The 56,870-nt window shown below is 71.2% G+C and carries 52 protein-coding genes and 2 tRNA genes (1 of these 54 running past the window's edge); 37 read left to right on the top strand and 17 right to left on the bottom strand.

Annotated elements, in window-relative coordinates; all coding sequences use genetic code 11:
- The 19 genes from RIC31_RS00610 to RIC31_RS00520 all read left to right on the top strand — a co-directional run.
- A protein-coding gene (locus RIC31_RS00610) for an Lrp/AsnC family transcriptional regulator (RefSeq protein ID WP_350099980.1) crosses the window boundary here: on the top strand, nt 1–425 show its 3' portion. 7 nt of this gene lie to the left of the window's left edge; the window shows 425 of its 432 coding nt (coding positions 8–432); the start codon falls outside the window, past its left edge; its stop codon occupies nt 423–425.
- Between the two features lie 78 nt (nt 426–503).
- Complete coding sequence (locus tag RIC31_RS00605; protein WP_350099978.1) at nt 504–1,307, top strand: DUF2066 domain-containing protein; 804 nt, start codon at nt 504–506, stop codon at nt 1,305–1,307.
- Entirely contained in the window at nt 1,304–2,200 is an 897-nt protein-coding gene (locus tag RIC31_RS00600) for a phosphotransferase (RefSeq protein WP_350099976.1), read from the top strand. The genes RIC31_RS00605 and RIC31_RS00600 overlap by 4 nt, the downstream gene beginning before the upstream one ends.
- Nucleotides 2,197–4,638 carry a GcvT family protein gene (locus RIC31_RS00595; protein ID WP_350099974.1) on the top strand — a complete coding sequence of 814 codons (2,442 nt, stop codon included), beginning with the start codon at nt 2,197–2,199 and terminating at the stop codon, nt 4,636–4,638. Before RIC31_RS00600 ends, RIC31_RS00595 begins: the two co-directional genes overlap by 4 nt.
- Before the next feature lie 79 nt (nt 4,639–4,717).
- Nucleotides 4,718–5,512 carry a motility protein A gene (locus tag RIC31_RS00590; RefSeq protein WP_350099972.1) on the top strand — a complete coding sequence of 265 codons (795 nt, stop codon included), beginning with the start codon at nt 4,718–4,720 and terminating at the stop codon, nt 5,510–5,512.
- A 2-nt stretch (nt 5,513–5,514) separates the two neighbouring features.
- Entirely contained in the window at nt 5,515–6,402 is an 888-nt protein-coding gene (locus RIC31_RS00585) for an OmpA/MotB family protein (protein ID WP_350099970.1), read from the top strand.
- Nucleotides 6,403–6,414: 12 nt separating this feature from the next.
- Nucleotides 6,415–7,671, top strand: coding sequence for an EAL domain-containing protein (locus RIC31_RS00580; protein ID WP_350099968.1), 1,257 nt, complete (start codon nt 6,415–6,417; stop codon nt 7,669–7,671).
- A 2-nt stretch (nt 7,672–7,673) separates the two neighbouring features.
- A complete protein-coding gene (locus RIC31_RS00575; RefSeq protein WP_350099965.1) occupies nt 7,674–8,816 on the top strand; it encodes a calcium:cation antiporter in 1,143 nt (380 codons plus the stop codon).
- Between the two features lie 71 nt (nt 8,817–8,887).
- Nucleotides 8,888–10,030: an ABC transporter ATP-binding protein gene (locus RIC31_RS00570; protein WP_350099963.1), complete on the top strand. Its 1,143-nt coding sequence runs from the start codon at nt 8,888–8,890 to the stop codon at nt 10,028–10,030.
- Nucleotides 10,030–10,959: an ABC transporter permease gene (locus RIC31_RS00565; RefSeq protein WP_350099961.1), complete on the top strand. Its 930-nt coding sequence runs from the start codon at nt 10,030–10,032 to the stop codon at nt 10,957–10,959. Before RIC31_RS00570 ends, RIC31_RS00565 begins: the two co-directional genes overlap by 1 nt.
- Nucleotides 10,952–11,779, top strand: coding sequence for an ABC transporter permease (locus tag RIC31_RS00560; RefSeq protein WP_350099959.1), 828 nt, complete (start codon nt 10,952–10,954; stop codon nt 11,777–11,779). The genes RIC31_RS00565 and RIC31_RS00560 overlap by 8 nt, the downstream gene beginning before the upstream one ends.
- A gap of 32 nt (nt 11,780–11,811) precedes the next feature.
- Nucleotides 11,812–12,846: an extracellular solute-binding protein gene (locus tag RIC31_RS00555; RefSeq protein ID WP_350099957.1), complete on the top strand. Its 1,035-nt coding sequence runs from the start codon at nt 11,812–11,814 to the stop codon at nt 12,844–12,846.
- 231 nt (nt 12,847–13,077) lie between these two features.
- A complete protein-coding gene (locus RIC31_RS00550) occupies nt 13,078–15,120 on the top strand; it encodes a multiheme c-type cytochrome (protein WP_350099955.1) in 2,043 nt (680 codons plus the stop codon).
- Nucleotides 15,117–16,514: a hypothetical protein gene (locus RIC31_RS00545; RefSeq protein ID WP_350099952.1), complete on the top strand. Its 1,398-nt coding sequence runs from the start codon at nt 15,117–15,119 to the stop codon at nt 16,512–16,514. The genes RIC31_RS00550 and RIC31_RS00545 overlap by 4 nt, the downstream gene beginning before the upstream one ends.
- Nucleotides 16,515–16,547: 33 nt before the next feature.
- Nucleotides 16,548–17,804 (top strand): 2Fe-2S iron-sulfur cluster-binding protein, encoded by a 1,257-nt coding sequence (locus tag RIC31_RS00540; protein ID WP_350099950.1) that lies wholly within the window; start codon nt 16,548–16,550, stop codon nt 17,802–17,804.
- A 101-nt stretch (nt 17,805–17,905) separates the two neighbouring features.
- Nucleotides 17,906–18,931 carry a cytochrome c family protein gene (locus RIC31_RS00535; RefSeq protein WP_350099948.1) on the top strand — a complete coding sequence of 342 codons (1,026 nt, stop codon included), beginning with the start codon at nt 17,906–17,908 and terminating at the stop codon, nt 18,929–18,931.
- 56 nt (nt 18,932–18,987) lie between these two features.
- Nucleotides 18,988–20,685, top strand: a complete 1,698-nt coding sequence (locus tag RIC31_RS00530) for a cyclic nucleotide-binding domain-containing protein (protein ID WP_350099945.1) — start codon at nt 18,988–18,990, stop codon at nt 20,683–20,685.
- Nucleotides 20,670–21,506, top strand: coding sequence for a hypothetical protein (locus RIC31_RS00525; protein WP_350099942.1), 837 nt, complete (start codon nt 20,670–20,672; stop codon nt 21,504–21,506). The genes RIC31_RS00530 and RIC31_RS00525 overlap by 16 nt, the downstream gene beginning before the upstream one ends.
- A 149-nt stretch (nt 21,507–21,655) precedes the next feature.
- Nucleotides 21,656–23,848, top strand: coding sequence for a cytochrome c3 family protein (locus RIC31_RS00520; protein WP_350099940.1), 2,193 nt, complete (start codon nt 21,656–21,658; stop codon nt 23,846–23,848).
- A 41-nt stretch (nt 23,849–23,889) separates the two neighbouring features.
- Here the strand turns inward: RIC31_RS00520 and RIC31_RS00515 are convergent.
- Nucleotides 23,890–23,964 (bottom strand) — tRNA-Thr (locus RIC31_RS00515).
- A gap of 453 nt (nt 23,965–24,417) precedes the next feature.
- Here RIC31_RS00515 and murA point away from each other — a divergent pair.
- From murA to RIC31_RS00465, 10 genes are all read left to right on the top strand, one after another.
- Nucleotides 24,418–25,719, top strand: a complete 1,302-nt coding sequence (gene murA, locus RIC31_RS00510) for a UDP-N-acetylglucosamine 1-carboxyvinyltransferase (protein WP_350099938.1) — start codon at nt 24,418–24,420, stop codon at nt 25,717–25,719.
- Between the two features lie 2 nt (nt 25,720–25,721).
- Nucleotides 25,722–26,189, top strand: a complete 468-nt coding sequence (locus tag RIC31_RS00505; protein WP_350099936.1) for a DUF2948 family protein — start codon at nt 25,722–25,724, stop codon at nt 26,187–26,189.
- 79 nt (nt 26,190–26,268) lie between these two features.
- A complete protein-coding gene (gene hisG, locus RIC31_RS00500; RefSeq protein ID WP_350099934.1) occupies nt 26,269–26,931 on the top strand; it encodes an ATP phosphoribosyltransferase in 663 nt (220 codons plus the stop codon).
- The gene (gene hisD / locus RIC31_RS00495) at nt 26,921–28,216 is read left to right on the top strand and encodes a histidinol dehydrogenase (RefSeq protein WP_350099932.1); all 1,296 of its coding nucleotides are present in this window, start codon (nt 26,921–26,923) and stop codon (nt 28,214–28,216) included. The genes hisG and hisD overlap by 11 nt, the downstream gene beginning before the upstream one ends.
- Before the next feature lie 32 nt (nt 28,217–28,248).
- The gene (locus tag RIC31_RS00490) at nt 28,249–28,782 is read left to right on the top strand and encodes a UPF0262 family protein (RefSeq protein ID WP_350099930.1); all 534 of its coding nucleotides are present in this window, start codon (nt 28,249–28,251) and stop codon (nt 28,780–28,782) included.
- Nucleotides 28,783–28,787: 5 nt separating this feature from the next.
- On the top strand, nt 28,788–29,243 hold the full coding sequence (locus RIC31_RS00485; protein ID WP_350099928.1) for an arsenate-mycothiol transferase ArsC: 456 nt from the start codon (nt 28,788–28,790) through the stop codon (nt 29,241–29,243).
- A 96-nt stretch (nt 29,244–29,339) separates the two neighbouring features.
- Nucleotides 29,340–29,558 (top strand): translation initiation factor IF-1, encoded by a 219-nt coding sequence (infA, locus tag RIC31_RS00480; RefSeq protein ID WP_350099926.1) that lies wholly within the window; start codon nt 29,340–29,342, stop codon nt 29,556–29,558.
- Between the two features lie 35 nt (nt 29,559–29,593).
- Nucleotides 29,594–30,220, top strand: coding sequence for a Maf family protein (locus RIC31_RS00475; RefSeq protein ID WP_502989774.1), 627 nt, complete (start codon nt 29,594–29,596; stop codon nt 30,218–30,220).
- Nucleotides 30,207–31,484, top strand: coding sequence for a ribonuclease E/G (locus RIC31_RS00470; protein ID WP_350099924.1), 1,278 nt, complete (start codon nt 30,207–30,209; stop codon nt 31,482–31,484). Before RIC31_RS00475 ends, RIC31_RS00470 begins: the two co-directional genes overlap by 14 nt.
- On the top strand, nt 31,484–31,705 hold the full coding sequence (locus RIC31_RS00465) for a DNA gyrase inhibitor YacG (RefSeq protein WP_350099922.1): 222 nt from the start codon (nt 31,484–31,486) through the stop codon (nt 31,703–31,705). Before RIC31_RS00470 ends, RIC31_RS00465 begins: the two co-directional genes overlap by 1 nt.
- Before the next feature lie 16 nt (nt 31,706–31,721).
- Here RIC31_RS00465 and RIC31_RS00460 read toward each other — a convergent pair whose 3' ends face one another.
- Complete coding sequence (locus RIC31_RS00460) at nt 31,722–33,632, bottom strand: methyltransferase domain-containing protein (protein WP_350099920.1); 1,911 nt, start codon at nt 33,630–33,632, stop codon at nt 31,722–31,724.
- An 8-nt stretch (nt 33,633–33,640) separates the two neighbouring features.
- Nucleotides 33,641–34,855 (bottom strand): putative 2OG-Fe(II) oxygenase, encoded by a 1,215-nt coding sequence (locus tag RIC31_RS00455; protein ID WP_350099918.1) that lies wholly within the window; start codon nt 34,853–34,855, stop codon nt 33,641–33,643.
- A 152-nt stretch (nt 34,856–35,007) separates the two neighbouring features.
- Here RIC31_RS00455 and RIC31_RS00450 point away from each other — a divergent pair.
- From RIC31_RS00450 to RIC31_RS00440, 3 genes are all read left to right on the top strand, one after another.
- Nucleotides 35,008–35,083, top strand: a tRNA-Phe gene (locus tag RIC31_RS00450).
- A 128-nt stretch (nt 35,084–35,211) separates the two neighbouring features.
- Entirely contained in the window at nt 35,212–37,008 is a 1,797-nt protein-coding gene (locus RIC31_RS00445; RefSeq protein WP_350099916.1) for an ABC transporter ATP-binding protein/permease, read from the top strand.
- A gap of 91 nt (nt 37,009–37,099) precedes the next feature.
- The gene (locus RIC31_RS00440) at nt 37,100–39,190 is read left to right on the top strand and encodes an ATP-dependent helicase (RefSeq protein WP_350099914.1); all 2,091 of its coding nucleotides are present in this window, start codon (nt 37,100–37,102) and stop codon (nt 39,188–39,190) included.
- A 15-nt stretch (nt 39,191–39,205) separates the two neighbouring features.
- Here the strand turns inward: RIC31_RS00440 and ligD are convergent, their stop codons facing one another.
- The 11 genes from ligD to RIC31_RS00385 all read right to left on the bottom strand — a co-directional run bounded on the left by ligD (nt 39,206) and on the right by RIC31_RS00385 (nt 48,608).
- Complete coding sequence (gene ligD, locus RIC31_RS00435; protein WP_350099912.1) at nt 39,206–41,728, bottom strand: DNA ligase D; 2,523 nt, start codon at nt 41,726–41,728, stop codon at nt 39,206–39,208.
- Nucleotide 41,729: 1 nt separating this feature from the next.
- The gene (locus RIC31_RS00430; protein WP_350099909.1) at nt 41,730–41,888 is read right to left on the bottom strand and encodes a hypothetical protein; all 159 of its coding nucleotides are present in this window, start codon (nt 41,886–41,888) and stop codon (nt 41,730–41,732) included.
- Nucleotides 41,889–42,015: 127 nt separating this feature from the next.
- Nucleotides 42,016–43,020 (bottom strand): NAD(P)H-dependent flavin oxidoreductase, encoded by a 1,005-nt coding sequence (locus tag RIC31_RS00425; protein WP_350099907.1) that lies wholly within the window; start codon nt 43,018–43,020, stop codon nt 42,016–42,018.
- 120 nt (nt 43,021–43,140) lie between these two features.
- Nucleotides 43,141–43,695 (bottom strand): YHS domain-containing (seleno)protein, encoded by a 555-nt coding sequence (locus RIC31_RS00420; RefSeq protein WP_350099905.1) that lies wholly within the window; start codon nt 43,693–43,695, stop codon nt 43,141–43,143.
- Nucleotides 43,696–43,905: 210 nt separating this feature from the next.
- A complete protein-coding gene (locus RIC31_RS00415; protein WP_350099903.1) occupies nt 43,906–44,112 on the bottom strand; it encodes a cold-shock protein in 207 nt (68 codons plus the stop codon).
- Between the two features lie 266 nt (nt 44,113–44,378).
- Complete coding sequence (locus RIC31_RS00410; protein WP_350099901.1) at nt 44,379–44,861, bottom strand: YHS domain-containing (seleno)protein; 483 nt, start codon at nt 44,859–44,861, stop codon at nt 44,379–44,381.
- A gap of 35 nt (nt 44,862–44,896) precedes the next feature.
- Nucleotides 44,897–45,448: a carboxymuconolactone decarboxylase family protein gene (locus RIC31_RS00405; RefSeq protein ID WP_350099899.1), complete on the bottom strand. Its 552-nt coding sequence runs from the start codon at nt 45,446–45,448 to the stop codon at nt 44,897–44,899.
- Nucleotides 45,449–45,526: 78 nt separating this feature from the next.
- Nucleotides 45,527–46,492: an AraC family transcriptional regulator gene (locus tag RIC31_RS00400; RefSeq protein ID WP_350099897.1), complete on the bottom strand. Its 966-nt coding sequence runs from the start codon at nt 46,490–46,492 to the stop codon at nt 45,527–45,529.
- Between the two features lie 73 nt (nt 46,493–46,565).
- Nucleotides 46,566–47,522 (bottom strand): NAD(P)H-dependent flavin oxidoreductase, encoded by a 957-nt coding sequence (locus tag RIC31_RS00395; RefSeq protein ID WP_350099894.1) that lies wholly within the window; start codon nt 47,520–47,522, stop codon nt 46,566–46,568.
- Nucleotides 47,523–47,547: 25 nt separating this feature from the next.
- Nucleotides 47,548–47,934, bottom strand: coding sequence for a nuclear transport factor 2 family protein (locus RIC31_RS00390; protein WP_350099892.1), 387 nt, complete (start codon nt 47,932–47,934; stop codon nt 47,548–47,550).
- A gap of 59 nt (nt 47,935–47,993) precedes the next feature.
- On the bottom strand, nt 47,994–48,608 hold the full coding sequence (locus RIC31_RS00385) for a glutathione binding-like protein (RefSeq protein WP_350099890.1): 615 nt from the start codon (nt 48,606–48,608) through the stop codon (nt 47,994–47,996).
- 132 nt (nt 48,609–48,740) lie between these two features.
- Between RIC31_RS00385 and RIC31_RS00380 the strand changes: the two genes are divergently transcribed.
- Nucleotides 48,741–49,106, top strand: coding sequence for a winged helix-turn-helix transcriptional regulator (locus tag RIC31_RS00380; protein ID WP_350099888.1), 366 nt, complete (start codon nt 48,741–48,743; stop codon nt 49,104–49,106).
- 27 nt (nt 49,107–49,133) lie between these two features.
- On the opposite strand, the gene RIC31_RS00375 is transcribed toward RIC31_RS00380, so the two are convergent.
- Nucleotides 49,134–49,811, bottom strand: coding sequence for a cupin domain-containing protein (locus tag RIC31_RS00375; RefSeq protein WP_350099886.1), 678 nt, complete (start codon nt 49,809–49,811; stop codon nt 49,134–49,136).
- Between the two features lie 23 nt (nt 49,812–49,834).
- Nucleotides 49,835–50,461 carry a glutathione S-transferase family protein gene (locus tag RIC31_RS00370; protein ID WP_350099884.1) on the bottom strand — a complete coding sequence of 209 codons (627 nt, stop codon included), beginning with the start codon at nt 50,459–50,461 and terminating at the stop codon, nt 49,835–49,837.
- Nucleotides 50,462–50,569: 108 nt separating this feature from the next.
- Between RIC31_RS00370 and RIC31_RS00365 the strand changes: the two genes are divergently transcribed.
- Nucleotides 50,570–51,145 (top strand): TetR/AcrR family transcriptional regulator, encoded by a 576-nt coding sequence (locus RIC31_RS00365; protein ID WP_350099882.1) that lies wholly within the window; start codon nt 50,570–50,572, stop codon nt 51,143–51,145.
- Between the two features lie 5 nt (nt 51,146–51,150).
- Here the strand turns inward: RIC31_RS00365 and RIC31_RS00360 are convergent, their stop codons facing one another.
- Nucleotides 51,151–52,515: an MBL fold metallo-hydrolase RNA specificity domain-containing protein gene (locus tag RIC31_RS00360; RefSeq protein ID WP_350099880.1), complete on the bottom strand. Its 1,365-nt coding sequence runs from the start codon at nt 52,513–52,515 to the stop codon at nt 51,151–51,153.
- 110 nt (nt 52,516–52,625) lie between these two features.
- Here RIC31_RS00360 and RIC31_RS00355 point away from each other — a divergent pair, with 110 nt between their 5' ends.
- Genes RIC31_RS00355 through RIC31_RS00345 form a run of 3 tightly spaced genes read left to right on the top strand, consistent with a single transcriptional unit; the run spans nt 52,626 to nt 56,734 of the window.
- Entirely contained in the window at nt 52,626–53,069 is a 444-nt protein-coding gene (locus RIC31_RS00355) for a host attachment protein (RefSeq protein WP_350099878.1), read from the top strand.
- A gap of 42 nt (nt 53,070–53,111) precedes the next feature.
- Nucleotides 53,112–54,086, top strand: coding sequence for a zinc-dependent alcohol dehydrogenase family protein (locus RIC31_RS00350; RefSeq protein ID WP_350100007.1), 975 nt, complete (start codon nt 53,112–53,114; stop codon nt 54,084–54,086).
- Nucleotides 54,083–56,734, top strand: coding sequence for a cation-translocating P-type ATPase (locus tag RIC31_RS00345; RefSeq protein WP_350099876.1), 2,652 nt, complete (start codon nt 54,083–54,085; stop codon nt 56,732–56,734). The genes RIC31_RS00350 and RIC31_RS00345 overlap by 4 nt, the downstream gene beginning before the upstream one ends.
- Nucleotides 56,735–56,870: the final 136 nt, after the last annotated feature.

The raw sequence follows: 56,870 nt of genomic DNA, 5'->3' as shown, positions 1-56,870 counted from the left end.
ACACCGACCGACGGCTGATCGCCGAACTGCGGACCGACGCGCGCATGCCGGTGGCCAGCCTGGCCGGTCGCTTGGGGGTCAGCCGGGCGACCGTCCGCAATCGCATGGATCGTCTGGTGGCGGACGGGATCATCCAGGGCTTCACCCTGCGGCTCGGCGCCGAGGGCGATTTCGAGCAGGTCCGCGCGATCATGATGATCGAGGTCGAGGGCAAGGGAACCGATGCGGTGTTCCGCCGGTTGCATGGCTTTCCCGAGGTCCGGGCGCTGCACTCGACCAACGGCCGCTGGGACATCGTCGCCGAGTTGGCCACCGACACGCTGGAGGCCTTCGACCGCACGCTGGCGGCGGTCCGGTTGATCGACGGCATCGCTTCGACCGAGACGAGCATCCTGCTGTCCTCGCGCAAACGGGCCCTGGTTTGAGCCGGTCGCCGGTGGATGCTTGTTTCCGCCACCATAACACGGGCATCCTTGGGGTGTTCGATCGACGGGGGTGTACCCATGACTCGGTTGGCCTTGGCCTGGTTCCTGGCGCTGGCGGCCGTCGCGCCCGCCCGGGCGGAGATGGTCTCCGACCTCATGCGGGGCGAAGCCATCGTCACCGGCCGGGACAATCCGGAGGAACGGGCCCGCGGCATCCGGATCGCATTGACCCAGGTGCTGATCAAGACCTGCGGGGACGACCGGATCGCCGCGCATCCGCAACTGCCGAACCTGCTGGCCGAGGCCGAGGCGCATGTCGTCGGCCTCGAGTACGAGGATCGCAAGGCCGGCATCCCGATCGCCGACGAGCAGGGCACCCGCGACCGCAGCTTCCACCTCCGGGTCGAGTTCCGGCCGGAGGGCGTGCACGCCCTGCTCGACCGGCTCGGCCAGGCCCCCTGGGATGCCGACCGCCCCCGGCTGCTGGTGGTGCTGTCGGTGGTGGACGGGACCGGCCAGTATCTGCTGGGCAGCGAGTCGGCCCGCGGCGACGGCCAGCGCGAGACGCTCGAATACGATGCCTATCGCCGGGGCCTCGCCCTGGTCGTGCCGAAGATGGACAATGTCGAGGCGATGGCGCTCAGCCATGCCGAGGTCGCCGAGGCCCACGGCGGGGCGCTCGGCGCCCTCGCGTCGTCCTATGCGGCGGACGCCGTTCTGGCCGGAACCATGGCGATGACGGCGCAAGGCTACTGGAGCACCGACTGGACGCTGCTGGCCGACGGCATGCCCGAGCGCTGGCACGTGCCGGACACCACCTTCGACCGGGCGATCGCCCTCGGGCTCGGCGAGTCGGCCCGGGTGCTGGCGGGGGTTCAGTGAAGGCCGAAGGGGATTCGGGCGATCCGGCCGGCATCATCCAGGGGCTGCCGCTGTGGTCGGGCCCGGTCGCCGTCGAACCGCTCCCCGGCGGCCTGTCGAACGCCAACTTCAAGGTCGCCGACGGCGACCGCCGGTGCATGGTCCGGCTGGGCGACGACCTGCCGTTCCACCACGTGTTCCGCGATCAGGAGGCCAGGGTCAGCCGGGCCGCGCACGCGGCCGGGGTCTCGCCGGCGCTGATCCACGCCGACGACGGCGTCATGGTGTTCGAACTGCTGGAAGCCCGGACCTACGGCGAGGCCGACGTCCGCGCGCAGTGGCGGCGCATCCTGCCGCTGCTGCGCCGCTGCCACGACCAGGTCGGCCGGCATCTGGCCGGGCCGGCGCCGTTCTTCTGGGTGTTCCACGTGATCCGCGACTATGCCGCGACCCTGCGCGCCGGCGGCAGCCGGATGGCCGGCGACCTGCCGCGGCTGCTGGCGGTCGCGGAAGGGCTGGAGGCGGCCCAGGTGGCGATGCCGGTGGTGTTCGGCCACCACGACCTGCTGGCCGCCAACCTGCTGGACGACGGCACCCGGATATGGCTGGTCGACTGGGAATACGGCGGCTTCGGCACGCCGCTGTTCGACCTCGCCAACCTGGCCGGCAACGCCGGGATGCCGGAGGCCGACGAGCGGGCGCTGCTGGCGGCGTATTTCGGGCAGGATCCCGACCCGGCGCTGTGGCGCGCCTACCGGGCGATGAAGGTCGCCTCGCTGCTGCGCGAGACCTTGTGGAGCCTGGTGTCGGAGCTGCACATGGGCGCGCCCGGCGTCGACTATGCCGCCTACACGGCGGAGAACCTGGCCCGCTTCGAGACGGCGCTGGCGGCATTCGAGGAGAGCGAGCGGTGACCACGGTTCCCGACCAGGCCCAGGTCGTCGTCATCGGCGGCGGCATCATCGGCTGCTCGACCGCCTATCACCTGGCGCGCGACCACAAGGCCGACGTGCTGCTGCTGGAGCGCGGCCGGCTGACCAACGGCTCGACCTGGCACGCTGCCGGCCTGGTCGGGCAACTGCGGACCTCGGCCTCGATCACCCGGCTGCTGAAGTATTCGGTGGAACTGTACTCGACCCTGGAGGCCGAGACCGGTCTCGCCACCGGCTGGAAGCAGAACGGCGGCCTGCGGCTGGCCTGCAACCGCGACCGCTGGACCGAGATCCTCCGCCAGGCCACCACGGCCCGCAGCTTCGGGCTGGAGATGCAGCTGCTGACCCCGGCCGAGGCGCGCGATCTCTGGCCGCCGATGGACGCCTCCGACCTGGTCGGGGCGGCCTTCCTGCCGACCGACGGTCAGGCCAGCCCGTCCGACATCGCCCAGAGCCTGGCCAAGGGGGCGCGCATGCACGGCGCCCGCATCGTCGAGGGCGTGGCGGTGACCGGCTTCGAGACCGCCGGCGGCCGGATCACGGCGGTGCTGACCGACCATGGCCGGATCGCCTGCGAGAAGGTGGTGAACTGCGGCGGCATGTGGGCCAAGGCGGTCGGGCGGCTGGCCGGGGTGTCGGTGCCGCTGCAGCCGGTGCAGCACCAGTACGTGCTGACCGAACCGATCGCCGGCGTGACCCCGACCCTGCCGACCCTGCGCGACCCCGACCGGCTGATCTACTTCAAGGAGGAGGTCGGCGGGCTGTCGATGGGCGGCTACGAGCCGAACCCGATCACCTGGGCCGAAAACGGCATCCCCGACGGCTTCGAGTTCCAGCTGCTGGCCGAGGACTGGGACCATTTCGAGCCGCACATGTGCCAGGCGATCGAGCGGGTGCCGGCGCTGCAGCACGCCGGCGTCAAGCAGATGATCAACGGGCCCGAGAGCTTCACGCCCGACGGCAACTTCATCCTGGGCGAGGCGCCGGAGCTGAAGGGCTTCTTCGTCGGCTGCGGCTTCAACGCCTTCGGGATCGCCTCGGCCGGCGGTGCCGGCTGGGCGCTGGCCAGCTGGGTGATAGACGGCGCGCCGCCGATGGACCTGTGGGTGGTCGACATCCGCCGGTTCTCCGGCCTGCACCGCGACGATTCCTGGGTGCGCGCGCGCACGGTCGAGGCCTATGGCAGGCACTACACGATCGCCTGGCCGCACGAGGAATACGCCAGCGCCCGGCCGCGGCTGGTCTCGCCGCTGTACGGCCGCCTGAAGGAGCGCCGGGCGGTGTTCGGCTCCAAGCTCGGCTGGGAGCGGCCCAACTGGTTCGCGCCGGAGGGCGCCGAGCCGGGCGACGTGTCGAGCCAGGGCCGTGCCAACTGGTTCGACGCGGTCGGCGACGAGCACCGCGCCTGCCGCGAGGCGGTGGCGCTGTTCGACCAGTCGTCCTTCGCCAAGTTCGAGATGCGCGGACCGGGCGCCGCCGAGCGACTGGAGTGGATCTGCGCCAACCGGCTGCCGCGCGAGCCCGGGCGCCTCGCGTATACCCAGTTGCTGAATCCGCGCGGCGGCATCGAGTGCGACCTGACGGTGGCCCGGCTGGCCGAGGACCGCTTCTACATCGTCACCGGCACCGGCTTCCGAACCCATGACGGCGCCTGGATCCGCGAGCAGCTTGAAGGCGCCGACGCGGCGTTCGAGGACGTCACAGAGGGCTGGGCGACCCTGACCCTGATGGGACCGCTCGCGCGCGACCTTATGGCCGCCGTCTCGCCGGCAGACCTGTCGAACGCCGCCGCACCCTTCGGGTCGGTGCGCGAGGTCGCGATCGCCGGGCAGGCGGTCCGGGCGCTCCGGGTCAGCTATGTCGGCGAGCTCGGCTGGGAACTGCACATGCCGGTCGACGCCGCGGGGCCGGTGTTCGACGCGCTGATGGACGCCGGGGAGCGGTTCGGCATCCGCCCGGCCGGCTACCGCGCCATCGAGTCGCTGCGCCTGGAGAAGGGCTACCGCGCCTGGGGCGCCGACATCACCCCGACCGACAGCCCGTTCGAGGCCGGGCTCGGCTGGGCGGTGAAGCTGAAGTCCGGCATCGGCTTCCTGGGACGCGAGGCGGCCGCCGCGGTCGCCGCCGCGCCGCTGAAGAAGCTGCTGGCCGGGCTGTCGGTCGCCGACCCGGCGGCGGTGCTGGTCGGGCGCGAGACCATCCTGCGCGATGGCGTTCCGGTCGGCTATCTCACCAGCGGCGGCTGGGGCTACACGGTCGGGCGCAACATCGGCTACGGCTATGTCCGCAATCCGGACGGGGTCGACCCGGCCTGGCTGCGGGACGGCCGGTATTCGCTGGTGGTGGCGGGCGACGAGCATCCGGCCGACCTGCACCTCGAGCCGCTCTACGACCCCGGCAATGCCCGCCTGAAGGCGTGACCGTCCCGCGTTGCGTTAGATCAACGCATTCGAAGCGGATTCGAACGACCTTCGCCGCGCACAAGCCTCGGGTCGCCTCATGCATCGTCTGGCCGCACTGCGCTCGCCGTTGAATACAACTGTACTCGGGATCGCGGGCGTCGGCGGCCTGATATGGCTGATCGTCCGGGCCGCCGGCGACACCGCCGGCCAGTACTGGAACCCGATCGGACTGCTGATCGTGCTGGGCGGCACCATGGCCGCGACCCTGATCGCATTCCGCGGCCGCCACCTGCTGAGCCTGCTGTCCTCGCTCGGTGCGCTGTTCGAGCGCGAGCCGACGATCCGCCATGAGATCGAGGTCATCGTCAAGGTCGCCACTCTGGTCGGGCGCTCCAACGTCCGGCTGGCCGAGGCCGAGGTCGCCAAGGTCGAGCGGCCGTTCCTGAAGCTCGGCCTGCAGCTCGCGCTCGACGGCGTGCCGGTCGAGGAACTGATGCACGTGCTGAACTGGCGGATCCAGAAGCAGGTCGAGCGCGAGAACGCCCAGGCCAAGCTGCTGCGCACCCTGGCGAATTTCGCGCCGGCGCTCGGCATGCTCGGCACCCTGGTCGGGCTGGTCAACATGCTGTCGGTGCTCGGGTCCGGCGACCTGGACGTCATCGGCCGCGGCCTGTCGATCGCGCTGATCACCACGGTCTACGGCGTCGGCCTGGCGAACCTGGTGTTCCGGCCGATCGCGATCCGGCTGGAGCAGCGCACCATCCACCGGGTGGCGCTGATGAACGTGCTGCTGGACGGCATCATCCTGCTCCGCCTCGGCCGTTCGCCGTCGACGATCCGCGACACCATCGACACGCTGGTCGCGGACCGGGTCGACGAGATGGGGCGCTGACCGTGGCTCGCCGGCCGAAAGCCGAACCGGACGAGCCGGAAGTCGAGGAGGCAGCTGACTCGACAGTCGGCCTGGGTGGAAGGGCCGACAGCTTCGAGCGGATCCGCAGCGGCGCGTCGGCGACCCAGGGGAGTAGCGACGCCGAGGCCGAGGACGAGCATGCCTGGCTGACCACCTACACCGACATGGTCACGCTGCTGCTGACCTGCTTCATCATGCTGATCAGCGTCGCCACTTTCACCGGCGACAAGTCGGCGCCGTCGGTGGTGCCGCCGGACCCGGTGCCCGGCGAGGCCGGCGCGCCGCCGCCGGCGCTGCCCGACCGGCCGGCGCCGGCCGCCGGGGCGCCCGCCGCCCACGTGCCCGACGCGCTGTTCCTGCGGCAGCCGCCGCAGAGCTGGTCGGCCCGGATGTCGCGCGACCTGCAGCGATTCGTGGGCATGGCGACGGTGCCGGGCGGCCTGACCGTCGAGACCGCCGAGACGGTGGTGACGGTCCGGCTGACCGACAGCCTGATGTTCCCGTCCGGCCGGGTCGAGATCGCGCCGGAGGGACTGGACCTGCTGCGCGAACTGGCGCCGCTTCTGGAGGCGTCGCCGGCGCGGATCGAGGTCCAGGGCCACACCGATTCGGTGCCGATCGGTAGCTGGCTGTTCCCGTCCAACTGGGAATTGTCGGCCGCAAGGGCGGCGGCGGTGGTTCGGGCGCTGGTAGGGGCGGGGATGCCGCCGGACCGGCTTTTCGTCGCCGGATTCGCCGATACCCGGCCGCTGGCGGGCAACGACGACGAGGCCGGGCGGCGCGCCAACCGCCGGGTCGAGCTGGTGCTGCGGGCGCCGTTCGACCCGCCCGGGGCCAGCGGCATTCCGGGACCGGAGGCGAACCGGTAGGATGCGACCGCAATGATCAGTGCAGCGGATTTCCTCAGGGCGACCAACGAGCGCGGCAAGGCCGACGGGGCCACCGCCCTGATTGTCGATTTCGGCGGCGTGCAGAACATCGACGACCCGACGATCGACCGGGCGCTGCGCGACCACTTCCGCCATGCCGCCGGCGAAGTCACCGAGCAGATCGCCCGGCTGGGGCGGCACGAGATCGCGTGCCTGAGCTCGAACGCGGTCGCCGGACGACTGGCCGAGGCGGTCGCCGAGCTCGACGAGATCGTGCGCGACCAGGGATTGGGCGCGATCCGGTCGGATCGCTACGTGCTGCCGCGCGACGGTCGGGCCCTGGCGGAGCGGGTCCGGGCGATCGTCGGGGGCGCCGATCCGGCGGTGGCGGCGGGACTGCGCCGGGACCGGCGCAACGATCTGGCTCAGTTGCTCAGGATCGAGCAGATGGTGCGACGGATGGATATCTCGTCGCTGGTTCACCACCAGGCCCTGTACGATTTCGTCAAGCCCCGCAGCCCGGTCACGCTGGCACGCGAACTGACCGTGTCGATGCAGCGGCTGTCGGAGACCCTGGGCGTGGCGGTGGCCGAGAACCCCTGGCTGTTCGACAAGGTCACGCAACTGCTCGACCGCCGCATGCTGTTCCACCTGGTGCACGACCGCAGCCGGCATGCCGAGCCCTACGCCGTCAACCTGCGGGTCGCCACCGTCCTGGGTCCCGGCTTCACCGACCTCATCGGCCGTCTGGCGGCCCGGGAGCACGAGACATTGATCGTCGAACTTTCCCAGAACGACCGCAGCGCGAATACCGCGACCTTCGACGCCGCGGTGGAGGAACTCGAGCGCCTGGGCATCCACAGCGCCTTCCACGCCGGCGGCTGGGACGGCCTGGCTGCGATGGTCGACGGCGAGGACGCGCGGATCCTGCGGGAGATCGACTTCCTGAAGGTGCGCTGGGACCCGACCGATCTCGACCTGACCGCCGCCGAGACCGCGGCCGTCAAGGCGCTGGTCGAGCGGATCGGACCGCAGCGCGTGGTGCTGGAGCGTGCCGGGGACGAGACGGCCATCCAGTTCGCGCAGGGCGTCGGCGTGCGGCTGATGCAGGGCTTCGGCGTCACCGAGCATGTCCGGACGATGCACGAGAAGGAGCGCGACCGCACCGCCGCCCGGGTCCGCCGGGCCGCCCGCCAGACCGGCGACGAGCCGGCCGAGCCCGCGAAGCCTGCGGCCGGCAGCGCGCTGCGCAAGTTGTTCAGGTTGTGAGCATGGCCGGGAAGACGTCTTCGGGAGGCCCCGCCGGCTGGCTGCGGGTGCTGCGCGACGAGGCTGCCCTGATCGGGGTCGCCGCCACCTTCGTGATGTTCCAGGCCGGCGGCGACGCCTGGCTGAACGGCCTTGCCGACCCGCTGGTCGCCACCGCGATCTTCTGCTGGCTGTTCGGGGTCATGCTGTGGGCGTCGTTCGCGGTGGTCCGGCACGCCGACGCGCTGGCCGAGATGCTGGGCGAGCCCTACGGCACCCTGATCCTTACCCTGGCGGTCATCAGCATCGAGATCGCCCTGATCTCGGCGGTGATGCTGACCGGCGAGGCGGCGCCCACCCTGGCGCGCGACACCATGTTCGCGATCCTGATGATCGTGCTGAACGGCCTGACCGGTGCCGCCCTGCTGATCGGCGGCCTGATGCACCGCGAGCAGGACTACAACCTGCAGGGCGCGCGCGCCTTCGTGGCGGTGCTGATGCCGCTGGCGGTGCTGGCGCTGGTGCTGCCGAAATACACGGTGTCGACCGCCGACCCGACCTTCTCGGCGCCGCAGGCGGTGTTCTTCGCGGTCGTCACGCTGCTGCTGTACGGCGTGTTCCTGGCGGTCCAGACCGTGCGGCACCGCGGCTTCTTCGAGCAGCCGGCGGCCGCCGAGGACGGCGCGGCGCCGGCGCACGAGCATCACGCCGCGCGCTCGCTGCCCTATCACGCAGCACTGCTGCTGCTCACCCTGCTGCCGGTGGTGCTGCTGTCCAAGCGGCTGGCCACGGTCGTCGACTTCGGCACCGTGCGGTTCGACATGCCGATCGAGTTCGGCGGCGTGGTGATCGCCCTGCTGGTGCTGACCCCGGAAGGGCTGGCGGCGCTGCGGGCGGCCCGCGCCAACTACCTGCAGCGCGCTGTGAACCTGCTGCTCGGCTCCGGTCTCGCGACCATCGGCCTGACCGTGCCGGCGGTGCTGGCGATCGGCCTGGTCCTGCAGCAGGAGGTCACGCTCGGCCTGGACGACGCGGCCACCGTGCTGCTGGTCCTGACCCTGGTGATGAGCGCGATGACCTTCGGCGGCGTGCGCACCAACCTGCTGCAGGGCGCGGTCCACCTGGTGCTGTTCCTGGCCTACCTGATGCTGATCTTCAGCCCGTGAGCCGGGCAAGCGGCTTGTTGTGCAGTGCACCGAGAGGCTAGCCTGTCCGCGGACGATCGAAAGGATCGCGCATGCAGGAGGCGATCGGACGGGCGGGGGCGCCGATCGACGGGGGCCGGTCCGCAGCTGAGCGGGTGATGGTGGAGGCGCGTTCGGTCTCCAAGCATTTCGGCGGCGGCGACCAGGTGGTGAAGGCGCTCGACGCGGTGTCGGTCGGCATCCGCGAGGGCGAGTTCTTCACGCTGCTGGGCCCGTCGGGTTGCGGCAAGACCACCCTGCTGCGGCTGATCGCCGGCTTCGAGCACCCGACCATGGGCGCGATCCTGCTGGACGGCGCCGACATCTCGGCCCTCCCGCCCTACAAGCGGCCGGTCAACACGGTGTTCCAGAGCTACGCGCTGTTCCCGCACCTGACGGTGGCCGACAACATCGGCTTCGGGCTGCAGATGCTGGGGCGCCCGAAGGCCGAGATCGCCGATACCGTCGACGAGATGCTGCGCATGGTGAAGATGGAGGCGATGCGCGACCGCCAGACCGCGCAGCTCTCCGGCGGCCAGCAGCAGCGCGTGGCGCTCGCCCGGGCGCTGGCGCCGCGGCCGAAGGTGCTGCTGCTGGACGAGCCCTTGTCGGCACTCGACCTGAAGCTGCGCAAGGAGATGCAGGTCGAGCTCAAGCGCCTGCAGCTGGAGACCGGCATCACCTTCGTGTTCGTCACCCACGACCAGGGCGAGGCGCTCGCCATGTCGGACCGCATCGCGGTGATGAGCGAGGGCCGGATCCTGCAGGTCGGCAGCCCGCACGAGATCTACGAGCATCCGGCCGACCATTTCGTCGCCAGCTTCATCGGCGAGACCAACTTCCTGACCGCGGCGGTCGAGGGCATCGAGGCCGGCCAGGTCCGGCTGCGGCTGGGCGGGGCGCTGGAGGTCCGGGCGGGGCTGCCCGAGGGCATGACGCCGGGCGAGCGGGTGACCGTGGTGGTCCGGCCGGAGCATCTGCGAATCGAGGCGGCGGGGGCCGGGGCGGGGCTGCCGGCGACGGTCGGCGACGTGGTCTACCTGGGCACCGACACCCACTACCACCTGCGGCTGGCGGACGGCGAGGCGCTGTTCGCCCGGGTGCAGAACCGGCCCGAAGGCGGCGACGGCTGGCAGGCCGGCGATGCCGTGGCGGCGACCTTCCCGCCGTCGGCCGTGCGCGTGCTGCGCGACTGATGGCGGGCGCGCCGGCACCCGGACGATCCGGAGAGGCCGCGGCCCGGGCGGCCCGCATCCGCCGCAACTGGCTGCTGGCGGCGCCCGCCCTGCTGCTGCTGCTGCTGGCCGCCTCGGGGCCGCTGCTGGTGGTGGTCGTCTACTCGGTGCTGGAGCCGGCGGAGTACAGCGGCGTGGTGTGGGAGCTGTCCGGCGAGGGCTGGTTCCGGGTGCTGTTCCACCGCGACATCTTCGACGAGACCGTCGGGCTGGCCGACGCCCATCTGACGATCTTCTGGCGCTCGGCCTCGATCTCGCTGCTGACCACGATCATCACCCTGCTGCTGGGCTTCCCGACCGCCTACTTCATCGCCACCCGGCCGCCGCGCCAGCGCACGCTCTGGCTGTTCCTGGTCACCATCCCGTTCTGGACCAACCTGCTGATCCGGACCTTCGCGATCATGGAGGTGGTCCGCAACCAGGGCATCCTGAACTCGTGGGCGATGGCGGCCGGGATCATCGAGACGCCGATCCAGATCCTGTACACCGACACCGCCGTGCTGATCGGCATGGTCTACGTGTACCTGCCGCTGATGGTGCTGCCGCTGTACGCCGCCATGGAGCGGCTGGACTTCCGGCTGGTCGAGGCGGCCTACGACCTGTACGCCAGCCGCTGGCGGGTGCTGACCCGGGTGATCGTGCCGCTGGTCAAACCCGGCATCGTCGCCGGCTCGATCCTGGTGTTCATCCCGTCGCTCGGCGCCTACGTCACCCCGCGGGTGCTCGGCGGCGGCAAGAACATGATGATCAGCAACCTGATCGAGCTGCAGTTCGGCGAGGGCCGCAACTGGCCGCTGGGGGCGGCCCTGTCGATGACCCTGCTGGCCTTCGTGATGCTGGCGCTGCTGTTCTACGTGCGCAACATGTCGAGGCTCGAGCGCCGTGGCTGAGCCGGCCCTGCAACCGACCCCGGGAAGGCGTTTCGCGGTCCGCCGGATCCCCGGTTTCGCGACGATCGCGGCGGTCAGCTTCGTCCTGCTGTACGCGCCGATCGCCACGCTGGTGGCCTATGCGTTCAACGCCGGCGACTCGATCGCGCTGTGGGAAGGGTTCTCGCTGCGCTGGTTCGCGGTCGCCTGGGGCAACGAGCTGGTGCAGGAGGCGACGGTCCGGTCGCTGGTGGTTGCGGCCTCCGCCTCGGCGGTGGCGACCGCGGTCGCCACCATGGCGGCACTCGGCACCACCCGGACCGCGCCGTTTCCGGGCGGCATGCTGATCTATGCGCTGATCAACCAGCCGCTGATGGTGCCCGAGATCGTCACCGCCGTGGCACTGCTGATCGTGTTCGCAATGGTCAAGATCGCCACCGGCTACAGCGGGCTCGGTTACCTGATCGCGGCCCATGCCGCGTTCTGCGTGCCGTTTGCCTATCTGCCGATCCGGGCCCGTCTGGAGGGCATGGACCTGTCCTACGAGACCGCCGCCGCCGACCTGTACGCCACCCCGTGGCAGACCTTCCGCCGCATTACCCTGCCGCTGATGAGCCCGGGCATCGTCGCCGGCTCGATGCTGGCCTTCGTCATCTCGCTCGACGACGTGGTGATCACCGAGTTCGTGAAATCGGCCGGCCAGGACACCCTGCCGACCTACATGCTGGGCCAGCTCCGGCGGGCGGTGACCCCGGAGGTGAACGCGATCTCGACCGCGCTGCTGGCGGTGACGGTGCTGCTGCTCTCGGCCTTCTTTGTACTGAACCGGCAACGGAGATAAACTGCGGTCACAACAAAAACAGGAGGCTGATCATGTCTAGGAGGCTGACCGGGGCGCTGTCGGCGCTGGCGATGCTGGTTTTCGCCGGTACCGCCGCTGCCGAAGGGGAACTGAACATCTACAACTGGGGCAACTACACCAACCCCGACCTGATCAAGAAGTTCGAGGAGACCTACAAGGTCAAGGTCACCATCACCGACTACGACTCGAACTCCACCGCGCTGACCAAGGTGAAGGCCGGGGGCCACGGCTTCGACATCGTGGTGCCGTCCGCCAACTATGTGCCGATCTTCGTCAATGAGGGGCTGCTGCTGGAGTCGCGGCCGGACCAGATGTCCAACTTCAAGAACGTCGACCCGACATGGGTCGACGTGCCGTGGGATCCGGGCCGCAAGTACACCGCACCGTGGCAGTGGGGCACCACCGGCATCGCGGTCAACACCGACGCCTACAGCGGCGATCCGAATACCTCGGCGATCTTCATGGACCCACCGGCCGAGCTGGTCGGCAAGGTCAACGTCGTGCCGGAGATGAACGACGTGATCGGCCTCGCCATCATGTATGTCGGCGGCAAGCCCTGCACCGCCGACAAGGACGTGCTGCGCAAAGTCCGCGACCAGCTGATGGCGGCCAAGCCGAAGTGGCAGTCGATGGACTACGGCATGACCGAGAAGATGTCGAACGGCGACGTCATGGCCTCGGTCAACTGGAACGGCTCGACCTTCCGCGTGCGCGCCAAGAACCCGAAGGTGGTCTACGGCTACCCGAAGGAGGGCTACGTGGTGTGGATGGACTCGGTGGCGGTGCTGAAGGACGCCAAGAACGTCGAGAACGCCAAGCTGTTCCAGAACTTCATCATGGACCCGGAGAACGCCGCCCTGATCTCGGCGTTCGCGCGCTACGCCAACGGCATCAAGGGCTCCGAGAAGTTCATGCCGGAGGACATGAAGACGGCGCCGGAGATCGTGGTGCCGGAGCAGTTCAAGGCGGCCGGCACCTTCCTGCCGACCTGCCCGAAGGAGGCGCGGGACCTGTACACCGCGATCTGGACCGAGCTGCGGAAGTAGCCGGAGGGCGCGGGCCCGCTCCGATTCCGGGGTGGGCCCGTCGCCGCATCACGGGCGCGTCACAATAACATGCTAATATTAATCGGGTATTTCGAATTTTTGCATTGGTGACACTGTGCTCCAGGGCGATGAGGGTCTAGGGTCCGCGCTGAACCGTGGATACAGGTCTCGACCGTTGTGGCTCGGTTACGGGCTCCATCCGCATAGGGCAAACAGTTCCGGGGGGCTCCGGTGGTACGCTGCAGTCTGGCGTTCGGCCGCTTCGCAAGGGCGCTGACCGTCCCGCTCGTCGTCGTTTCGTCGTGGTCGGCCGCGCTCGCCGGGCAGCCGGCCGTCAGTACGCGGTCGATGGACCGGATCGCGGCGCAGCTGGCGGCGTCGGACGACCTGCTGCTGGCGCCGGCGCCCGGCGCCTCGGGGGGTGACGACCTTCTGCTTCCGAACCCCGCCGCCGGCGATCCACTCCTGGCACCGTCTTCGGGCGACGACGACCTGCTGCTGGCGCCGGGCGTCGGCCAGCCCCTGGTCGCGCCCGCCATCGGGGAACCGGCGCCGGTCGCCGGACCGGAGACGACCGACGAGCCCGCGTCGGACGCCGCGGCCGCACACCAGCAGCTGTTCGCCGAGGGCCGGTTTCCGTCGGCCAACACCTGCGCGACCTGCCATCCGCGGCAGTACGAGGCATGGTCGGTTTCGCAGCACGCCTACGCCCAGCTCAGCCCGGTGTTCCTCACCATGCAGGCGGCGATCAACGCCAAGACCAGCGGCACCAACGGCGATTTCTGCGTGCGTTGCCATTCGCCGGTCGGCATGAACCTCGAGGAGTCGGTCTATGTCTCGAACTTCGACCGTCACCCGACCTCGCGCGAGGGTGTGACGTGCATCGCCTGCCACCGGGTCGACCGGAACTACGGCAAGATCAGCGGCCGCCTGTCGATCGTCGAGGGCGACCTGTTCTCACCGGTCTACGGGCCGACCGGCGACGCCGAGCTGAAGCGGGTTCTCGCCGAACCGGAGACCTTCCGGGTCTCGACCGAGCGCGACGATCCCGGCCGCGGCATCCACACCGAGGTGAAGCGGTTCTTCCCGCTGGTCACGCCGGGATTCTGCGGTACCTGCCATGATGTCACCCTGGTCAACGGGTTCCGGCTGGAGGAGGCGTTCGCCGAGTACCAGCAGTCGCCGGCGGCGAGCGAGGGCACGACTTGCCAGAACTGCCACATGGGCAAGGAGCAAGGGGTCGCCTCGGGCTACGACGAGGGCCCGGCGGCGATCGTGGGCGGGCAGCCGACCAAGCCGCGCAAGCTGACCAACCACTATTTCGCCGGCCCCGACCATTCGATCCTGCACCCAGGCCTGTTCCCGCTCAGCGTGAAGGCCTCGGAATTCAAGACCATGCGCGAGTGGGTGCAGTTCGACGACGCGGCCGGGTGGGGAACCGACGCCTTCGAGAACGCGGCCCCGCGCGACTACGCGTTCCCGGACGCCTGGCGGTCGATCGACGACCGCTATGACGGCCGCAAGATCGTCGAGGAGCAGAAGCGCCGGCTGGCGGCCGCCGACGAGCAGCGCCTGGAGGTGCTGCGCAACGGCCTCGGCCTGGGCGAGATCCGGGTCGATCGCGTCGGGCCCGACGGCCTGGGGTTCTCGGTGCCGGTCCGGAACCTGACCGGGGGCCATGCGGTGCCCACCGGCTTCGACGCCGAACGGCTGATGTTCCTGGAGGTTACGGTCACCGACGGGGACGGCAACGTGGTGTACCGCTCCGGCGACCGGGATCCGAACGGCGACGTCCGCGATACCCATTCCGCCTATGTTCATGGTGGCGAACTGCCGCTCGACGAGGACCTGTTCAACCTGCAGTCCAAGTTCCTGGTGCGGCTGCTGCGCGGCGGCGAGCGCGAGCAGGTGCTGCCGATCAACACCTCCCAGGGGGTGCTGCCGTTCGTCAGGCCGGAGGCCTTGCCGACGACGATCTACGGCCGGCCGCAGCTGGCCCGCAAGCACAAGCAGACCATCGAGCCCCTGGGCGAGCGGATCGCGGACTACACGGTGCCGGCGGGCCGCCTGACCGGGCCGGGGCCGTATGCGGTCAAGGTCCGGCTGCTGGCCCAGATGGTGCCGGCGAACCTGATCCTGGCGATCCAGGATATCGGCTTCGACTACGGGATGAGCCCGCGCCAGGTCGCCGACGCTGTGGTCGCCGGCACCCTGACGATCGCCGAGCGCGACCTGACCATCGAGATACCCGGTTCCGGCGGGGCGATCCGATGATCCGCGTCGCCATGGCCCTGTCGTCGCTGGTCCGCCTGCTCGGGGTCGCCGCGCTGACCTTCGCTGCGGGGGCGTCTCCCGCGCCGGCCGAGGTCAAGAAGCTGTCGGAGGAGGTCATCCCCTACAAGGGCGACACCCTGCCGGCGCGCACGCGGCCGCTGCTGGAGGTGGGGCCGGCCCTGCTCGGCACCGGACCGCTCGACCCCGGCATCGAGTTGCCGACCGGGGCGGTCTGGCAACCCGCGCTGTGGGTTTTCGGCCAGTACCGGACCGCGGTCGACATCTACAAGAACGGCGACGCACCGGAGGTGCAGGAGTGGGCCAACCGGCTCGACCTGTTCGCCAACCTGCGGCTGAGCGGGACCGAGCGGGTGCTGATCGGCCTGTCGCCGCTGCGCGACGGGACGAGGTTCAGCGGCTATCACCGCCGGCCGGAGTCACAGCAGGGCTTCGACGACGAGTTCAGTGGCGAGCCGACGGCGCTGTTCTTCGAGGGCGAGATCGGCGAGATCTTCCCGGAGGCCGATCCGTTCGATACCGGTGGGCTCGACCTCGGCTTCACCGTCGGCCGCCAGCAGCTGCTGTTCCAGGAAGGCCTGCTGATCAACGACACGGTCGACGCGGTGGCATTGACCCGCGACACCGTGATCACCAGGGGACTGTCGGTCGATACCCGCCTGACCGCGCTGTTCGGCTGGGGCAACATCCATCGCAGCGACAACCGACGCGACGACGAGGCGCAGCTGTTCGGGGCGTTCACGGAGACCGATCTGCGGTCGTCGACGGTCGCCGCCGACGCGATCTTCGTCACCGGCGGCAACGACGCCGGGGCGGGCACCGACGGGGCCTTCCTGGGGATCGGCAGCACCCAGCGGATCGGCAAGCTCAACACCGCGTTCCGGTTGGCCCAGTCGATCGCGCTGGACGAGAGCTCGGCGGCGGTCGACACCGGCACGCTCGCGCTGGCGGAACTGTCCGGCGACCCGCTCGGCAACGACGACGTGCTGTACCTGAACGGCGCCTGGGCGGCCGGCCGCTTCACGTCGGCGGCCCGCGATCCGCTGGTGGGCGGTCCGCTGGGGCCGGTCGGCATCCTGTTCGCGTCGGCCGGTCTCGGCGACTACGGCGTGGCGCTCAACAACCGGGCCGAGGACGTGGCGGCGGCGGCGCTCGGCTATCAGATGTTCTTCAACGAGGAGCGGACCCAGGTGGTGGCCGAGCTCGGCGCCCGGGTCGGCACCGACGGCGAGCAGCGCGACGCCGCCGCCCTCGGGCTGCGCCTGCAGCAGGCGCTGGGCGACCGCTACGTCGTCCAGCTCGACGGCTTCGTTTCCAGGGAAGAGGCACGGGATGTCGGCTATGGTGCCCGGACCGAGTTCCTGGTCCGGTTCTGACCGGATCGCCGCGCCCACCATGGAGGACTCCCCATGATCGGCATGCTGGAAGCGGTCGGCTACGCGATCGTGGCGGGCACCCTGGCCGAGGCCGCGGTCGGGCTGGCCGGAACCTGGCGCCGCGGTGCCCTGGAGCGCCGCAGCCTCGCCGCCGAATCGAAGCTGTTCGAGCGCCGGCTGGAGCTGTCGCTGCGCCGGGCCGAGGTCGAGCGCGACCGGGCCGTCAACACCTGGAGCGGCTACCGCAAGCTCAAGGTGATCCGCAAGATTCGCGAGGCGGAGGGCGTCCATTCGCTCGAACTGGCGGCCCATAACGGCCGGCCCCTGCCGCCCTATCAGCCCGGCCAGTACCTGACGTTCCAGGTCCGGGTCCCGGATCATCCGAAGCCGCTGATCCGTTGCTACTCCCTGTCCGATGCGCCCGGCCAGGGCGATCGCTACCGGATCAGCGTCAAGAAGCTCGGTCCGCCTTCCGGAGCGGACTGCGGTCCGGGCCTGGTATCGTCCTACTTCAACGACACGGTCCAGGAGGGCGACATCCTGGACGCGGGGGCGCCGGCCGGCGTCTTCGTGTGCGACCCGGCGGCGGACCGCCCGGTGGTGCTGATCGCCGGCGGCATCGGAATCACCCCGTTGCTCAGCATGCTGAACGCCGTGTGCACCGGCCCAGGGGAACGCGACGTCTGGCTGTTCTATGGGGTGCGGAACCGGGGGCAGCATGCCTTCGCCGCGCATCTGGCGGACCTGCGCCGGCTCTACCCGGCCTTGCGGACGGTAACCTGCTACAGCGATCCGACGGCGGAATGCGTCCAGGGGGAGCACTTCGACCGTCCCGGCCGAATCGATGTCGATCTACTGAAGGCGCACCTGCCGTCGAACAACTACGCGTTCTACGTCTGCGGGCCGGCGCCGATGATGGAGACCGTGACGGCCGACCTGCGGGCCTGGGGGGTGCCGCCGGAGGACATCCGGGTCGAGGCGTTCGGTGCCGCGACGGTGCGGCGGCAGCCGTCCGGCAGACCGGTCGCGGCGAGCGGGGTCGAGGTGGTGTTCGACCGGTCGGGGAAGACCCTGGCGTGGGACGGCAGCCTGGGCTCGATTCTCGACCTGGCGGAGCGCAACGGGGTCGCTCTAGAGAGCGGCTGCCGGGCCGGTCATTGCGGGACCTGTGTGGTTGCCATCAAGGATGGTGTCGTCGACTATGTCGTGCAGCCGGTCGTGACGCCTGAGCCGGGTACCTGCCTCGCATGCATGGCCGTCCCGACGAGCCGGCTCGTCCTGGACGGATGAGCACGAGCTTGCGAGCGGTTGGAGCGGATGGCTCGCCGTGCGGGGTAGCGCCTGATCACGAGACAACGACGACCTGGGAGATTTGAACGATGCGGGAAGGCATGAACCGGCAGCTTGAGAACTCGACGGCGGCGGCGATCGCGGCCCTGGTGCTCGCCGTCTGTCTGTTCACCGGCCCCGGGACGGCGCTGGCGCAAGGCGATGGGGATCGTTTCAAGGTCATCGGCCCGACCAAGTGCGCGGAGTGCCACAAGGCCGAGACCGAGGTGTGGAAGGGAACCACGCACCATGCCCTGTTCACCGACCTGACCCGCTCGAAGGAGGCGAACCAGATCGCCGAACGCATGGGTATGCGTCGGATCAAGTCCGAGAGCCTGTGCCTCGACTGTCACTTCACGACGGTTGCGACCGAGGGTGGCGGCCGCGAGGCGATCGCCGGCGTGTCCTGTGAATCCTGCCACGGCCCGGCCAGTGTCTGGCAGCCGATCCACAGCGGCTTCAGCGGCAAGAAGGAAGGCCAGGAGACGCCCGCCGAGATCGCCACTCGCTGGGAGAAGTCGGAGGCGGCCGGCATGATCCGGCCGAAGGACATGTACCGGTGGGCGAAGAACTGCTTCTCCTGCCACGTCGTGCCCCAGGAAAAGCTGGTCAACACCGGTGGACACAGGGCCGGGAGCCCGTTCGAGCTGGTCGCCTGGTCGCAGGGCGAGGTTCGCCACAACCTCTGGTACAACAAGGGGGCGATCAACGAGCCGGCGTCCCGGGAGACCAAGCGCCTGATGTTCGTGGTCGGGCGGGCGGTCGAGCTCGAGACCTCCCTGCGTGCGGTCGGCAAGGCCACCGAGCGCGCCGGCTACGCTGTGGCGATGGCGAAGCGTGCCCAGGCCGCGCGCCAGGCCGTCGACGCGTTGTACGGCTACCTGAAGATCGACGAGCTGAAACAGATCTCGACGGCGGCCAACAGCGCCGGGCTGAAGCTGAACAACGAGGCCGCCCTGTCGGCTGCGGCCGACGAGGTGGGTGCGGTCACGCGGAAGATCGTCGAGAAGTACGACGGCAGCACGTTCGGCGCCATCGACGGGGTGCTGCCGCCCGAGTCGGCCTACAAGGGCAAGCCGGCGCGCTGACGGGGCGGCGGGGCCCGCCCGCCGCTGTCGGCAGTCCGGCAACGGGAGATTCCGCGTTGGCCCAGACCACATCGATCAGCCGACCCCGCCGCTGGGACAATCCGTTCGACGCGGATCTCGCCACGCGCGACATCGACCGCATTCTGGCGGCGCCGGTTTTCCGCGACCTGGATCCCGAGCGGTTTCCCCCCGGGATGCCGTTGCGGGACATCGTCCGCAACGACGCGCGGATCGATCGCTGCCAGCGCGGCGACATCGTGGTCCGCGAGGGCGACTACGGGAACTCCGTGTTCGTGATCCTGTCGGGCTCGGTCTGCGTGCTGTACGCCGACGCCCCGGGCCTCGGCCGGCCGGCCCAGCGGCCGCGCCGATCGCTCTGGCAGGCGGTGGCCCAGCTGTGGCGCAATCCGTCCGAGATCGAGACCCGCCGGGTCGGCGCCGGCGGCGCCCCGGTCCACCTGCGCGCCGACCGGGTCCGCAGCTACCTGCCGGACGTCGAGCGGACGATGGCGGACCACCCGACCATCCCGCTCGGCCCGGGCGACGTGTTCGGCGAAATCTCGGCGCTGTCGCGGACCCCGCGCACCGCGACGGTGTTCGCGGAGACGGACTGCGAACTTGTGGAACTGCGCTGGCAGGGGTTGCGGGACCTGCGAGCCCGCGACCCGGGACTGCGGGCGACGATCGACCGCCTGCACCGGACGCGCAGCCTGCTCGCGCACCTGTCCGAGAGCCCGTTGTTCGCGCATCTCGACGACGAGACAATGGCCCGGATCGCGCCGACGGTACGCTTCGAGAACCATGGCGACCAGGAGCTGTTCCCGACCGGCGATCTGCCGGGACCGCATGCCGGCGGGACCCTGGCCGGCGAGCCCGTGATCGCCGAGGAGGGCAGCCTGGCCGACGACCTGATCATGGTGCGCGCCGGCTTCGCGCGGGTCACCGAGAGTCTGGACCACGGCCACCGCACAGTCGGCTACGTGCGCTCGAACGACGTCTTCGGCCTCGAGGAACTGGTCCGGCAATGGCGCGGCGACGCGCCGGTGCCGCTGCGCTACAGCCTGCGGGCGATCGGCTACATCGACATCCTGCGGGTCCCGGCGGTGATCATGGAACGCCACGTCCTGCCGAATGCCCCCGCCGGGCTGCTGCCGGAGCCGATGCCGGCGGCGGCGCCGTCGACCCCCGCGTGGCAGCGCGACGAGAGCGACACCGGCATCGAGCAGCCGCTTGTCGACTTCCTGATCGACGAGCGGATCATCAACGGCCGCAGGTCGATGCTGATCGACCTGGATCGCTGCACCGGCTGCGACGACTGCGTGCGGGCCTGCGCCGCGACCCATGACGGCAACCCGCGGTTCGTGCGGCGCGGTCCGGCCAACGGCGACCTGATGGTCGCGCACGCCTGCATGCATTGCGTCGACGCGGTCTGCCTTATCGGCTGTCCGACCGGCGCCATCCACCGCGACCCGTCGTCGGGCGACGTGCAGATCAACGACGCCACCTGCATCGGCTGCGGCACCTGCGCCCACAGCTGCCCCTACGACAACATCGTGATGGTCGAGATCGGCGACCGCGACGGCAATCCGATCGTCGACCGGGACACCGGGGCCGGCATCCGGCGCGCGACCAAGTGCGACATGTGTGCCGGGCAGTGGGGCGGGCCCGCCTGCCAGCGCGCCTGTCCGAACGACGCGCTGGTCCGGCTGGACATGAGCGAGCCTGGAGGGCTGGCGGCATGGCTGCACCGCTGACGGCGCTGACCGGGCGACGGCTGCGCAACACCGCCGCGGTTGCCGTGGCGGTGGCTGTTCTCGTGGCCGGAACCCGGCTGGGCGAGATCGCCCTGCGCGATACCCGGTTCGCGTCGGGCTGGCTCTTGCTGCTGCTGATCGTCGGTCTGGCGGCCTTCGAGTTGCGCAAGCGCGTCCCGGTACTGCCGCTCGGATCGGCGGCCGGTTGGCAGCAGCTGCACATCTATGCCGGCTGGTTCGCGGTCGCGGCGTTTCTGACGCACACCCGGTTCGGCCTGCCGGACGGTCCGTTCGAGACCGCGCTGTGGCTGCCGTTCGTGGCGGTCGCGGTCAGCGGTACCGTCGGGATCTGGCTCAGCCGCCTGCTGCCGAGCCGCATGGGGTCGCATGGCCACCGGGAACTGTACGAACTGCTCCCGGTCCAGCGGGCAGCGCTTGCCGCCGAGGCGCAGTCACTGGCGCTGCAGTCGGCGCAGGACGGTCGGTCGGTGACGATCGCCGACTATTACCACAAGGAACTGCGCGACTTCTTCGAACGGCCACGGAATCAGCTCGGGCACCTGACCGGCTATCGCGGCCACCTGCGGCGGCGGCTGCAGCAGATCGACTCGCTGAACCGGTACCTCGACGATCATGGGCGGACGACCCTGGCGCGGATCGTCGAACTGGTGGTCGCCAAGGATGATCTCGACCACCAGAGGGCGGCGCAGAGCGCTCTTCGGCTGTGGCTGTTCGTGCATGTCCCGCTCGCCTACGCCCTGCTGGTCCTGGCCGCGGTCCACGCGGTCCTGGCCTATGCGTTCGAGATCGGGACGCCGTGACGGCGGCCGGTACCGGACCGCAAGGAGCGGCCGTCGGCTACGACCGCCCTGACCGGCCCTGGCGTTGCGGCCGGCTGGCCGAGGGCGCGCCATGTCCGCGCGGGCCCGACGCCCGGGGGCGGTGTCGAGGTGCCGCGGACTGCGCGCCGTTGCGGCGCGGCGACCGCTGGCACTGCACCCGGCCGGCCGGCGCCGGCGGACCCTGTGCCGACGGCCCGGCGCCGGACGGCGGCTGCGGCACCCGGCGTCCACCCTGCACCCCGGTCCGCAACCTGCTGGCGCTGCGCCGCCGGATCACCCGGATGGTCGTGGTGGCGGTGATCGGACTGGTGCTGATCGCGGTTCAGGGATCGACCCGCGAGACCCTGCTGTCGCCCGGGCCGCTGACCTTCCAGCACAGCGTGACCGGCGGGTGCGCCGGCTGCCACCAGGGCTTCGCCGACGGGCCGGCGGGTTGGGTGAAGGCCGCGTTCGGCCTGTCCGATCCCGGGCATGGCGACCGCGCCTGCCACAGCTGCCATGACCTCGGGCCGCATGCCGAGCGGCCGCACTCGCGACCGGCGGCAGCCCTTGCGGCGGTGACCCGAAACGCCGAGCGGCGACCGCACGACACGCCGCCACCGGTCGAACTCGCCCTGGCATCCTGGCTGTTCGGGCAGCCCGGTTCGGAATCGGCGGCCGTCGGATGCTCGACCTGCCATCGCGAGCACCAGGGCGTCGGCGCCGACCTGACGCGGATTCCGGCCGGCGCATGCCAGGCCTGCCATGCCGTCAAGTTCGACTCCTTCGGCGACGGCCATCCGCCGTTCGGGGCCACGCTGTTCGACCGGCGCCAGCGTATCGGTTTCGACCACGCCGCGCATCTGGACCGCCACTTCAGCGAGCCCGACAGCCGGGACAAGGCGCCGTCCAACTGTACCGACTGCCACGTCGCGGAGGCGGACGGACGCTTCATGGCCGTCCGGCGCTTCGAGCCCATGTGCGGCACCTGTCATGGCGACGAGGTGGCCGGCACCCGGCTGGTCGGGGCCAAGGGCGTCGCGTTCCTCGCCGTGCCCGGGCTCGATGTCCGGGAGTTCGAGGCGCGCGGCATCGACATCGGCGACTGGCCGCGCTGGTCGGAGGAACCCGTGACGCCGTTCATGCGGCGGATGCTGGACCGCGACGACGATGCGGCCGCGGCCCTGCGCCGGCTCGACGGCGTCGACCTGCTCGACCTTCGCACGGCCGATCCCGACCAGATGCGGGCGGCCGCGGACCTGGCGATGGCGGTCAAGCGGCTGGTCGGCGACCTGTTGGCCGGCGGCGTCGACGCTGCCGCGGCCCGGCTGTCAGGTGTCGCCCTGGAGATGCCGCCGGCCGATGGCGGGGCCGCGTCGCCCGGTGCGCTGCTCGGCCACATGCCCCGGGAAGTCCTGCTGGCCGCGACCCGCGACTGGTTCCCGCATCTGGCCGACGACCTCGCGAGTGGCCTGCCGGCTGTGCCGGAGGCCTTGCCCGGGCCGGCGGGGACGGCGGCGAAGGCCCCGCAGACGGCCCCGACGGACCGGTCGGACATCCTGGCGCCGCGACCGGGCGGGTCGGCCCCGATCGACCGGTCGGACATCCTGGCGCCGTCATTGGAAGGGCCGGCTGCGGCGGATCAGTCGGACATCCTCGCCCCCTTCGCCGAAGTCCCGGACCCGCTCGCCGCGCCGGTGGCGCCGCCGCCGTCGCAGGCGGCATTGGCCCCGCCGGCGCCGAGCATGGTCGAGCCGAAGGTGCCGGCCGAGGAATGGATGGCGGGCGGTGGCTGGTATCGCGATGAGTTCGCGCTGCTCTACCGGCCGACCGGGCATGCCGACCCGTTCCTGCGGGCCTGGCTGGACATCGCGGCGGCCGAGCCGTCGGACGAGAGCAATCGCCTGATGGCTGTCTTCGACAGCCCGCGGGCGCCCGGCGCGTGCCTTAAGTGTCACAGCGTCGACCGGCCGCGATCGGGCACCGCTGTCGTGAACTGGTTGCCGGCGCAAGACGACCCGGCCCGGCGCGACTTCGTCCGGTTCTCGCACGAACCGCATTTCAGCCTGGTCGCGGAGTCCGGCTGCCAGACCTGCCACGCGGTCGTCCGGCCGTTCGCCGGCGGGTCCACGAACGCGTTCCAGGACCAGTACCGGGCCGGCGACCCGCACCACGGGGTGATTGCGGGTTTCGCACCGCCGACCGTGGCGACCTGTGCCGAATGTCATGCCCCCGGCCGGACCGGCGACACCTGCACCCAGTGCCATGCCTATCACGTCGGGCGGTTCGCGACGCCGACCGTGCCGACTCGAATGGAAGTGACCGGAACGGCGACGCGCTGACCGGCAGGGCTGCGACCGGTCTTTCAGGTTTTCGGTGGGAATGGTGCTGCCGCAGAGATTTGAACTCTGGACCTCTCCCTTACCAAGGGAGTGCTCTACCCCTGAGCTACGGCAGCGCCGGATGCGGGACGGTGGCCGTCCGCGAGGCGCGCATACATGCCAGACCGGTCCGGTCGACGCAAGGCGGTTTTCGCCGCCGCTCGAACTCGTCATGATGCGGCCGCGCGAAGCAGAGGAGGCCGGGGTGGCGCAGGGGCGTGACAGCACTGGGAATCCGGGCGAGCCGCCGTCGTCCGCCGAATCGCCGGCCCCCCGATCCGAGTCGTGCGCGAAGCCCGAGGCCGAACCGTCGGCGGCCGAACGCCGTGCCCGCGCGCTCCGTGACAACCTGCACCGCCGCAAGGCCCAGGCCAGGGCCCGCAAAGCCGGACCGGACGGCGAGTCGCCGCCCGGAAGCTGACGGCTGTCCGCCACGGTATCGCCGGAAAGCGGGGGGAGGCTGGGCTTCCCGGTTGAGAGGCCGGGTACGCTCCGCTACAACCCATGAAACGCAGAGAGACAAGAGCCGCATGGACCAGATTCGCGTGCATGGCGGGCGTCCGCTCCACGGTCGCCTGCCGATCAGCGGGGCGAAGAACGCCGCACTTCCCCTGATGGCCGCAGGCCTGCTGAGCGCCGAGCCGGTACGGCTGGCCAATGTGCCGCGGTTGGCCGACATCGCTTCGATGGCCAACCTGCTGCGCCAGCACGGGGTCCGGATCGACCGCGCGGACGGGCCTGACGGCGGCGGCGATACCCTGACCCTGTCGGCCGAGGAGATCGTCAGCACCGTCGCGCCCTACGACCTGGTGCGCAAGATGCGCGCCTCGGTGCTGGTGCTGGGGCCGCTGCTGGCCCGCTTCGGCGAGGCGACGGTGTCGCTGCCCGGCGGCTGCGCGATCGGCAACCGGCCGGTCGACCTGCATCTCAAGGGCCTGGCCGACCTCGGCGCCGAGGTCGAGATCGAGAACGGCTACATCAAGGCGTCGACGCCGGGGGGCCGGCTGCAGGGCGGCCGCGTCGCATTCCCGTTCGTGTCGGTCGGCGCCACCGAGAACCTGATGATGGCGGCGGCCCTGGCGGCCGGCGAGACCGAGCTGGTGAACGCCGCGCGCGAGCCGGAGATCGTCGACCTGGCGCGGCTGCTGACCGCGATGGGCGCGACCATCGAGGGCGCGGGCACCGACACCGTGCGGATCCAGGGTCGCGAGACCCTGTCCGGGGCAGTGCACCGGGTGATTCCCGACCGTATCGAGACCGGCACCTACGCGATCGCGGTCGGCATCGCCGGCGGCGAGGTGGTGCTGGAAGGCGCCGACGGCGGGCTGATCGCCTCGGCCGTCGACACCCTGGCCGACGCCGGCCTGCGGATCGAGGAGGTCGAGGGCGGGCTGCTGGTGGCGCGCGGGCCGGACCCGGTGATCGGCGTCGACATGATGACCGAGCCCTATCCGGGTTTCCCGACCGACCTGCAGGCCCAGTACATGGCGCTGATGACGGTCTCGCGGGGCGCGTCGATGATCACCGAGACGATCTTCGAGAACCGCTTCATGCACGTGCCGGAGCTCGGCCGCATGGGCGCCAACATCAACGTCCACCACGCCTCGGCGATGGTGCGGGGGGTGCCGCAGCTGACCGGCGCCCCGGTGATGGCGACCGACCTGCGGGCCTCGGTCTCGCTGGTGCTGGCGGGGTTGGCCGCGACCGGCACCACCATGGTCAATCGGGTGTACCATCTGGACCGCGGCTACGACCGGCTGGTCGAGAAGCTGTCGGCCTGCGGTGCCGCCATCGAGCGCGTGCCGTCCGAGCGCGCCGCCGCCGAGGAGTGACCATGACCTTGTCGCCCGATCTCGCCGCGCGCGACCGGCCGTTCCGCGTGCGGGCGCAGGACCCCGACGACCTGGCGGTGGTCTCCGCCTACCTGCAGGACGCGGTGCTGCCGCTGGCCGAGATCGCCTACGAGCCGGCGGCCGAGCGCTTCGTGCTGGTGGCCGTCCGGTTCCGCTGGGAGAAGGCGCTGCGCGCCAGTGTCAAGGCCGAGGGGGGCGAGCCGGACGAGCGCGTGCATTGCGGCGTCCGGTTCGAGGAGGTGACGGCGGCGCGGGTGCGCGGTGCCGACCTGAAGACCGAGCGCGGCCGCATGCTCAACCTGCTGCAGATCGCCTGGAGCGACGGCCATGTCGACCTGATCTGCGCCGAGGACGTGACGATCCGACTTGACGTGCGGCGCCTCGCCTGTCACGTCGAGGACCTTGGCGAGCCCTGGCCGACGGTATTCCGCCCGACCCACGAGGACTGAGGGTCGGCGGCGCCGGTGTCCGGCCTTCGCCAGCGCCCGGCGACGGGCTCCGACGACCGGGCGACCGACGAGGCGATCCGTGAATTCGAACGAAAAGCTCGTGCTGGCCCTGCCCAAGGGCCGCATCCTGAAAGCCATCACCCCGCTGCTGGAGCGCGCCGGCATCGAGCCCGAGGACGCGTTCTTCGACGAGGACTCGCGGCAGCTGCAGTTCGCCACCCGCGACCCGCAGCTCGACATCATCCGGGTCCGCAGCTTCGACACCGCGACCTTCCTGGCGTTCGGCGCCGCGCATCTGGCGGTGTCCGGCTCCGACGTGCTGATGGAGTTCGACCACCCGGAGATCTACGCGCCGGTGAACCTGCATGTCGGGCACTGCCACCTGGCGGTCGCGGCACCGGCGGAAGTGGCGCGCGCCGAGGACCCGCAGCGCTGGTCGCATCTGCGGGTCGCCACCAAGTATCCGAACGTCACGCGCCGGTATTTCGCCGCCCGCGGCGTGCAGGCCGAGTGCATCAAGCTGAACGGTGCGCTCGAGCTGGCGCCGAACCTGGGGCTGTGCCGGCGGATCGTCGACCTGGTGCAGACCGGCTCGACCCTGCGCGCCAACGGCCTGGTCGAGATCGACAGGATCGCCGACGTCAGCGCCCGGCTGGCGGTCAACCGTACCGCCCTGAAGACCCGGCCGGAGCCGGTGAACGACCTGATCGGGCGCTTCCGGGAGGCCGCGCGTGCCGCTTAGGCTGGACGTCCGCGACGCCGATTTCGCGGCGCGCTTCGAGGAACTGGTCCACTCCAAGCGCGAGTCCGAGGCCGATGTCGGGGATGCCGCCAAGGCGATCCTGGACGACGTGGCGGCCCGCGGCGACGCCGCCCTGCTGGACTACACCCGCCGCTTCGACCGCTTCGACCCAGCCGCTACAGGCCTCGCCGTCACCGATGCCGAGATCGACGCGGCGGTCGCCCGGGTGCCGGCCGAGACCCGCGCCGCGCTCGAGACCGCCGCGGCCCGCATCGAGGCGTTCCACGCCCGCCAGATGCCCGAGGGCTTCGAGATCGTCGACGGCGAGGGGGTGCGCCTCGGCCTGCGCTGGACCGCGATCGACGCGGTCGGCCTGTACGTTCCCGGCGGGACCGCGGCCTATCCGTCGTCGGTGCTGATGAACGCGATCCCGGCCCGGGTCGCCGGGGTGCGGCGCCGCGTGATGGTGGTGCCGACGCCGGACGGCGTGCTGAACGACCTGGTGCTGACCGCCGCGCGGGTCGCCGGGCTGACCGAGCTGTGGCGGGTCGGCGGCGCCCAGGCGGTCGGCGCGCTGGCCTACGGCACCGAGAGCATCCGGCCGGTCGACAAGATCGTCGGTCCCGGCAACGCCTATGTCGCGGCCGCCAAGCGCCAGGTGTTCGGCCGGGTCGGCATCGATTCGATCGCCGGCCCGTCGGAGATCCTGGTGGTCGCCGACGCCGACAACGATCCGTCCTGGATCGCCATCGACCTGCTCAGCCAGGCCGAGCACGACGCGGTCGCCCAGGCGATCCTGGTGACCGACGACGCCGGCTTCGCCGACCGGGTGATCGCCGCCGTCGACGACCATCTCGTCACCCTGCCGCGCGCCGGCATCGCCGCCGAGAGCTGGCGGACCCAGGGCGCGGTGATCGTGGTGCGCTCGCTGGACGAGGCGCCGGCCCTGGTCGACCGGCTGGCGCCCGAGCATCTGGAACTGGCGGTCGCCGATCCCGATGCGATGGCGGACCGGATCCGGCATGCCGGGGCGATCTTCCTAGGCCGGTTCGCGCCGGAGGCCGTCGGCGACTACGTGGCCGGCCCGAACCACGTCCTGCCGACCGCCCGGACCGCGCGGTTCTCGTCCGGCCTCGGGGTGATCGACTTCATGAAGCGGACCACGCTGGTGGCGTGCGACGCCGTGAGCCTTGCGGCGATCGGCCCGGCCGCGATTACACTGGCGGAGGCGGAAGGGCTCGACGCGCATGCGCGGTCGATCGCCGTCCGCCTGAACAGACGCTGAGCGATCGGGCCAGTGGGTACTAGGGAGGGCGCATGCCGGATCGTGATCCGGATCAGGCGCCGGGTGCGGCGGCGAAGCAGGGTTCCGGCCTGAGCGCCGAGGACTCCCGGATCGTCCACATCACCCTCGACGAGCGCACGGTGATCCGCCGCAGCCCCGAGGTCGAGCAGGAGCGGGCGATCGCCGTCTACGACCTGCTGGAGGAGAACCGTTTCTGCCCGGTGGAGGCGGGGAGCGGCCCGTACCATCTGCACCTGCGGATCGAGGAGAACCGGCTGGTCCTCGACGTGCGCGACACCGGCGAGGCGCCGCAGGCCCTGGTGGCCCTGCCGCTGACGCCGTTCCGGCGGGTGGTCCGCGACTATTTCCAGATCTGCGAGAGCTACTACGACGCCATCAAGCGGCTGTCGCCGTCGCAGATCGAAGCCATCGACATGGGCCGGCGCGGCCTGCACAACGAGGGCTCGACCCTGCTGCAGGAACGCCTGGGCGACCGGGTTTCGATGGACTTCCAGACCGCGCGGCGGCTGTTCACGCTGCTCTGCGTCCTGCACATCCGGGGCTGAGCGACGTGACCGTCGACCCGCTCGCCCCGATCGCCCAGCCGAGCGCGGTGCTGTTCGCCTGCAACATGAACGCCGTCCGGTCGCCGATGGCCGAGGCGCTGCTCAAGCGCCGACTCGGCAGGACCGTCTATGTCGACTCGTGCGGCGCCCGGCGCGGCGAGCTCGATCCGTTCGTCATCGAGGTGATGGGCGAACTCGGCATCGAGTTGGGCCAGCACCGGCCGAAGAGCTTCGACGACCTGGAGGACGGGTTCTTCGACCTGATCGTGTCGCTGTCGCCCGAGGCGCAGCATCGTGCGATCGAGCTGACCCGCACGATGGCCTGCGACATCGAGTACTGGCCGACCCTCGACGTGACCATGATCGAAGGCAACCGCGAGACCCGCCTGGACGCCTACCGGGCGGTGCGCGACGAGCTCGATCGAAGGATCCGCGCCCGGTTCCCCGAAGTATCGGAATAGTCGGCCGCATGTCACGGTGGCCTGCCCCCAAATTGCTTGACGAGCGACGGCTGCCCCAGCACTTAATCGGCCTCCGAAACCAGGGCGGGAGGGACCATGCCGAAAGACGACGTCATCGAGTTTCCGGGCACGGTGTCCGAACTTCTGCCGAACGCGATGTTCCGCGTGAAACTCGACAACGATCACGAAGTGTTGGCACACACCAGCGGCAAGATGCGAAAGAACCGCATCCGTGTCCTTGCTGGTGACCGGGTGAACGTCGAGATGACTCCCTACGATCTAACCAAAGGCCGCATCACATTCCGCTTCAAATAACGCCCGGACCCCGGTCCGATACCGAGACCGGCCCGATCCTGCGACCGGCAGACGGGGCCGAACTGGTCCTGGCCTCGGCATCGCCGCGGCGCGCCGATCTCGTGCGCCAGATCCGACTGATTCCCGACCACACCGATCCCGCGGACATCGACGAGACGCCGCACCGGCACGAGCGCCCGCGCGCCTATGCGCTGCGGATGGCCGAGGAGAAGGCGCGCTCGGTGGCGCCGCGCCGGCCCGGCTGCTGGGTTCTGGCGGCCGACACGGTGGTCGCCTGCGGCCAGCGCATCCTCCCGAAGGCCGAGACCGCCGCCGACGCGCGCCACTGTCTGGCGCTGCTGTCCGGCCGCCGCCACCGGGTGATCGGCGGCGTCGCGCTGCTGGCGCCGGACGGCACGCTGCGGACGCGCACGGTCGAGACACGGGTCGCCGTCAAGCGGCTCGACGACGAGGAGGTCGCGGCCTACCTGGCCTGCGGCGAATGGCACGGCAAGGCCGGCGGCTACGCCATCCAGGGTCTCGCCGCCGCCTATGTGAGCTTCGTCAACGGCTCCTATTCGAACGTCGTCGGCCTGCCGCTGGCCGAGACCTACGCCCTGCTGGCCGGCGTCGGCTTCCGGCATCGGGATCTCCGGCCCGGCCCGGTCGATGGCGACGGTTGACCGCATCGTCGTCGCCCCGACGCCGTGGGCGACGCGGGTGGCGTTCCTGGCGTCCGGCGAGGTGCTGGAGCTGTGGGTCGAAGGCAGCGACCGGCCGTCCCTGGTCGGGGCCGTGGCGCTCGCGCGGGTCGTCGCGGTGCACCCGGACCTCGGGGCGGCGACGGTCGCGATCCCAGGCGGCGAGGCCTACCTGTCGGACCGCGCGGTGATCGAGGGCGAGCGCCTGGTGGTGCAGATCGTGCGCGACGGGGTCGCCGCCAAGCGCCCGGTGGCACGCGCCGGCGTCGAGTTGTCCGATGGGGCCGTGGTGCTGACCCCCCGGACCCCGGGGGTCGGGCTGTCCTCCTCGTTTCGCGGCAAGGCCCGCCGGGCCGGTCTGAAGGCGGCACTGGCGGCGGTGGTGCCGGACGACGTCGGGGTGCTGGTGCGTGCCGGCGCCGCCGACCGCGCCGACGACGCCCTGGTCGCGGACACCGGCCGGCTGCTGCAGCGCTGGCGGTCGATCCGGGAACGGGCCGAGGCCGGCGAGCCGCCGGTCTGGCTGGAGCCGCCGGTCTCGGCCGTCGAGGCGGCGCGCGCGGCGGTCCCGGGGGTCGAGCCGGAGGTCGACGAGTCCGGCCGGCTGTTCGAGGAATGCGGCGCCACCGAGGCCCTGGAAGCCGCCCTGGCGCGCCGGGTGGCGCTGCCGGACGGCGGCGAGCTGGTCGTCGAGTCGGTCGAGGCCGGCACGCTGATCGACGTTAACCTGCCGGCCGGCGGCGCCCGCGACGGGTTCCGCCGGGCCAATGAGACGGCGGCGCTGGCGGCCATGCGCCAGCTTCGGCTGCGCGGCCTGCGCGGGATCGTCCTGCTGGACCTGCCGCGCATGACCGACCGCGCGGTACGGCTGCGGATCACCAACCTGGTCGAGGAGATGGCGGCGGCCGACAGCGCCCGGGTCCAGGTGCTCGGCTGGACGCCGGGCGGCATGCTCGAACTGGCACGCGAGGGCGTGCGGCGACCGCTGGCCGACGATCTGCTGGAGCCGCCGACCGAGCCGCGGCCGTCGGTCCGGGCCGCCGCCTGGGCGGCGCTCGCCGGTCTGCGGCGCGAGGCCGCCCGGATCCCACGGCCGCGGCTGGTGCTGGCGCCGGCGCTGGCCGGTTGGCTCGACGGACCGGGTCGCCCTATCCTGGAGGCCGAGCGACGCCGGCTCGGGCATCTGTCGGTCGCGACGGATCCGGCGCTGGCACGCGACGGGTTCCGTGTGGAGAGTGAAGACTGATGGCTGAAGTGCATTCCATCGCCAAGGCCCGGCGCAGCCGCTGCCCGATCTGCCAGAAGCCGAGCGTCGCCGATTACCGGCCGTTCTGCTCGGCCCGCTGCAAGACCGTCGACCTCGGGCGCTGGCTGGGCGGGACCTATCGGGTGCCGACCGAGGAGGAGCCGGAGGAGGGCGACCTCGAGGCGGTGCTCCGGCAGCGCCAGGCGGACGAGGAAAGCTGACCTTCCCAGGCCTTGCCTAGGCGGCTGGCCGGCACCAGAACTGGTACATGCCGAGGAAGATCTCGGGGTGCTCGGCCTCGACGGCGTCCCAGGCCGCCAGGTCGAGGCCGAGATGATCGTCCCGGTTGTGACGGCGGTACAGCGCCAGGATCCCGGGATCGGGAAGCTCGAACCCCATGAATGTGAGCCTCAGCTCCGCGAGGGCCTCGGCGATCCACAGCGGGTCGACGGCGGTTTCCCGGGCGTGCAGCAGGGCGTCGCGCACCCCGCTGGCGGCATAGAAATCGGCGGTGCGCAGCAGCGCGCGCGCCGCGTGCTCCGGCGGCAGCATGCGGACCGCGCGGCGGGCCGCGCGGATCCGCTCCAGCATCGGGCCCTCGGCCGGTATGGCGGCCCGCACGTCGTCGAAGCCGGCCCGGGCCCGCCGGCTGTACAGCGCGATCCGCATCAGGCCGCCGGGGGCGAGCAGGCCGCGCAGCGCGCTCCAGCCTTTCAACGGATAGGCCAGGTGGTGCAGGACGCCCGAGCTCTCGATCAGGTCGAAGCGCTCGGCATGATTGCCGAGCGCCAGGATGTCGGCCTGGCCGAAGCTGACATTCGGCACCCCGAGGTCGCGGGCCATGCGCTTGCCGTAGGCCAGCGACCGGCGCGACAGGTCGACCGCCAGCACGCTGCAGTCGCGGAACCGCCGGGCGGTCTGGACGGCATGGCGGCCGGTGCCGCAGCCGGCGATCAGGATGCGCAGCGGCGCCTCGGACAGGCCCCGGACCGGGTAGCCCGGCAGAACCCGCTGGATATGCTCCGGCAGGCTGCGCGGCGGGCGACGGTCGATCGACAGCCAGCGCGGGTAGGGGTTCTCCTCGTACTGGGCCCGGACCGACGCCGAGGTGTCGTCGGCGATCGGCGTGAGGGTGGCGAGGTCGTCCTGCAGCCGCGCCTCGGCGTGGGTGTCCAGGAACGAGCGGCGCAGCAGCAGCGCCCACAGCGACGGGTCGCCGTAGCGCAGCATCGAGGCCTCGCGCCGCAGGGCGTCGGCGTCCGGGTCGCTTTCCATCGGCCGGTACAAGGCACGGACCAGGGCGCGGTCGGAGTCCGGGTCGGGCTCGTCGGCGCGCAGGTCGAGGACGCGCAGGTCGGCGGTCTCGGCCCGGCTCTCCGGCCACACCCATTCGGCGGCGCGGGCCTGCAGGGCCAGGGCGACCAGCCAGTCGCGGTCGGCCGCAAGCGGCCTCTTGGCGGACAGGTCGTCGAGCAGCGCCCGGCGGGTGAAGACCATCGCCGCCTCGAGCTCCGGGTCGACGGCGATCGCCGAGCTCAGGGCCAGCAGGGCCAGCTCGTCCGGGAAGAAGCTGGTCAGCGGCTTGAAGCCGGCGTCGACCGGCCCGTCGGGGTAGCCCCAGGCCGCCGCCTCCAGGGCCCGGCGGATCGCCGGGTGGGCCCGCCAGATCCGGATCGCCGGGCCGGCCAGCGCCTGGCGGTCGAGATCGTCGCGTTCGAACAGCGCCACCAGGACCGAGCGGGCGCCGGCATGCGGCTTCTCGAACGGGCAGCGGCGGAGCGCGGCGACCAGGGCGTCGCGCTGCTCGATATCGTCGGCCGCCAGCCGCCAGGCGTCGATCCGGTGCTCCAGTCCGTCCAGCGGCCGGCCCAGCGCCTCCAGCGAGGCCGCCAGGTTGACGTGGGCCGCCACATAGTCGGGCTTCAGCCGGACCGCCCGGCGGAAGCACGGCACCGCGTCCTTGATGTGCCCGGCGGCCTTCAGCGCCACGCCGAGGTTGTTGTGGACGTCGGGCAGCCGCGGCCGGCGCCTGATCACGTCGCGGTAGACCTCGGCGGCCTCGAGGTAGCGCCCGGCGCGGAACAGCGACCCGGCGCGCTGCAGCGCATCCAGGGCCGAGCCGATGTCGATCGTCTTGCGCTCGCTCATCCCGCCTTCTACCGGGGATGCAGGTCGAAGGCGATGCTGATGCGCTCGCCGCCGCCGGCGAACGGCACGGTGCGGTGCCAGACATAGGACGGGAACAGCGCCAGCACGCCGGCCTCCGGCCTGAGCGTGCGCACCGTGGCGCGCCCGGTGTCGGGGATGCCGTAGCCGGGCCGGTTGAACTCGATCCAGCCGGCGCGCTCGGGGTCGTCGTCCTGCACCGCCGGCGGCATCTCGACGTAGTACACGCCGCTCAGCCAGCCGAGGTTGTGGATGTGGCCGCTCTGATGGCCGCCGTCGCCCAGGATGTTGCCCCAGGCGTCGAGCGCGTAGCCCGACGGGATCGCCCGCAGATGCGGATGGTCCGGGTCGCCGGCCGGGTCCGGCAGGTCCTTGACGTAGCGGTCCAGCACCACCGCCAGGGCGGCCGAGAACGCCCGGATCGCCGGGTCGTCGTGCTTCAGCACGTCGGTCACAAGCGCGCCGCCGCGGATCGCCCGCTTGGTCGGGTCCCAGTCGTCACGCCGGCCTGGATGGCCGCGCACCGCCGCCGCCAGCGCCCGGTTGAAGGCGGCGAGGTCGGGGTAGCCGGCCGGCAGCGGCAGCTCGTAGGTGCGGGTCAGGCTGCCCCAGCCGACCAGCCGGTCGGCCTCGGCCGTGCGACCCATGTCGTACAGGCAGGTGGCGGCCAGCGCGTTGGCGCGGATATGGCTCGGCTGGCGCGCCAGCACGCCCTCGCAGGCCGCCAGCGCGGCGCTCGAGTCGGCGAGCTTGAGGGCGGCGGTCGCCAGGTTCATGGCCGGCTTGTCCTCGGCCGGGGCCAGCGCCAGGGCGCGCCGGTAGGGGGCGAGCGATCCGGCCGGGTCCTCGGCCCGGGCCTGGCGCAGGTTGCCGTAGTCGTACCAGGCCGACCAGGACGCCGGCTCCAGGGTCAGCAGCCGGCGGTAGGCGCGCTCGGCGACGGCCACCGGGGCGTCCTCGCCGGCCAGCTGGGCGTCCAGGGTACGGGCCGGCAGGTAGTCGGGGGCGGCGGCCAGGGCGGCATCGACGTGGCTTCGGGCGCGGCCGGGATCGCCGGCCCGGCGGGCGGCCCGCGCCGACAGGGCATGGGCGACCGGATTGTGCGGCTGCACCGCCAGGATCTGCCCGCACAGCGCTGCCGCCTCGGCGTCGCGGCCGGCGTTGAGCTGCTGGATGGCGAGTCGGAGTGCATCGGCGATCTGCATGGGCCCGGAACATTAGGCGGGCCTCCGGGGACGATCAACGCCGCACGCGGCGGCGCCCCGGCCGGCGGGCGATTTTCCCGGCGCCGATCCGGTTTTCGACGCTGGACAGCCCCGGCGCCGGCGGCTATACAGCGCGCCGTGCCTTCGGCACCGCCCAGGTAGCTCAGCTGGTAGAGCAGTGGACTGAAAATCCGCGTGTCGGTGGTTCGAATCCGCCCCTGGGCACCATTTCCCTCCAGTCCGTTCATCGCCACGGCTCGCGTCGCCCCGGGAGACCCCCTGCCGGGCGATGTAAGGTATAGTCGAGAGCGTTCGGTGCCGGCGATCGAAGGCCGGTGCCCGTGCCCTGGGGATCCATGAAGACGACGGCGGCCGGAGACACGCCCGACCCGCGGAACCCGGAACCGTCGGAAGCCGGTCCGCCGGCCGGGCGGCTGCGGATTGGCGAGCTTCGCCGCCATGTCCGGGCGTTCCTCGGCGCCGTGGCCCGGGCGCCGAACAGCCGGAAGGTCTACGTCCTGGTCGCCGCGGTCACCCTGGTGATCGCCGCCACCACCTTCGGGCAGATCCGGCTGAACGAATGGCAGCGCGACTTCTACGACGCGCTGGAGCAGCGGCATTTCGACGCCCTGCTGGTCCAGCTCGGGGTGTTCGTCACCATCATCGCCGGGCTGCTGACCCTCCAGGTGGCGCAGACCTGGCTGGGCGCGACCCTGAAGATCGGCCTGCGGGACGCCGTCACGACCGATCTGCTGTCGGCCTGGATGCAGCCCCGCCGGGCCTACCAGCTCGGCTGGGCCGGCGATGTCGGCCACAATCCGGACCAGCGGATCCAGGAGGACGCCCGGCACCTCTGCGATCTGTGCGGCGATCTCGGCATCGGCCTCCTGCAGGCCACCCTCCTGCTGGTCAGCTTCGTCGGCGTGCTGTGGGTGCTGTCGGAGCATGTGACGCTGGTCTATGACGGCTATCGGCTCGAGGTGCCGGGCTACATGGTCTGGTGCGCGGTCGCCTACGCGGCCGCCGGGTCCTGGGCGACCTGGCGGGTCGGCAAGCCGCTGGTCCCGCTGAACGCCGAGCATTACGCCCGGGAGGCGGACTTCCGGTTCTCGCTCGTGCACACCAACGAGGCGGCCGAGGCGATCGGGCTCAACGACGGCGAGGTCGATACCCGCAACCAACTCGGCACCTCGCTCGGCCGCGTGCTCGCCATCCAGCGCCAGATCGCCCGCGGCCTGGCGAACCTGACCTGGGTCACCGCCGGCTATGGCTGGCTGGCGCTGGTCGTGCCGATCGTGGTCGCGGCACCGGGCTACTTCGGCGGAACCCTGACCTTCGGCGAACTGATGATGGTCACCGGTGCGTTCTTCCAGGTGCAGCAGTCGTTGCGGTGGTTCGTCGACAATTTTGCCGCGATCGCCGACTGGCGGGCGACGCTGCTGCGCGTCATGTCGCTTCGGCTGGCCCTGCCGGACCTGGAGCCGATGGGGGTGGCGGCCGGCCACATCGTCTACCAGGCGCATCCCGACGGTCGCCTGGCGCTGGAAGATCTCGTGGTCGCGTTGCCGGACAAGCAGGTCGGGCTGGCCGACGGCCGGTTCGAGCTCGCCCCCGGCGACCGCGTGCTGATCACCGGCGGGCCGGGCCGCGGCAAGTCGATGCTGTTCAGGGCGATCGCCGGCCTGTGGCCCTGGGGGAGCGGCCGGGTGCTGCTGCCGCCGGCGGACCGGACGGTGTTCCTGCCGCAGCGCCCGTACCTGCCGATCGGGACCCTGCGCAAGGCGATCGCCTACCCGCGGGCACCCGAGGGATACTCCGATTCCGACGTAAAGGCGGCGCTCGACCGGGTCGGGCTGGCCCACCTGGTGCGTCATCTCGACGAGGAGCGGCGCTGGGACCGGGAACTCGCCGTCGAGGAGCAGCAGGCCCTGGCGTTCTCGCGGCTGCTGTTGCAGCGGCCGCTGTGGGTGTTCCTGGACAATCCCCTGAACGCCCTGGAAGGCACCCGCCGGGCCGAGCTCATGACGGTTTTCCAGCACGAGCTGGCGGATGCCGCCGTGCTGGCGGTCGGGCGCAGCACGGCCGCGGCGCCGCCGCAATGCCAGGCGATGGAACTGGTCGAGATTCCGAGCGCGGAGAGGGCGGCATCGTGAGCGCGGGCGACCCTCCGACAGACACGGGCATTGCGAACAAAACGGGAATCATGATTCAGTGGTCCGACCATCCGCCGCCGGTCGGTCGCCCATGTCCGTCGCTTTCGCCCCGCCGCCCGCCGTCCCCGGCGACGACCTGAATCCCGAGCAGCGCCGGGCGGTCGAGCATGGGGTGCGTGACGGCGACGCCTCGCCGGGGCGGCCGCTGCTGGTGATCGCCGGGGCCGGGTCGGGCAAGACCAAGACGCTGGCCCACCGGGTCGCGCATCTGATCGCCAACGGCGCCGACCCGCAGCGCATCCTGCTGATGACCTTCTCGCGCCGGGCGGCGGCGGAGATGACCGGCCGGGTCGAGCGGATCGCCCGCCAGGGCATGGGCGAGACCGGCCGGGTGCTGGCCGGCGGGCTGAGCTGGGCCGGCACCTTTCACGCGGTCGGCGCCCGGCTGCTGCGCGAGCACGCCTTCCAGCTCGGCCTCGACGCCGAGTTCAGCATCCACGACCGCGAGGATTCCGCCGACCTGCTGAACCTGGTGCGCCACGAGCTCGGCTTCTCGAAGACCGCGAACCGGTTCCCGGCCAAGGCGACCTGCCTGGCGATCTACTCGCGCTGCGTCAACTCGGGGGCACCGCTCGAGGAGGTGCTTGAGGCGGCGTTCCCGTGGTGCGCCGAGTGGGCGGCCGAACTGAAGGGCCTGTTCGCCGGCTATGTCGACGCCAAGCAGAGCCAGCACGTCCTCGATTACGACGACCTGCTGCTCTACTGGGCCCAGGCCATGGCCGAGCCGGAGCTGGCGGCCGAGATCGGCGGCCGCTTCGACCACGTCATGGTCGACGAGTACCAGGACACCAACCGCCTGCAGGCCGACATCCTGCTGGCGCTGCGCCCGGACGGCAGCGGGCTGACGGTGGTCGGCGACGACGCCCAGTCGATCTACGCGTTCCGGGCCGCCACAGTGCGCAACATCCTCGACTTCCCCGGGCATTTCGACCCGCCGGCCGAAATCGTCACCCTGGACCGCAACTACCGCTCGACCCGGCCGATCCTGGAGGCCGCCAACGCGGTGATCGGCCTCGCGGCCGAGCGCTTCACCAAGAACCTGTGGACCGACCGCGAGTCGGCCGACCGGCCGCGCCTGGTCAGCGTGCGCGACGAGGCCGACCAGGCGCGCTACGTGGTCGAGACGGTGCTGGAGAACCGCGAGCACGGCCACCTGCTGAAGCAGCAGGCGGTGCTGTTCCGGACGTCCAGCCACAGCGGGCCGCTGGAGGTCGAGCTGACCCGCCGCAACATCCCGTTCGTGAAGTTCGGCGGCCTGAAGTTCCTGGACGCCGCCCATGTGAAGGACCTGCTGGCGCTGCTGCGGTTCGTCGAGAATCCGCGCGACCGGGTGGCCGGCTTCCGGGTGCTGCAGCTGATGCCGGGGGTCGGCCCGGCCTCGGCGCAGCGGGTGCTCGACCACATGGCGGGCGCCCTCGACCCGATCGCCGCCGCCGCCTCGGCGCCGGCACCGGCGCGCGCCGGCGACGCCTGGCCGGACCTGCTGTCGGTGCTGGCCGACCTGCGGGCGGGCCGGGCCGGCTGGCCGGCCGAGCTGGAGCGGGCCCGGCGCTGGTACGAGCCGCATCTGGAGCGCATCCACGAGGACGCCCTGGTGCGCCACGCCGACCTGGTCCAGCTCGAGCAGATCGCCGCCGGCTACGCCTCGCGCGAGCGGTTCCTGACCGAGCTGACGCTGGATCCGCCGGACGCCACCAGCGACCAGGCCGGGGTGCCGCTGCTGGACGAGGACTACCTGATCCTGTCGACCATCCACTCGGCCAAGGGCCAGGAGTGGAAGTCGGTGTTCGTGCTCAACGCCGTCGACGGCTGCCTGCCGTCCGACCTCGGCACCGGCAGCAGCACCGAGGTCGAGGAGGAGCGGCGGCTGCTGTACGTCGCGATGACCCGGGCCAGGGACGACCTGCACCTGGTGGTGCCGCACCGGTTCTTCACCCACAACCAGAACCCGCGCGGCGACCGCCACGTCTACGCCTCGCGCACCCGGTTCATCCCGAAGTCGATGCTGGGACTGTTCGAGGGGACGACCTGGCCGTCGGCGCCCGGCTTCGCGGCCGGCCGCGGGCCGTCGCGCAACATCAGGGTCGACGTCGGTGCGCGGGTGCGCGGGATGTGGCGCTGAGCGGCACCGGGAAGCTCACTCGGGCTCGACCCCGAGCGCCCGCAGGCTGGCGGCCTTCAGGCTCTGGCGAACCTCCCGGTAGCCGTCCCAGGGGTCGGGCGCCTCGGGATCGGCGTTCCTGACGCTGAAGGCGTTCGCGGCCTCGATGCCGGCGATATCGTCCCAGGCGACCGGCCAGGCGACCGGCGCGCCCTCGCGGGCGCGGGGCGAGTAGGGGGCGATCGCGGTCGCGGTGCGGTCGTTGCGGAAATAGTCGATGAAGATCCGGCCCCTGCGGCGGGCCTTGCTCATCGTCGCGACATAGCGGTCGGGGTCGTCCTCCGCGAATCGCTGGGCGAGCGCCCTGGCGAACGCCTTTGCGATCGTCCAGCCGTGCCGGCGCGTGATCGGAACCACCACGTGGATGCCCTTGCCGCCGGTCAGCAACGGGAAGCTCCGCAGCCCGAGCGCATCCAGCGCCTCGCGCATGGTGCCGGCCGCTTCCTTCACCGCGGCGAACTTCACCGACTCGTCGGGGTCGAGGTCGAAGACGATACGGTCCGGCTGCTCCAGGTCGTCGATCCGGGAGCCCCAGACGTGCAGTTCCAGCACGCCCATCTGGGCGGCCTCGACCAGCGCCTTCGTCTCGGTCAGGTAGACGTAGTTCTCTTCCGAGCCGTCCTTGCCCTTGACCGGTAGCCGCTTGAACCGGCTCGGCAGTCCGGCGCCGTCGTGGCGCTGGAAGAAGCACTGCCTGGCGCGCCCCTGCGGGCAGCGGACCAGGCTGACCAGGCGGTCGGCGACATAGGGCAGCATCCGGCCGGCGACCGACTGGAGGTACCGGGCGAGCTCGCGCTTGGTGATGCCCTGGCCCGGAAACAGCACCCTGTCCGGGTGGCTGAGGCGAACGCCGCCGATGGAGGCTTCCTGGTCGTCGTCCTTTGCCGACCTGCTGCTCATCCCGGCCTCCCTGGCCTTTGCCGGCCGCTCGCGCCGCACGCTCCTGGCCGGCTTGTCCTCGCGGAGTCCCTTGAACCGGCCGTGCCGCACCAGGCCGTCGGCGGTGAACTCGGCGAATTCGACCTGCGCGACCAGTTCCGGGGTCACCCAGCGGGCGTCCCGCCGCACGGACGACGGCACCTCGCCCCGGACCGGGCTGGTCCTGCGGGCGAGCCTGTGCAGCCGCTTGGCGATGGCGTCGAGCTCGGCGTGAGAGAATCCGGTGCCGACGCGGCCGGCGTACAGCAGGTCGTCGCCGTCGCGGGTGGCGAGCAGCAGCGACGCGAACGGCCGGCTCTTGCCGGACGGCGACCAGCCCACGACCACGAACTCCTGGTCGCGGCCGCATTTGAGCTTGAGCCAGGAGCGGCCGCGGCCGGAGCGGTATCGGGCGTCGGCGCGCTTGGCGATGATGCCTTCGAACCCGCTGTCGCAGAGCTTCTCCAGCATCGGGGCCGGGTCGCCGTCGACATGGTCGGTGAAGTACACTGGCCCGTGCCTCCCGGCGTCGCCGAGCAGGGCCTGCAGCCGCTCCTTGCGCTCGACCAGCGGCCGGTCGCGCAGGCTCTCGCCGCCTTCCGCCAGCAGGTCGAAGACGAAGTAGGACAGATCGGCCCTGCCGCCGCGCTCGAGCGCCCGGTGCAGGGCGGAGAAGTCGGTCCGGCCCGCGTCGTCCGTCGCGACGATCTCGCCGTCGAGCAGGGCGCCGTCCAGATCCAGCCCGGCGAGCGCGGTGACGATCGCCGGGTAACGGTCGGTCCAGTCCAGGCCGCTGCGGGTGTAGATCGCGATGTCGCCGCCGGACACCGCGGACAGGGCCCGGTAGCCGTCGAACTTCACCTCGTACAGCCAGCCGGCACCCGCCGGCGCCTCGTCCACCAGGGTCGCCAGGGCCGGCTCGACGAAGTTCGGCCGGGCGGAGCCCCGCTTTGCGGACTTGCGCTTCGACGGCTTCCCCGCGGGGCCGCGGGCGACCTGCTTCAGGCTGCGGCCGGAGGCCACGCTGGTCGTGCTGTCCGCGGTCACGTCGCGCTCGCGGTCGACCTCGTCGTCGAGCTCCTTGATCAGCAGCCAGTTCTCGCGCTTCCCGGACGCCTTGCCCTTGCCCTTGCCCTTGAACCGGACCAGCGCCCAGCGGCCGCGCAGGCGGTAGCCGTGCAACTCGAACACCAGCTTGCCCTTGTCGAGACCCTCGTGCGGGTCGCCGACCGGCCTCCAGTCGCCACGGTCCCACAGCAGCACGGTGCCGGCGCCGTAGTTGCCCTCGGGAATCCGGCCTTCGAAGGTCGCATACTCCACCGGATGGTCCTCGGTGCGGACCGCCAGCCGCTTGTCCGACGGGTTCAGGCTCGGCCCCCGGGTGATCGCCCAGCTCTTCAGCACGCCGTCCAGTTCCAGGCGCAGGTCGTAGTGCAGCCGGCGGGCGTCGTGCTTCTGGATCGTGTACAGGTGGCCTCGGCCACGCCGCGGCTTGCCGCCGCTCGGCTCGGGGGTGCGGTCGAACGTCCGCTTCGAGCGGAAGGGACCCAACCTGTCCGGTGTCGGCGGGGTGCGTGCCATCTCAGCCCGCCTTGCGACGGCCGCCGCTCGAAGACCTGCCGCCGGTCGGCCGCTCGTCCTCGTCGATGTCGGGCGGACGCTTGGGCCTGATCATGCTCTTCGACGACTGCCGGGACGATGCGGTCGAGGACTTGCTTCTGGCGGTGGTACGGCTGGCCATGGCGGCTCCCCCTTTCGGCGGTCTTTCGGCTCACAGCACGAACCGGTGAACCGCCGGACGGGTTCCGACGATCGCCGAACCGGCCGCCGCACCGTGTCGACGCGGGCGCCTCGAGGGGGACGGCCGGTCAGGCGGGCTCGGCGACCCGCGCCTGGCGCGCCAAAGTCTCCGACAACCGCTTCCGGGCGGCCCAGTACTCGCGGTCCAGGCGGTCGATCAGGGCGGCGGCCGGTACCACCTCCTTGATCGCGCCGACGCCCTGGCCGGAGCCCCAGATCTCCTTCCAGCTCTTCGGCTTCGATGACCCGCTGGCGAAGCTCATCGCCGAGGCGTCGCTGGTCGGCAGGTTGTCCGGGTCCATGCCCTGGGCGGCGACCGACGGCTTGAGGTAGTTGCCGAGCACGCCGGTGAACAGGTTCGTGTAGACGATGTCGTCGGCACCGCAGTCGACGATCATCCGCTTGTAGCCCTCGACCGCGTTGGCCTCCTCGGTGGCGATGAAGGCCGAGCCGATATAGGCGAGATCGGCGCCGGCGGCCTGGGCGGCCAGGATGGAATCGCCGCAGGCGATGGCGCCGGACAGCGCCAGCGGGCCGTCGAACCAGCTGCGGATCTCCTGGATCAGCGCGAACGGCGACAGCGAACCGGCATGGCCGCCGGCGCCGGCCGCCACCGCGATCAGGCCGTCGGCACCCTTTTCGATCGCCTTGCGGGCGAAGCGGTCGTTGATGACGTCGTGCAGGGTGATGCCGCCACAGGAATGCGCCGCCTCGTTGACCTCGACCCGGGCGCCGAGCGAGGTGATCCAGATCGGCACCTTCCAGCGCGCGCAGATCTCGATGTCGCGCTCCAGCCGGAGGTTGGTGCGGTGCACGATCTGGTTGACCGCGTAGGGCGCCGCCGGGCGGTCGGGATTGGCCTGGTTGTGGCGGTCCAGTTCCTCGGTGATGCGCTTCAGCCAGCGCTCCAGCTCGATCGGCTCGCCGTCCGCCTCGCGGGCGTTCAGGGCCGGGAAGGAACCGACGATGCCGGCCTTGCACTGGGCCAGCACGAGGTCGGGATTCGAGACAATGAACAGCGGTGAGCCGATCACCGGCAGCCGCAGGTCCCGAAGGATGGGCGGAAGGCTCATGCGGGTTTCCTCGCCTGGTCGACTCCGACGGCCCGACCGGTGTCACGGCCGGGCCGGGCCGAGCTTAACAGCCCGGGCGACCAGACGGGAAACGCCATTTCATTCCGTGGTTCGGGTGGGTCAGTTCTTGATCGGGGCCGGGCCGCTGTAGGTGCCCTTGTTGTCGTCGATCGCCGTCCAGTTCTTGCCGGAGGCCTCGGCGGCCTCGAGCTTGCCCCAGTTGACCTTCGACTTGTCGAGGTTGCCGGGAATGTCGCTTTCCCAGAAGCCGACGACCGTCGGGGTGATGTTCAGGTAGAGCCTGCCGTCGACGATGCGCCACAGGTTGGGGTTACCGGGGACCTTGCCGCCCTGGGCGATGCCGTAGGCGCAGTGACCGTCGTAGGCCGGTGCGTATTTCGCCGGATCGGCCAGGAACGCCTTGCGGTTGGCCTCGGTGGCGAACGCCCATTTGGCGCCGTTGTACTCGGCGGTGATGTCGGCCCGGCCGGGGACCGCGTGCGGCTGCCTGGTGCCGACCGGCGCCTGCTGCATCTCGAAGAACGCGACCGGGTCGTAGCCGCTGACCGCGAAGCCGGATTCGTCGACATATTGCTGGCCGGCACTGGCGGTGATCGGGGCGGCCGAGATCGCCATCAGCGACAGCGCCGAGGCCATGATGAGTCTGCGGAACATTGGGAGACCTCCAGCTCGTCAGAATGCGCGGGGGCGATTGCCTTCCCGTCGTGGCGAGATTTGGGGTCGGAGCCGCATCGCGTTCAAATCAGCACATCACACAACGGCGTGACACGGGCCCGGGGGCGGAATGCGGACAGCAAAAAGCCCCGCGGGCGGACCCGCGGGGCTCGTGCCGTCCGGCGCCGGGCGCCGGTCGTATGCGGTCGGTCAGAGGTAGGCGATACCCTCGGCCGAGCTGCGGCCGTCACGGCCGGCCTCGACGCGGTACTCGACCTTCTGGCCTTCGGCCGGGCTCATCAGGCCGGCGCGCTCGACGGCGGAGATGTGCAGGAACACGTCCTTGCTGCCATCCTCCGGCTGGATGAAGCCGAAACCCTTGGTGGTGTTGAAAAACTTCACGGTGCCAACGGCCATGTCCGTGTCTCCTATTGGAACGCCGCGCGCGGAGTGCCGCGGTCCCGGCTTGTCGGTCGAAACAGAAAGACCGGCAGCCTCGAGAGACGGTCAGTAGCTTCTGATCTTGATCGATAGCTCCCGGGATATCGGTCGTCCGGGCCGGACTTGCAAGGGGAAAATGCGACTTTTCAATATTTTATCGACGGCGACCCGGCTCGGACGAGCGCCGGCGAGCGTGCCGGCAGACGCGTAACCCGCGTCTGCCGGCCGATTTTTCGCCCGCCTCAGAGGGCGGTGGCGGCGGTGTGCCGGATCTTCGACCAGTTGGCCTCGGCCTTGGCGATCGTGCCGGCCCGGTCCTTCTGGAACTCGTGGAAGATCGCCTCGTTCAGGAAGACGTAGAGCTTGCCGTCGACCACCTCGGCGAAGCGCGGGTCGCCGTCGAACTTCTTGCCGACCGCCACGCCGTAGGTGCAGAAGCCGCCGTTCTGCGGCGTGTAGTGCGCCGGGCTCTTCTCGAACGCGATCTTGTTGGCCTCCGAGCTGAAGTAGTAGGCGACGCCGTCATGCACCGCCGAGTGGCTGGCGGTGCCGACGACCTGGGCGCCGCGCTCGACGAACGCGACCGGGTCGACGCCGCGCAACCCCAGCGGGGCGCCGGCATAGGTCAGGCCGGGGCCGACGTTGATCTCGTCGACGGCCAGGGCCGGGGTGGCGAAGGCGACGCCGGCCAGCAGGGCGGTGGCGAGGGCGAGTGTCCGGAACATGGGTTTTCCTTTCGGGGATCGGTTGCGGGCCGCGCTCAGGCGGCGGTCGCGGTGCCGGTGAGCACGACCGGGAAATCGATCTCGGTCGCGGCGGCGTGGTTGAGATAGTTGGTGAAGATGTTGAGGACGGTGTTGGCCAGGATCTCGACCACCTGGCCGTCCTCGAACCCGGCGGCGCGGACCGCCGCCAGGTCGTCGTCGGTAACCTGGCCTCGGGTCGTGACGATCCGGGATGCGAACCGCAGCGCGGCCTGCATCCGCGGGTCTGCCGAGCGGCCCTGCAGATTGCGGTCGATCTCCTCGGCCGCCAGCCCGGCGTTGCCGCCGAGCATGCTGTGCGCCGAGGCGCAGTAGTCGCAGCGGTTCGCGCCGGCCACGGCGAGCGCGATCTGCTCGCGCTCGGCGTGGCCGAACGTCCCGCCGGCCAGCGCGCCCGACAGGCCGATAAAGCCGGTCAGGGCGGCCGACGACTGGGCCATGGTTCCGATGATGTTCGGAACCCCGCCCATCTGCTTCCTCACCGTGGCGAGCAGCCCGGCGGTCTTGGCCGAGGCGTTCGCCTCGTCGATGCGTGGGATGCGTTGCATATAGCCTCCTGTGCATGGGGTGCGTGACAGGAGGCGAAATGGACCCGGTCGTACGAGTGGTCAACTCATGGGAATTATCTATGGATGTCCGGCATTGCGTCTGGGACGATCTGCATCGTTTATTGAGATTCGTCGGTATTCCGTCGGCGCCAGGCCGAACCGCGCGGCGAATGCGCGAGTGAAGGCGGCAGGCGACCGGTAGCCGATCTGGCCGGCGACCTGCTGGACACTGACCCGCGGGTCGTCGAGCATCGACAGCGCCTTCTGCAAGCGCCAGTCGGCGAGATAGGCCATCGGCGCCAGCTCCATCAGCTCGCTGAAGCGCTCGGCGAAGCGGCTGCGCGACATCCCGACGGCGGCGGCCAGGGACTCGACCGTCCAGGGCCGTGCCGGCTCGGCGTGCATGAGCTGCAGGGCACGCCCGACCTGGCGGTCGCGGAACGCCTCCAGGACCGTGCGAAGCTCGCCTTCGACGCCAATGCCGGCGCGCAGCAGCTCGATGAATACCACCTCCGACAATCGGGTCACCGCCGCCGCCGAGCCGGCGCCGTCGGCGAACACCCGCCGCACCACCAGGCGCAGCACGTCGTCCAGCCAGGGCTCGCGGGCGCGGGCGGCGTTGGAGGTCACCAGGAACTCCGGCAGGGCCCGCAGGATCGGGTGGTCGGCGCCGGTCCGGAAGGTGAAGTGGCCGCATACCAGCTGGGTGCTGGCGGCCGGGTCGCCGTCGCCGACCGCCAGTACGCCCTGGCCGTCATAGCCGACCGCCGACAGCACGGTCTCCAGCGGCGGCGCCTCGCGGCCGGCACGGTCGGCGATGACGTGGCTGCGGCCGCGCGGGATCAGCACCAGGTCGCCGGGGCCGAGGTCGACCGCGGCCCCCGACGGAAACGCGACGTGGCAGCGGCCCTGGACCACCAGGTGGAAGCGGGCGGCCTGCCGCAGCTCCGGCACCGTGACCGCCCAGGGCGGCGAGAAGTCGGTCCGGTAGTAGAACGCCCCGCGCAGGTTCAGGGTGTCGAGGATGTCGTCGAGGACGTCCATGGCAGGAGCTCTCGAGGATTGCAGGTCGTCCTAGAATAGGGGACGAACGGCAAATCTTCACCCGGATAAAGCGTCATCCGGGCCGGCGTCGGCCCAGCGCCCGCTCGGCCTCGGCGACCGTGCGCTCGACGATGTCGCGGGCCGAAGGCAGGTCGGCAACCAGGTCGATACCCTCGCCGGCCCACAGCACGCGGGTCGTCAGGTCGTCGGCCGCTGCCGCATCGTAGCCGGCCTCGGCCTCGGCCCGGCGGTCGAGCAGCTCGTCCTCGCGGCCGTGCCAGCGCTCGGCGAAGGCGTTGCGGACGGCGCGGCCCGGGAAGTGCGGGGGCCAGGCGACGCCGCGCACGATATCGAACACCCGGGTCTGCAGGGTGTCGTCGCCGGCGGCCGCCACGGCGCCCTGCTTGAGGGCGTCGGACCATAGCGACTCCCGCGAGGCCGCGAACCGCGTGCCCATCAGCACGCCCTCGGCGCCCAGCATCAGGGCGGCGGCGAGCCCGCGGCCGTCGGCGATCGCGCCGGCCGCCACCACCGGGATCGGCGCCACCGCGTCGACCACCGCCGGCACCAGCCCGAAGGTGCCCCGCAGGCCGCCGGAATGGCCGCCGGCGTCACGGCCCTGGGCGATGATCACGTCGGCGCCGGCATCGGCGGCCTGCCGCGCCATCTCCAGGCTCTGCACCTGGCAGAACAGCAGGCTGCCGGCGGCCTTTACACGCCGGGCAAAGGGCGCCGGGTCGCCGAACGACAGCATCACCGCCGGCGGCGCGTGCTCGAGGGCGGCATCCAGCGCCTCCGGCCGCTCGCCCAGCGACCAGGTCACCAGCCCGACCCCGACCCGGGCATTGCCCGCGGCCGCCATCTCGTCGCGGATCGTGGCGCTGTTGGCGTAGCCCGAGCCAATGAAGCCGAAGCCACCGGCGGCGGTCACGGCGGCGGCCAGGGCGCCGCCGGAAGCGGAACCCATGGGCGCCAGCAGGATCGGATGCTCGATGCCGAGCAGCTCGGTCAGGCGGGTCGGAAGCGACATGGCGGTGTTCTCCGTTCGGGCGGTATCAAGCCGCTGCAGTATCGACGAGATCGAAGTGGAAGACCTTGGCGATGATCCGCCAGCGGCCGTCGGTCTCGATCAGGGTCAGGAAGTCGGTGAAGTGTTTCGGCCCGATCGCACAGTGCACACGGGCGAAGGCGGTGGCCGGACCGGCGAACTCGATTCCGGCGATCCGGTCGCGGCGTTCCTCGCCGCGGCTGGCGGGCGACGGCCGCCGGGCGACGATCGGCAGGTACTCGTCCATGCCGAAGTTCACCAGGGTCGGCTCGGTGGCGCAGACGTAGCGGGCATCCGGATGGAAGACCCGGGACAGGATATCGGTGTCGCTGAGGTAGAGGCCGTCGAAATAGTCCGACAGGGCGTCGACGACGGCGGCGTAGCGCGGGTCCATGGAAACTCCTGTGTCGGAAGGGCGGCGGCCCGGGACGGGTCCCCGGGCCGCCGCGGACGTCAGCCGGTCAGGCCTTCGGCGGCCATCGCGTCGCGGGTGGCGGGCAGGGCGCCGATGCGGCCGACCAGGGCCTGCACGTTCGGCCAGCGACCCAGGTCGATGCCGACGAAGTTGCACCAGTTGGCGACGGTGAACAGGTACAGATCGGCAACGCTGACGCGGTCGCCGACCAGATGCCGCCGGCCGTCGGACAGCATGGCCTCGGCGAAGCCCATGCGGTTGGCAACGACCTCCTCGGCCGCCGGGCGGTCGGTATCGGCGATCGGCGCGCCGGAGAAGAACGGCTTGAACGCCTTGTGCAACTCCGAGGCGATGTAGTTCAGGGCTTCCTGCAGGCGGGTCCGCGCGAGCGTGCCGGGCGCCGGGGCGAGGGCGGCCTGCGGCGCCTGGTCGGCGACGTACTGCAGCAGGGCGGGCGCCTCGGTGATGGTCTCGCCGCCGTCCAGGATCAGCGCCGGAACATAGCCACGCGGGTTGATGGCACGGTAGTCGGCGCCGGTCTCGGTGGTTTTGGTCGCGGAATCGACGCGTTCCATCTCGAACGGCTGGTCGGCGAGGCGCAGGGCGATATGGACGGCCAGCGAGCAGGCGCCCGGCGAGTAGTACAGCTTCATGGTTCGGTCTCCGTTGGTCTCCGGTGGCCCGGAAGGAACGCCGAAGAGGTATGGAGAGAAATTACCGATTTAAACTTGATTTCATTTGGATACCTGATATTGAGGTTTCCGTTTGGTAACCAGGAGTGACCGATGCCGTTGAAGGTCCGCAGGAACCGCAGCCCGCAGCCGCCGCCGTCCTGCCCGCTGACCGAGTGCATGGGCATCATCGGCGGGGCCTGGACGGTGAACGTGATCTGGAGCCTGCGCGCCGGTCCGCGCCGGTTCAGCGAGCTGCGCGTGGATATACCGCCGGTGTCGCCGAAGGTGCTGACCGCGCGGCTGCGCGAGCTGGAGGCGCGCGGCGTGCTGCGGCGCGAGGTCAAGCCGACCTCGCCGCCATCGGTCGAGTACTCGCTGACCGCGCTCGGCGGCGAGCTGGTCCCGGCGATCGAGGCGATCGTCGAGGTCGGCCACAGGCTCAAGGGATCGCCGGACGCGCCGGTGGCGAACGCCTGATGCATTCGTGGCCTTCCTCGCGGCGGGTTACCTGCCGGGGGCCGACACGAACCGCAGGTGGCCGGTCTTGATCCACACGACCGCCCCGTCCGGACCGGCGTCGGCGACGGTCTTACCGTCGCCGGGCAGCCGCAGCCAGGAATGCCGGCGGAAGCGCTCTCCCTGCTGTGTGAAGCCGCCTTCCAGCACGAACAGTTCGGCACCGCCGTCCCAGGCCAGGTCGACCGCCGCACCGGCCGCCCAGCGCTCCAGGCGGACGTCCTCGCGGGCGTCCCGGAACAGCGGGGTCACCGTCACGCCGGGGCGCGCCGGGTCGGCGACCGCGCCGATCTTGCCGGTGTCGATCACCACATGGGTCCGGTCGTCCGGGTCGAACTGCCAGAGCTTCACCATGATCGTGCAGCCCTGGGCCGAGGCCGGGCTGTGGCGCGAGGTCGGCGGGTTGCGGACATAGGTGCCGGCCGGGAAGTCGCCGTGCTCGTCCTGGAACACCCCGTCCAGCACCAAGAACTCCTCGCCGCCGCCGTGGACATGGGCCGGGAACCGGCTGTCCGGGGCGTAGCGCACGATGCTGGTCGCCCGCGCCACCTCGTCGCCGATGCGGTCGAGCATGCGACGGGCGACCCCGGCGGTCGGCGACTCGACCCAGGCGATCTCGTCGGCGTGCATGGCCACGCGCCTGTCGAAATCGGCGTTGATCTCCATGGCTTTGCCTCCAGCGGCCGGGGTCAGGCGGCGACCGCGGCGCTCGGCCGGGCCGAGACGCGTGCGCGCCAGGCCGACAGCCTCGCACAGTCGTCGGGGATCGCGAGACTCACGAAATCGGCGAAGGCGAAGCCGGCCATGGCGGTGATGTCGGCGACCGTGAAGCGGTCGGCCGCCAGGTAGGCGCGATGCGCCAGCATGCCGTCCATGCGGCGCATGGTGGCGACCGCCACGTCGCGCTGGCGCAGGCCCCAGTCCCGGTTCTGGTAGGTCTCGATGGCCGGGCCCAGCCCGTCGGTGGCGTGGTGGAAGAAGGCGGCGACCGCATCCAGCAGGCCGGCCTCGATCTTGCGCTGGGTCATGTGGATCACGGCACGCTCGCGGGCGTCGCGGCCGGTCAGCACCGGATCGCCGTCGGCATGGTCGAGATACTCTGTGATCGCCGAGCACTCCGAGATCAGCGTGCCGTCGTCGAGTTCCAGCACCGGCACCGCGCCGGACGGGTTCTTGGCCAGGAAGGCGGGCTGCCGGTGCTCGCCGCCCGGCACGTCGACATGCACGAACTCGACCGCGTCGAACAGCCGCTTCTCGGCCAGCGCGATGCGGATTCGGGCGGGGTTCGGGAAACCCTTGAACTCGTAGACCTTCATGGCCGGCTCCTCGGCGGTGATGGATGATTAATCTATCTATCAGTTGATAGGTAATCTGAAGAGCATCCAGCCTCGTGTCAATGCCTATCTTCTGATAGAGAGGTGGACATGACGACCGATGCCCGCGCCGGAAAGGCCGCCGAGATCCTGGACGCCGCCGAGCTGCGGATGCGGCGCGGCGGGTACGATGCCGCCAGCTTCCGCGACCTGGCGGCCGACGTCGGCATCAAGAGCGCCAGCGTGCACTACCATTTCCCGCAGAAGGCCGATCTCGGCGAGGCGGTGGTCGAGCGCTACGCCGAGCGCATGCAGGCGGCCCTCGGCCGGCCGGACGACCCGGCCGAGAGCGTCGGCCAGCGGCTGTCGCGGCTGTGCGACGTCTACCGCCACGCGGCGATCGACAAGGGACTGATCTGCCTGTGCTGCGTGCTCGGCAGCCAGTCCCTGGAACTGCCGGCGCCGGTGGCCGAGGCGGTCGGCCGGTTCTTCGACGGCCTGCTGCGCTGGACCGCCGCGGCGCTGGCGGCGCCGGCCGCCGGGCCGCCCAGCGCCGGACCGCCCGCCGCCGGTCGCAGCGCCGCCGACATCGTCGGCAGCCTGCAAGGGGCCATGGTCCTGGCGATCGCCACCCGCCGGCCGGCGCTGTTCGAGGAAACCCGCACACGGCTTCTCGGCGGGGCCTGAGGGGCCTACTCCAGAGTGGCGGTCTCGCCGTGCTCGGCGACGTGGCACGACCAGCCGAGCTCTTCCTCGACGCGGTGGCGGAGCGCGTCGGCCGCGGCCGGCTCGCCATGCACCACGAAGGTCTCGCGCGGCGGGCTCTCGAAGCCTCCCAGCCAGCGCATGATCTCGTCGCAGTCGGCATGGGCCGAGAACATCTGCAGGTTGTCGACCTCTGCGCGCACCGGGACGTACTGACCGTGGATCTTCACGGTCTCGGCGCCGGCGGTCATCGCGTCGCCGCGGGTGCCGCCGGCCTGGAACCCGGCGAACAGGATCATGTTCCGGGGGTCCGGGGCGTAGTGCTTGATGTGGTGCAGGACGCGGCCGCCGGTCGCCATGCCGCTGGCCGAGATGATCACCTTCGGCATCGGGTTGGTGTCCAGCGCCTTCGACTCGTCCGGGGTATGGACGTAGCGCGCCACCGAGCAGGCCGCCCGCGCCTGGGAAGCGGTCAGCTTGTGGGCTCGGTGATCGCGGCAGAACAGCTCGCTGGCGTCGACGCTCATCGGGCTGTCCAGGAACACCGGCAGGTCGGGGATGCGGCGGGAGTCCTTCAGCCGGCGCAGGTGGAACATCAGGGTCTGGGCGCGGCCGACCGCGAAAGACGGGATGATCACCGTGCCGCCGCGCGCCGCCGAGCGGTTGATCGCGGCGGCCAGCGCGTCCTCCGGGTCGGCGCCGTCGTGGCGGCGGTTGCCGTAGGTCGACTCCACCAGCAGCCAGTCGGCCTGCCGGATCGGCGTCGGATCGACCATGGTCGCGTTGTCGTATCGCCCGAGATCGCCCGAGAACACGATCCGCCGGCCGCCGAAGCCGATCGTGACGATGGCGGCGCCCAGGATGTGGCCGGCCGGATCGAAGCGCGCGGCGAACGGCCCGGCGACCGGCTGCGGGCCGCCGTCCGGCACGGGCTCGAGCAGCTTCAGCGCGTCCGCGGCGTCGGCGGCGGTGTAGAGCGGCAATGCCGGGTGGTGCTTGGAGAAGCCGTGACGGTTAGCGAAGTCCGCATCCTTCTCCTGCAGGTGCGCGGCGTCGGGCAGCAGCACTTCGCAGAGGTCGCAGGTCGCCGCGGTGGCGTAGATCGGTCCCCGGAAGCCGTCGCGCACCAGACGCGGCAGATAGCCCGAGTGGTCGATATGGGCGTGGGTCAGCACGACCGCGTCGATGCTCGACGGCTCGACCGGCAGCCGGGCCCAGTTGCGCAGCCGAAGCTGCTTGAAGCCCTGGAACAGGCCGCAGTCCACCAGCACCCGGGTATTCCCGGACTGCAGCAGGTACTTCGAGCCAGTGACGGTCCCGGCGCCGCCGAGAAACTGGAGTGTCGCTTTCATTTGGACATCGGGCCCCACCCGGTGGCCTCGCGCGTTGATCTTGCTCAATGCCGGGCGGTCCGACCGGGGCGATTGTCGTCCGAGGGGGTGTCATCTGTCGAGGATTCGCCATGCGGACCGTTACGTGGATTCTGACCGCCGACCATCAGCATGCCCGCGTGTATGCGTTCACCGGTCGCGGTGCCGACCTTGCACCGGTCGATGCGCTGGCCATGGACGATCACCTGCCGGCCAGTCACGAGGCCGGATCGCATCGCCCCGACCTGGGCTACGCGGCGAAGGGCGGCCCCGGGCACGGCTACGAGCCGCGCACCACCCCGCACGAGAAGGCCGCTCTCGGGTTCGTCGACCGGGTGGCGTCGGCACTCGAGGCCGCCGCCGGCCGGGACGACTTCCAGCGGCTGATCGTCAGCGCGCCGCCGCGGGCGCTCGGCGAGTTGCGGCAGCGCATGCCGGAGGCGGTGCGCGGCAGGGTGGTCGGGGAACTCGACCTCGACCTGACGAAGGAACCCGCCGACGCCGTTCTCCGCCATGTCGATCGCTTCCTGGTCTGACGGATCGCCGTCCGGTCCGACGGAGCGCCGGTCGTGAAGGCGATGGTTCTCGAGCAGGCGGGCATGCCGCTCCGCCTGATCGATCTTCCGGATCCGGAGGCCGGTCCCGGCGAGATCGTCGTGAAGGTGCTGGCCTGCGGCGTGTGCCGGACCGACCTCCATGTGGTCGACGGCGAGTTGCCGGATCCGAAGTTGCCGCTGGTGCCGGGCCACGAGATCGTCGGGACGGTCGAGCGGATCGGCCCGGGCGTCGACGGTTTCGCCGTCGGGCAGCGGGTCGGCATCCCGTGGCTGGGCCGCACCTGCGGGCATTGCCGGTTCTGCCGGATGGATCGCGAGAACCTGTGCGACGACCCCGGCTTCACCGGCTACCGGATCGACGGCGGCTATGCCGAGTACGCCCGGGCCTCGGCCGACTACTGCTTTGCGATCCCGGACCGTTACGGCGACGTGGAGGCCGCGCCGCTGCTGTGCGCCGGCCTGATCGGCTACCGGTCGTGGCGGATCGCCGGCGATGCCGGGGGCCTGGGGCTGTACGGCTTCGGCGCGGCCGCGCATATCGTGGCGCAGATCGCGACGGCGCGCGGTCAGCGGGTGTTCGCGTTCACCCGGCCGGGCGACGGCGAGGCCCGGGCCTTCGCCCGTCGGCTGGGTGCCGCCTGGGCCGGCGGGTCCGACGAGGCGCCACCCGAGCCGCTCGACGCCGCCATTCTGTTCGCGCCGGTCGGCGCCCTGGTGCCGGCGGCGTTGCGGTCGATCAGCAAGGGCGGCAGGGTGGTGTGCGCCGGCATCCACATGTCCGACATCCCGTCGTTTCCCTACCGGCTGCTCTGGGAGGAGCGTGAAATCGTCTCGGTCGCCAACCTGACCCGGGCCGACGGGCACGCATTCTTCGCGCTGGCGCAGGAGGTCGAGATCCGGACCGAAACCGTCGCCTATCCCCTGGCACAGGCGAACGCGGCGCTCGACGACCTGCGGCACGGGCGCTTCCAGGGTGCCGCCGTGCTCGTACCGTGACGGAGCGTCCGCCCGGCGCACCGGTCGAGCCGCATGCCCTGCCCGCCGAGGCGGTGGCCGCCGCGCTCGACGTCGATCCGGCGATCGGACTGGCCGCGCAGGAGGTCGACCGGCGCCGGCGCAGCCACGGCCGCAACGAGCTGCGGCAGCATCCGCCGCGACCGATGCTCGGAATCCTGATCGACCAGTTCAAGAGCCTGATCACCGCCCTGCTGGCAGCCGCGGCGCTGCTGTCGGCGGCGTTCGCGCACTGGACCGAGGCGGCGGCGATCGCGGCGGTGATCGCGATCAACGCGCTGATCGGCTTCGTCACCGAGTGGCGGGCGGTGCGCTCGATGGAAGCCCTGCGCAGCCTGACGGTCCAGCATGCGAGGGTGCGCCGCGGCGGGGCGGTCGCCGAGGTCCCGGCCGGCGACCTGGTGCCCGGCGACGTGGTCCTGCTGGAAGGCGGCGACTTGGTGGCGGCCGACCTGCGGCTGATCGAGGCGTCGAAGCTGCAGTGCGACGAGTCGGTGCTGACCGGCGAGTCCCTGCCGGTCGGCAAGCGGATCGACGCCATGCCGGCGGCGACCGCCCTGGCCGAGCGCGCCGGCATGGCATACCAGGGAACCGCCGTCACCCGCGGCAGCGGCGCCGGCATCGTGGTCGCCACCGGCATGTGCAGCGAGCTCGGCCGGATCGCCGCCCTGGTCGAGCAGGCCGAGCCCGAGCGCACGCCGCTGGAACGGCGGATCGAGGTGCTGAGCCGGCAACTGGTCTGGCTGACGCTCGTTCTGGCGGGGGTGATCGCCGGGACCGGGATCGTCGCCGGCAAGCCGGTGCTGCTGATGCTGGAGACCGCCATCGCGCTGGCGGTGGCGGCGGTGCCGGAAGGGCTGCCGATGGTCACCACTCTGGTGCTGGCGCGCGGCATGTGGCGGATGGCGCGGCGCAACGCCCTGATCGAACGGCTGTCGGCGGTCGAGACCCTGGGTGCCACCACCGTGATCCTGACCGACAAGACCGGGACCCTGACCGAGAACCGCATGGCCGCCACCCGGCTTCACCTGCCGTCGGGCGACCTTGCGGTCGGCGCGACGGCCGACCCGCCGCCGTTCCCGGACGGCACGCCGGGCCGGCGGGCGCTCGAGGTCGGAATGCTGTGCAACAACGCCAGCCTGTCGGAGTCCGGCGAGGCGACCGGGGACCCGACCGAGGTCGCCCTGCTGAGGCTGGCGGCGCGCTTCGGGCTCGACCGGGCGGCGGCGGTCGCGCGCTGGCCGGAGCTGCGCGAGGACGCCTTCGACTCCGACCAGAAGATGATGGCGACCGTGCATGCCCGCGACGGCGGTTTCCTGTACGCGGTGAAAGGGGCGCCGGAGGCGGTGCTGGCGAAAGCGACCGCGGTGGCGGCGCTCGACGGCGACCACGCCATGACGGAGGACGAGCGCGCGCTGTGGCGGGCCCGGGCGTCGGTGCTGGCCGATGGCGGCCTGCGGGTGCTGGCGCTGGCGAGCAAGCGGGCGGACGGCGCCGACGAGCCGGCCTATGCCGGCCTCACCCTGCTCGGCCTGGTCGGGCTCGAGGACCCGCCGCGCGGCGACGTGGCGCCGGCGATCGCCGCCTGCAAGGCGGCCGGCATCCGGGTGGTGATGGTCACCGGCGACCATGCCGCCACCGCCGGCCAGATCGCCGCTCATGTCGGTCTGCCGGAGCCCGACTCCCTGCCGGCGATGGAGGGTGGCGCGCTCGGTGCGATCGACGCGCTGTCGGACGATCAGCGGCGCGACCTGATGCGCCGCGCGGTCTTCGCCCGGGTCAGCCCGGCCCAGAAGCTCGAGCTGATCCGGCTGTTCCAGGAGGCCGGCGAGATCGTGGCGATGACCGGTGACGGGGTGAACGACGCGCCGGCCCTGCAGAAGGCCGATATCGGCGTGGCAATGGGCAAGCGCGGCTCGCAGGTGGCGCGCGAGGCCGCCGACATGGTGCTGCGCGACGATGCGTTCGCGTCGATCGTCGCGGCGGTCGAGCATGGCCGGGTGATCTTCGCCAACCTCCGCAAGTTCCTGGTCTACCTGCTGTCCTGCAATCTCAGCGAGATCCTGGTGATCGGCATCGCGGCGCTGGCGAGCATGCCGCTGCCGCTGCTTCCCCTGCAGATCCTGTACCTGAACCTGGTCACCGACGTGTTCCCGGCCTTCGCGCTGGGCGCGGGCGAGGGCGAGGGCGACGTCATGGCGCGGCCGCCGCGCTCGCCGCGGGAGCAGGTCCTCGGCCGTCGGCAGTGGCTGGCGATCGCCGGGCACGCGGCGGCGCTGACCGCCGCCACCCTCGGGGCGTTCGTGCTGGCGGTCCGGTGGCTCGACATGCCGGTGCAGGATGCCGTCACGGTGTCCTTCGTCACCCTGGCGCTCGGCCAGCTCTGGCACGTCTTCAACATGCGCGACCGGGGCAGCGGGCTGCTGGTCAATGAGGTCTCCCGAAATCCCTATGTCTGGGCCGCCCTGGCGCTGTGCTTGGCGCTGGTGGGCGTGGCGGTCTACCTGCCGCCGCTGGCGGCGGTCCTGGCCCTGGTGCCGCCATCGGCCGCGGCGGCCGGCCTCGCGCTCGGCCTCAGCCTGGTGCCGTTGCTGCTGGGACAGATCGTGAAGGGCGCCCGCCGGCGCTAGGTTCTGTACCCATAAAGGGGATTCCCGTTATGGGCTGATTGTGATTCAAGCTTCCAAACTGCGGGAGCTTGATGATGAAGCGTCGTCACGATCTGACGGATCTGGAGTGGCGTGTCATCGCGCCGCTGCTTCCGAA

This window comes from Thalassobaculum sp., assembly GCF_040219615.1.
In the GTDB taxonomy this organism is placed as follows: Bacteria; Pseudomonadota; Alphaproteobacteria; order Thalassobaculales; family Thalassobaculaceae; genus Thalassobaculum_A.
This window is presented reverse-complemented; position numbering and strand designations above follow the sequence as displayed.

Excerpts from the sequence above, each read along its gene's own strand:
- RIC31_RS00605 (WP_350099978.1), top strand. The coding sequence starts at position 504 with ATGACTCGGTTGGCCTTGGCCTGGTTCCTGGCGCTGGCGGCCGTCGCG.
- RIC31_RS00565 (WP_350099961.1), top strand. The coding sequence starts at position 10,030 with ATGGCGGGCGCGCCGGCACCCGGACGATCCGGAGAGGCCGCGGCCCGG.
- RIC31_RS00395 (WP_350099894.1), bottom strand. The coding sequence starts at position 47,522 with ATGTCGCTTCCGACCCGCCTGACCGAGCTGCTCGGCATCGAGCATCCG.
- RIC31_RS00535 (WP_350099948.1), top strand. The coding sequence starts at position 17,906 with ATGAACCGGCAGCTTGAGAACTCGACGGCGGCGGCGATCGCGGCCCTG.
- RIC31_RS00505 (WP_350099936.1), top strand. The coding sequence starts at position 25,722 with ATGACCTTGTCGCCCGATCTCGCCGCGCGCGACCGGCCGTTCCGCGTG.
- RIC31_RS00545 (WP_350099952.1), top strand. The coding sequence starts at position 15,117 with ATGATCCGCGTCGCCATGGCCCTGTCGTCGCTGGTCCGCCTGCTCGGG.
- RIC31_RS00355 (WP_350099878.1), top strand. The coding sequence starts at position 52,626 with ATGCGGACCGTTACGTGGATTCTGACCGCCGACCATCAGCATGCCCGC.
- RIC31_RS00390 (WP_350099892.1), bottom strand. The coding sequence starts at position 47,934 with ATGGACCCGCGCTACGCCGCCGTCGTCGACGCCCTGTCGGACTATTTC.
- RIC31_RS00375 (WP_350099886.1), bottom strand. The coding sequence starts at position 49,811 with ATGGAGATCAACGCCGATTTCGACAGGCGCGTGGCCATGCACGCCGAC.
- RIC31_RS00470 (WP_350099924.1), top strand. The coding sequence starts at position 30,207 with ATGGCGACGGTTGACCGCATCGTCGTCGCCCCGACGCCGTGGGCGACG.
- RIC31_RS00465 (WP_350099922.1), top strand. The coding sequence starts at position 31,484 with ATGGCTGAAGTGCATTCCATCGCCAAGGCCCGGCGCAGCCGCTGCCCG.
- RIC31_RS00490 (WP_350099930.1), top strand. The coding sequence starts at position 28,249 with ATGCCGGATCGTGATCCGGATCAGGCGCCGGGTGCGGCGGCGAAGCAG.
- RIC31_RS00540 (WP_350099950.1), top strand. The coding sequence starts at position 16,548 with ATGATCGGCATGCTGGAAGCGGTCGGCTACGCGATCGTGGCGGGCACC.
- RIC31_RS00380 (WP_350099888.1), top strand. The coding sequence starts at position 48,741 with ATGCCGTTGAAGGTCCGCAGGAACCGCAGCCCGCAGCCGCCGCCGTCC.
- RIC31_RS00365 (WP_350099882.1), top strand. The coding sequence starts at position 50,570 with ATGACGACCGATGCCCGCGCCGGAAAGGCCGCCGAGATCCTGGACGCC.
- RIC31_RS00580 (WP_350099968.1), top strand. The coding sequence starts at position 6,415 with ATGATCAGTGCAGCGGATTTCCTCAGGGCGACCAACGAGCGCGGCAAG.
- RIC31_RS00460 (WP_350099920.1), bottom strand. The coding sequence starts at position 33,632 with ATGAGCGAGCGCAAGACGATCGACATCGGCTCGGCCCTGGATGCGCTG.
- RIC31_RS00400 (WP_350099897.1), bottom strand. The coding sequence starts at position 46,492 with ATGGACGTCCTCGACGACATCCTCGACACCCTGAACCTGCGCGGGGCG.
- RIC31_RS00430 (WP_350099909.1), bottom strand. The coding sequence starts at position 41,888 with ATGGCCAGCCGTACCACCGCCAGAAGCAAGTCCTCGACCGCATCGTCC.
- RIC31_RS00360 (WP_350099880.1), bottom strand. The coding sequence starts at position 52,515 with ATGAAAGCGACACTCCAGTTTCTCGGCGGCGCCGGGACCGTCACTGGC.
- RIC31_RS00590 (WP_350099972.1), top strand. The coding sequence starts at position 4,718 with ATGCATCGTCTGGCCGCACTGCGCTCGCCGTTGAATACAACTGTACTC.
- RIC31_RS00445 (WP_350099916.1), top strand. The coding sequence starts at position 35,212 with ATGAAGACGACGGCGGCCGGAGACACGCCCGACCCGCGGAACCCGGAA.
- RIC31_RS00575 (WP_350099965.1), top strand. The coding sequence starts at position 7,674 with ATGGCCGGGAAGACGTCTTCGGGAGGCCCCGCCGGCTGGCTGCGGGTG.
- RIC31_RS00440 (WP_350099914.1), top strand. The coding sequence starts at position 37,100 with ATGTCCGTCGCTTTCGCCCCGCCGCCCGCCGTCCCCGGCGACGACCTG.
- RIC31_RS00370 (WP_350099884.1), bottom strand. The coding sequence starts at position 50,461 with ATGAAGGTCTACGAGTTCAAGGGTTTCCCGAACCCCGCCCGAATCCGC.
- ligD (WP_350099912.1), bottom strand. The coding sequence starts at position 41,728 with ATGGCACGCACCCCGCCGACACCGGACAGGTTGGGTCCCTTCCGCTCG.
- RIC31_RS00405 (WP_350099899.1), bottom strand. The coding sequence starts at position 45,448 with ATGCAACGCATCCCACGCATCGACGAGGCGAACGCCTCGGCCAAGACC.
- infA (WP_350099926.1), top strand. The coding sequence starts at position 29,340 with ATGCCGAAAGACGACGTCATCGAGTTTCCGGGCACGGTGTCCGAACTT.
- RIC31_RS00415 (WP_350099903.1), bottom strand. The coding sequence starts at position 44,112 with ATGGCCGTTGGCACCGTGAAGTTTTTCAACACCACCAAGGGTTTCGGC.
- RIC31_RS00425 (WP_350099907.1), bottom strand. The coding sequence starts at position 43,020 with ATGAGCCTTCCGCCCATCCTTCGGGACCTGCGGCTGCCGGTGATCGGC.
- RIC31_RS00385 (WP_350099890.1), bottom strand. The coding sequence starts at position 48,608 with ATGAAGCTGTACTACTCGCCGGGCGCCTGCTCGCTGGCCGTCCATATC.
- RIC31_RS00420 (WP_350099905.1), bottom strand. The coding sequence starts at position 43,695 with ATGTTCCGCAGACTCATCATGGCCTCGGCGCTGTCGCTGATGGCGATC.
- RIC31_RS00525 (WP_350099942.1), top strand. The coding sequence starts at position 20,670 with ATGGCTGCACCGCTGACGGCGCTGACCGGGCGACGGCTGCGCAACACC.
- RIC31_RS00455 (WP_350099918.1), bottom strand. The coding sequence starts at position 34,855 with ATGCAGATCGCCGATGCACTCCGACTCGCCATCCAGCAGCTCAACGCC.
- RIC31_RS00555 (WP_350099957.1), top strand. The coding sequence starts at position 11,812 with ATGTCTAGGAGGCTGACCGGGGCGCTGTCGGCGCTGGCGATGCTGGTT.
- RIC31_RS00410 (WP_350099901.1), bottom strand. The coding sequence starts at position 44,861 with ATGTTCCGGACACTCGCCCTCGCCACCGCCCTGCTGGCCGGCGTCGCC.
- RIC31_RS00570 (WP_350099963.1), top strand. The coding sequence starts at position 8,888 with ATGCAGGAGGCGATCGGACGGGCGGGGGCGCCGATCGACGGGGGCCGG.
- RIC31_RS00350 (WP_350100007.1), top strand. The coding sequence starts at position 53,112 with ATGGTTCTCGAGCAGGCGGGCATGCCGCTCCGCCTGATCGATCTTCCG.
- murA (WP_350099938.1), top strand. The coding sequence starts at position 24,418 with ATGGACCAGATTCGCGTGCATGGCGGGCGTCCGCTCCACGGTCGCCTG.